At 71.1% G+C, this 56,799-nt stretch carries 50 protein-coding genes (2 of these 50 only partly in view); 26 read left to right on the top strand and 24 right to left on the bottom strand.

Going from position 1 to position 56,799, the window contains the following annotated elements:
- The 3 genes from ACFYYF_RS33490 to ACFYYF_RS33500 form a co-directional block, all read left to right on the top strand.
- Positions 1-104, top strand: partial view of an extracellular solute-binding protein gene (locus ACFYYF_RS33490; protein WP_388781279.1) — the 3' end only. The gene continues 1,195 nt to the left of window position 1, outside the view; the window shows 104 of its 1,299 coding nt (coding positions 1,196-1,299); the start codon falls outside the window, past its left edge; its stop codon occupies positions 102-104.
- A gap of 121 nt (positions 105-225) precedes the next feature.
- On the top strand, positions 226-1,185 hold the full coding sequence (locus ACFYYF_RS33495; protein ID WP_388781282.1) for a carbohydrate ABC transporter permease: 960 nt from the start codon (positions 226-228) through the stop codon (positions 1,183-1,185).
- A gap of 50 nt (positions 1,186-1,235) precedes the next feature.
- Entirely contained in the window at positions 1,236-2,093 is an 858-nt protein-coding gene (locus ACFYYF_RS33500; RefSeq protein WP_388781466.1) for a carbohydrate ABC transporter permease, read from the top strand.
- Positions 2,094-2,128: 35 nt separating this feature from the next.
- On the opposite strand, the gene ACFYYF_RS33505 is transcribed toward ACFYYF_RS33500, so the two are convergent.
- On the bottom strand, positions 2,129-3,142 hold the full coding sequence (locus ACFYYF_RS33505) for a LacI family DNA-binding transcriptional regulator (protein ID WP_388781284.1): 1,014 nt from the start codon (positions 3,140-3,142) through the stop codon (positions 2,129-2,131).
- Positions 3,143-3,347: 205 nt separating this feature from the next.
- Between ACFYYF_RS33505 and ACFYYF_RS33510 the strand changes: the two genes are divergently transcribed.
- Entirely contained in the window at positions 3,348-3,788 is a 441-nt protein-coding gene (locus ACFYYF_RS33510; RefSeq protein WP_388781287.1) for a VOC family protein, read from the top strand.
- Between the two features lie 61 nt (positions 3,789-3,849).
- On the opposite strand, the gene ACFYYF_RS33515 is transcribed toward ACFYYF_RS33510, so the two are convergent.
- Both ACFYYF_RS33515 and ACFYYF_RS33520 read right to left on the bottom strand, forming a co-directional pair.
- Entirely contained in the window at positions 3,850-4,572 is a 723-nt protein-coding gene (locus tag ACFYYF_RS33515) for a family 16 glycosylhydrolase (protein ID WP_388781290.1), read from the bottom strand.
- Between the two features lie 507 nt (positions 4,573-5,079).
- A complete protein-coding gene (locus ACFYYF_RS33520; RefSeq protein ID WP_388781293.1) occupies positions 5,080-5,451 on the bottom strand; it encodes a hypothetical protein in 372 nt (123 codons plus the stop codon).
- 479 nt (positions 5,452-5,930) lie between these two features.
- Between ACFYYF_RS33520 and ACFYYF_RS33525 the strand changes: the two genes are divergently transcribed.
- The gene (locus ACFYYF_RS33525; protein ID WP_388781469.1) at positions 5,931-6,440 is read left to right on the top strand and encodes a GNAT family N-acetyltransferase; all 510 of its coding nucleotides are present in this window, start codon (positions 5,931-5,933) and stop codon (positions 6,438-6,440) included.
- Here the strand turns inward: ACFYYF_RS33525 and ACFYYF_RS33530 are convergent.
- The gene (locus ACFYYF_RS33530; RefSeq protein WP_388781296.1) at positions 6,426-7,547 is read right to left on the bottom strand and encodes a glycosyltransferase; all 1,122 of its coding nucleotides are present in this window, start codon (positions 7,545-7,547) and stop codon (positions 6,426-6,428) included. The two genes, ACFYYF_RS33525 and ACFYYF_RS33530, sit on opposite strands and share 15 nt — an antisense overlap.
- 140 nt (positions 7,548-7,687) lie before the next feature.
- Between ACFYYF_RS33530 and ACFYYF_RS33535 the strand changes: the two genes are divergently transcribed.
- Positions 7,688-8,884, top strand: a complete 1,197-nt coding sequence (locus ACFYYF_RS33535) for an RNA-guided endonuclease InsQ/TnpB family protein (protein ID WP_388781472.1) — start codon at positions 7,688-7,690, stop codon at positions 8,882-8,884.
- Between the two features lie 34 nt (positions 8,885-8,918).
- Here ACFYYF_RS33535 and ACFYYF_RS33540 read toward each other — a convergent pair whose 3' ends face one another.
- The 4 genes from ACFYYF_RS33540 to ACFYYF_RS33555 form a co-directional block, all read right to left on the bottom strand.
- The gene (locus ACFYYF_RS33540; RefSeq protein WP_388781298.1) at positions 8,919-11,108 is read right to left on the bottom strand and encodes a prolyl oligopeptidase family protein; all 2,190 of its coding nucleotides are present in this window, start codon (positions 11,106-11,108) and stop codon (positions 8,919-8,921) included.
- Positions 11,109-11,160: 52 nt separating this feature from the next.
- Positions 11,161-12,882 carry an MFS transporter gene (locus ACFYYF_RS33545; RefSeq protein ID WP_388781301.1) on the bottom strand — a complete coding sequence of 574 codons (1,722 nt, stop codon included), beginning with the start codon at positions 12,880-12,882 and terminating at the stop codon, positions 11,161-11,163.
- Complete coding sequence (locus ACFYYF_RS33550) at positions 12,879-14,075, bottom strand: radical SAM protein (protein ID WP_388781304.1); 1,197 nt, start codon at positions 14,073-14,075, stop codon at positions 12,879-12,881. Before ACFYYF_RS33550 ends, ACFYYF_RS33545 begins: the two co-directional genes overlap by 4 nt.
- A gap of 104 nt (positions 14,076-14,179) precedes the next feature.
- Entirely contained in the window at positions 14,180-14,455 is a 276-nt protein-coding gene (locus tag ACFYYF_RS33555) for a hypothetical protein (protein ID WP_326790209.1), read from the bottom strand.
- A gap of 504 nt (positions 14,456-14,959) precedes the next feature.
- Here ACFYYF_RS33555 and ACFYYF_RS33560 point away from each other — a divergent pair.
- On the top strand, positions 14,960-16,246 hold the full coding sequence (locus ACFYYF_RS33560) for a cytochrome P450 (RefSeq protein WP_388781307.1): 1,287 nt from the start codon (positions 14,960-14,962) through the stop codon (positions 16,244-16,246).
- A 187-nt stretch (positions 16,247-16,433) separates the two neighbouring features.
- On the opposite strand, the gene ACFYYF_RS33565 is transcribed toward ACFYYF_RS33560, so the two are convergent.
- On the bottom strand, positions 16,434-17,519 hold the full coding sequence (locus ACFYYF_RS33565; RefSeq protein ID WP_388781311.1) for an Lrp/AsnC family transcriptional regulator: 1,086 nt from the start codon (positions 17,517-17,519) through the stop codon (positions 16,434-16,436).
- Between the two features lie 110 nt (positions 17,520-17,629).
- On the opposite strand from ACFYYF_RS33565, the gene ACFYYF_RS33570 reads away from it, so the two are divergent.
- Together ACFYYF_RS33570 and ACFYYF_RS33575 are read left to right on the top strand one after the other, a co-directional pair.
- Complete coding sequence (locus tag ACFYYF_RS33570) at positions 17,630-18,844, top strand: M20 family metallopeptidase (RefSeq protein WP_388781314.1); 1,215 nt, start codon at positions 17,630-17,632, stop codon at positions 18,842-18,844.
- Entirely contained in the window at positions 18,841-20,376 is a 1,536-nt protein-coding gene (locus ACFYYF_RS33575) for an MFS transporter (RefSeq protein WP_388781317.1), read from the top strand. Before ACFYYF_RS33570 ends, ACFYYF_RS33575 begins: the two co-directional genes overlap by 4 nt.
- A 248-nt stretch (positions 20,377-20,624) precedes the next feature.
- On the opposite strand, the gene ACFYYF_RS33580 is transcribed toward ACFYYF_RS33575, so the two are convergent.
- From ACFYYF_RS33580 to ACFYYF_RS33600, 5 genes are all read right to left on the bottom strand, one after another.
- Positions 20,625-21,914: an LLM class flavin-dependent oxidoreductase gene (locus tag ACFYYF_RS33580; protein WP_388781474.1), complete on the bottom strand. Its 1,290-nt coding sequence runs from the start codon at positions 21,912-21,914 to the stop codon at positions 20,625-20,627.
- Between the two features lie 79 nt (positions 21,915-21,993).
- Positions 21,994-23,046 (bottom strand): aliphatic sulfonate ABC transporter substrate-binding protein, encoded by a 1,053-nt coding sequence (locus tag ACFYYF_RS33585; RefSeq protein WP_388781320.1) that lies wholly within the window; start codon positions 23,044-23,046, stop codon positions 21,994-21,996.
- A gap of 53 nt (positions 23,047-23,099) precedes the next feature.
- Positions 23,100-23,831: an ABC transporter ATP-binding protein gene (locus tag ACFYYF_RS33590; protein ID WP_388781323.1), complete on the bottom strand. Its 732-nt coding sequence runs from the start codon at positions 23,829-23,831 to the stop codon at positions 23,100-23,102.
- Positions 23,828-24,721 carry an ABC transporter permease gene (locus ACFYYF_RS33595; protein WP_388781326.1) on the bottom strand — a complete coding sequence of 298 codons (894 nt, stop codon included), beginning with the start codon at positions 24,719-24,721 and terminating at the stop codon, positions 23,828-23,830. The genes ACFYYF_RS33590 and ACFYYF_RS33595 overlap by 4 nt, the downstream gene beginning before the upstream one ends.
- Positions 24,718-25,614, bottom strand: a complete 897-nt coding sequence (locus ACFYYF_RS33600) for a TauD/TfdA dioxygenase family protein (RefSeq protein WP_388781328.1) — start codon at positions 25,612-25,614, stop codon at positions 24,718-24,720. Before ACFYYF_RS33600 ends, ACFYYF_RS33595 begins: the two co-directional genes overlap by 4 nt.
- 1,003 nt (positions 25,615-26,617) lie before the next feature.
- Here ACFYYF_RS33600 and ACFYYF_RS33605 point away from each other — a divergent pair.
- Together ACFYYF_RS33605 and ACFYYF_RS33610 are read left to right on the top strand one after the other, a co-directional pair.
- Positions 26,618-27,979: a bifunctional o-acetylhomoserine/o-acetylserine sulfhydrylase gene (locus tag ACFYYF_RS33605; RefSeq protein ID WP_388781331.1), complete on the top strand. Its 1,362-nt coding sequence runs from the start codon at positions 26,618-26,620 to the stop codon at positions 27,977-27,979.
- Positions 27,976-29,172 (top strand): homoserine O-acetyltransferase, encoded by a 1,197-nt coding sequence (locus ACFYYF_RS33610; protein WP_388781477.1) that lies wholly within the window; start codon positions 27,976-27,978, stop codon positions 29,170-29,172. The genes ACFYYF_RS33605 and ACFYYF_RS33610 overlap by 4 nt, the downstream gene beginning before the upstream one ends.
- 602 nt (positions 29,173-29,774) lie before the next feature.
- Here ACFYYF_RS33610 and ACFYYF_RS33615 read toward each other — a convergent pair.
- The 8 genes from ACFYYF_RS33615 to ACFYYF_RS33650 all read right to left on the bottom strand — a co-directional run bounded on the left by ACFYYF_RS33615 (position 29,775) and on the right by ACFYYF_RS33650 (position 39,187).
- Positions 29,775-30,023, bottom strand: a complete 249-nt coding sequence (locus ACFYYF_RS33615) for an acyl carrier protein (RefSeq protein ID WP_388781334.1) — start codon at positions 30,021-30,023, stop codon at positions 29,775-29,777.
- A gap of 2 nt (positions 30,024-30,025) precedes the next feature.
- Complete coding sequence (locus ACFYYF_RS33620) at positions 30,026-31,492, bottom strand: 2-oxo acid dehydrogenase subunit E2 (RefSeq protein ID WP_388781336.1); 1,467 nt, start codon at positions 31,490-31,492, stop codon at positions 30,026-30,028.
- Positions 31,493-31,494: 2 nt separating this feature from the next.
- Positions 31,495-32,487 carry an alpha-ketoacid dehydrogenase subunit beta gene (locus ACFYYF_RS33625; RefSeq protein ID WP_388781339.1) on the bottom strand — a complete coding sequence of 331 codons (993 nt, stop codon included), beginning with the start codon at positions 32,485-32,487 and terminating at the stop codon, positions 31,495-31,497.
- A 2-nt stretch (positions 32,488-32,489) separates the two neighbouring features.
- Positions 32,490-33,566 carry a pyruvate dehydrogenase (acetyl-transferring) E1 component subunit alpha gene (pdhA, locus tag ACFYYF_RS33630; RefSeq protein WP_388781342.1) on the bottom strand — a complete coding sequence of 359 codons (1,077 nt, stop codon included), beginning with the start codon at positions 33,564-33,566 and terminating at the stop codon, positions 32,490-32,492.
- Positions 33,563-35,353 (bottom strand): acetate--CoA ligase, encoded by a 1,791-nt coding sequence (gene acsA, locus ACFYYF_RS33635; protein ID WP_388781344.1) that lies wholly within the window; start codon positions 35,351-35,353, stop codon positions 33,563-33,565. Before acsA ends, pdhA begins: the two co-directional genes overlap by 4 nt.
- Positions 35,354-35,653: 300 nt before the next feature.
- On the bottom strand, positions 35,654-36,679 hold the full coding sequence (locus ACFYYF_RS33640) for an alcohol dehydrogenase catalytic domain-containing protein (RefSeq protein ID WP_388781480.1): 1,026 nt from the start codon (positions 36,677-36,679) through the stop codon (positions 35,654-35,656).
- Positions 36,680-36,819: 140 nt separating this feature from the next.
- Positions 36,820-38,343, bottom strand: coding sequence for an AAA family ATPase (locus tag ACFYYF_RS33645; RefSeq protein ID WP_388781347.1), 1,524 nt, complete (start codon positions 38,341-38,343; stop codon positions 36,820-36,822).
- Positions 38,336-39,187, bottom strand: coding sequence for a universal stress protein (locus ACFYYF_RS33650; protein ID WP_388781350.1), 852 nt, complete (start codon positions 39,185-39,187; stop codon positions 38,336-38,338). The genes ACFYYF_RS33645 and ACFYYF_RS33650 overlap by 8 nt, the downstream gene beginning before the upstream one ends.
- A gap of 440 nt (positions 39,188-39,627) precedes the next feature.
- Between ACFYYF_RS33650 and ACFYYF_RS33655 the strand changes: the two genes are divergently transcribed.
- The 6 genes from ACFYYF_RS33655 (at position 39,628) to ACFYYF_RS33680 (ending at position 46,432) form a co-directional block, all read left to right on the top strand.
- The gene (locus tag ACFYYF_RS33655) at positions 39,628-40,233 is read left to right on the top strand and encodes a hypothetical protein (protein WP_388781354.1); all 606 of its coding nucleotides are present in this window, start codon (positions 39,628-39,630) and stop codon (positions 40,231-40,233) included.
- A gap of 28 nt (positions 40,234-40,261) precedes the next feature.
- Complete coding sequence (locus ACFYYF_RS33660) at positions 40,262-41,608, top strand: nicotinate phosphoribosyltransferase (RefSeq protein ID WP_388781357.1); 1,347 nt, start codon at positions 40,262-40,264, stop codon at positions 41,606-41,608.
- An 11-nt stretch (positions 41,609-41,619) separates the two neighbouring features.
- Positions 41,620-41,904, top strand: coding sequence for a DUF1876 domain-containing protein (locus tag ACFYYF_RS33665; RefSeq protein ID WP_388781359.1), 285 nt, complete (start codon positions 41,620-41,622; stop codon positions 41,902-41,904).
- Between the two features lie 91 nt (positions 41,905-41,995).
- Positions 41,996-42,910, top strand: coding sequence for a DUF1918 domain-containing protein (locus tag ACFYYF_RS33670; protein WP_388781362.1), 915 nt, complete (start codon positions 41,996-41,998; stop codon positions 42,908-42,910).
- Positions 42,911-43,111: 201 nt separating this feature from the next.
- Positions 43,112-43,987 (top strand): universal stress protein, encoded by an 876-nt coding sequence (locus tag ACFYYF_RS33675; RefSeq protein WP_388781365.1) that lies wholly within the window; start codon positions 43,112-43,114, stop codon positions 43,985-43,987.
- Positions 43,988-44,032: 45 nt separating this feature from the next.
- Positions 44,033-46,432: a glycoside hydrolase family 65 protein gene (locus tag ACFYYF_RS33680; protein ID WP_388781369.1), complete on the top strand. Its 2,400-nt coding sequence runs from the start codon at positions 44,033-44,035 to the stop codon at positions 46,430-46,432.
- A gap of 56 nt (positions 46,433-46,488) precedes the next feature.
- Here the strand turns inward: ACFYYF_RS33680 and ACFYYF_RS33685 are convergent, their stop codons facing one another.
- Positions 46,489-47,376 (bottom strand): universal stress protein, encoded by an 888-nt coding sequence (locus ACFYYF_RS33685; RefSeq protein WP_388781372.1) that lies wholly within the window; start codon positions 47,374-47,376, stop codon positions 46,489-46,491.
- Between the two features lie 405 nt (positions 47,377-47,781).
- On the opposite strand from ACFYYF_RS33685, the gene ACFYYF_RS33690 reads away from it, so the two are divergent.
- Both ACFYYF_RS33690 and ACFYYF_RS33695 read left to right on the top strand, forming a co-directional pair.
- Positions 47,782-48,771, top strand: a complete 990-nt coding sequence (locus ACFYYF_RS33690) for an Acg family FMN-binding oxidoreductase (protein WP_388781375.1) — start codon at positions 47,782-47,784, stop codon at positions 48,769-48,771.
- A 39-nt stretch (positions 48,772-48,810) separates the two neighbouring features.
- Complete coding sequence (locus ACFYYF_RS33695) at positions 48,811-49,263, top strand: CBS domain-containing protein (RefSeq protein ID WP_388781379.1); 453 nt, start codon at positions 48,811-48,813, stop codon at positions 49,261-49,263.
- A gap of 75 nt (positions 49,264-49,338) precedes the next feature.
- On the opposite strand, the gene ACFYYF_RS33700 is transcribed toward ACFYYF_RS33695, so the two are convergent.
- A complete protein-coding gene (locus ACFYYF_RS33700) occupies positions 49,339-51,093 on the bottom strand; it encodes a GAF domain-containing protein (RefSeq protein ID WP_388781382.1) in 1,755 nt (584 codons plus the stop codon).
- A gap of 246 nt (positions 51,094-51,339) precedes the next feature.
- Between ACFYYF_RS33700 and ACFYYF_RS33705 the strand changes: the two genes are divergently transcribed.
- The 7 genes from ACFYYF_RS33705 to ACFYYF_RS33735 form a co-directional block, all read left to right on the top strand.
- Complete coding sequence (locus ACFYYF_RS33705; protein ID WP_388781385.1) at positions 51,340-52,215, top strand: universal stress protein; 876 nt, start codon at positions 51,340-51,342, stop codon at positions 52,213-52,215.
- Positions 52,216-52,323: 108 nt separating this feature from the next.
- Positions 52,324-53,028, top strand: a complete 705-nt coding sequence (locus ACFYYF_RS33710) for a response regulator transcription factor (RefSeq protein WP_388781388.1) — start codon at positions 52,324-52,326, stop codon at positions 53,026-53,028.
- Positions 53,025-54,425, top strand: coding sequence for a sensor histidine kinase (locus ACFYYF_RS33715; RefSeq protein WP_388781391.1), 1,401 nt, complete (start codon positions 53,025-53,027; stop codon positions 54,423-54,425). Before ACFYYF_RS33710 ends, ACFYYF_RS33715 begins: the two co-directional genes overlap by 4 nt.
- Positions 54,426-54,499: 74 nt before the next feature.
- A complete protein-coding gene (locus ACFYYF_RS33720) occupies positions 54,500-54,868 on the top strand; it encodes a hypothetical protein (RefSeq protein WP_388781394.1) in 369 nt (122 codons plus the stop codon).
- The gene (locus ACFYYF_RS33725; RefSeq protein ID WP_388781397.1) at positions 54,865-55,830 is read left to right on the top strand and encodes an FAD:protein FMN transferase; all 966 of its coding nucleotides are present in this window, start codon (positions 54,865-54,867) and stop codon (positions 55,828-55,830) included. Before ACFYYF_RS33720 ends, ACFYYF_RS33725 begins: the two co-directional genes overlap by 4 nt.
- A complete protein-coding gene (locus ACFYYF_RS33730) occupies positions 55,827-56,513 on the top strand; it encodes a ferric reductase-like transmembrane domain-containing protein (protein WP_388781400.1) in 687 nt (228 codons plus the stop codon). Before ACFYYF_RS33725 ends, ACFYYF_RS33730 begins: the two co-directional genes overlap by 4 nt.
- On the top strand, positions 56,510-56,799 hold the start of the coding sequence (locus tag ACFYYF_RS33735) for an NADH-ubiquinone oxidoreductase-F iron-sulfur binding region domain-containing protein (RefSeq protein WP_388781403.1). The gene runs 1,051 nt beyond the window's last position; only the first 290 of its 1,341 coding nucleotides appear in the window; it begins with the start codon at positions 56,510-56,512; the stop codon falls past the right edge of the window. Before ACFYYF_RS33730 ends, ACFYYF_RS33735 begins: the two co-directional genes overlap by 4 nt.

Genomic DNA, 56,799 nt, shown 5'->3' on the forward strand with positions numbered 1-56,799 from the left:
AGGAGCAGATCGCCAAGGCCCTCTTCGAAGTGGAACGCAAGGGAACGAGCTCCGACACGGCGTGGAGCAACGCGAGGAAGGGCGTCCAGAACGCCATCGGCTGACCTGAGGACCGGGGCCGTACGAACGACCGACCGGTTGCTCCGGCCCCGCCCTCCTCACTCACGCAGAGGTGCCCCCAGAAGTGCTCCGCCTGCCGCACCCGATGCCCGAAGGGCCGCCCCCATGACTCTCATCGCACCTGCGCCCAGCGCCCGTCCGTCACCACCCCCTCCGGCTCCGGCTCCCGCTCGCCGGGCCCTGCGCGCTGTTTCCCCGTACGGCTACATCGCTCCGTTCTTCACTCTCTTCGCCGCGTTCGGCCTCTTCCCCCTGCTGTACACGGCGTACATCTCCTTCTACAAAGTCGAGTTGCAGACTCCCGGGGACAAACTCTGGCGCGGCTGGGGCAATTACACCGCCGTCTTCGACGACCCGTTCTTCTGGACGGCCCTGCGCAACACGTTCACGCTCGGTGCGCTGTCGACGATTCCGCAGCTCGTGCTCGCCCTGGGGCTGGCCCACCTGCTCAACTACAAGCTGCGTGGACGGACCTTCTTCCGCACCGTGATGCTGCTGCCCTACGCCACCTCGGTCGCCGCGGCCACGTTGGTCTTCGCCCAGTTGTTCGGGCACGACTTCGGGCTGGTCAACTACGCGCTGTCGCTCGTCGGGGTCGGCCCGGTCGACTGGCAGACCGGTACGTGGACCTCGCAGACCGCCGTCTCCTGCATCGTCGTCTGGCGCTGGACCGGCTACAACGCCCTCATCTTCCTTGCGGGCATGCAGTCCATCCCCGCAGACCTGTACGAAGCCGCCGAGATGGACGGCGCCTCCCGATGGCGTCAGTTCTTCCACGTGACGCTGCCCGGACTGCGTCCCACCATCGTCTTCGCCGTCATCATGTCCACCATCGGTGCCACCCAGCTCTTCGGCGAACCCCTGCTCTTCGAGGGTTCCGCCTCCGGAGGGATCACCCACCAGTACCAGACCCTCGGGCTCTACATGTACGAGCAGGGCTGGTCCTTCTTCCACCTCGGACGCGCCGCCGCGATCGCCTGGGTGATGTTCCTGCTCATCCTGCTGCTCGTCGGGCTCAACACCCTGCTCTCGCGCCGCCGCACGGCAAAGGAGGCTGTCCGGTGACGACCACCCTCACAGACACCCAACGGGCTCCCGCGAGCCGAGCGCTCGCCGTGAGCAGGCCCACCGCCCCGCGCCGCAAGCATGCCGGGCGCACCACGCACGCAGGCCGCCTCACCTACGCGTTCCTCATTCTGGCGACGCTGGTGTCGATGTTCCCGCTCTACTACACCCTCGTCGCGGCCAGCCGGTCCAACGCCGACATCGCCCGCGTCCCTCCGGTGCTGTGGCCCGGCCCGCATCTGCTGCACAACTTCCAACAGGCCCTGCAGCAGGCGGACATCGGCAAGGCTCTGCTCAACTCGCTGATCGTGTCGTCGTCGATCACGGTGGGCACCGTGCTGTGCTCGACGCTGGCCGGCTTCGCGTTCGCCAAACTGCGCTTCCGCGGCCGCAACGCACTGCTGGCCTTCACCGTCGGGACCATGATGATCCCGCCGCAACTCGGCGTCATCCCGCTGTTCGTCATCATCGCCAAGCTGCAGTGGGCGAATCAGCTCCAGGCCGTCATCCTGCCCAGCCTCGTCTCCGCCTTCGGCGTGTTCTTCATGCGCCAGTACATCGCGCAATGCCTGCCCGACGAGTTGATCGAGGCGGCACGGGTCGACGGAGCCTCGACCTCACGCATCTTCTGGACCATCGTCGTCCCCATAGCCCGTCCCGCGATGGCCGTCCTCGGACTGCTCACCTTCATGACCGCGTGGAACGACTTCTTCTGGCCCATCATCGCCCTGTCCTCCCAGGAACCCACCGTGCAGGTCGCGCTCCGCCAGCTCGGAGGCGGCTACGTGCAGGACCAGTCCGTCATCATGGCCGGCACCCTGCTGGGCACCCTTCCCGTCCTCGTGGTCTTCGGCCTGCTCGGTCGTCAGATCGTCGGAGGGATCATGCACGGAGCGGTCAAGGGCTGAGGGCACGAAGGCCGCGCCCCTCACGCGTGCGCCTGTCATGTGCTGGAGCGCACCACCAGGTGCGAGGGAAGCAGAATCGGGCTGGGATTCCTGCCGCCGATGCACGCGACCAGCATGCGGGCCATCTCCGTGCCCAGCTCCCTGATGGGCTGGTGCACCGTGGTCAGCGCGGGCTGGGCGTTCTCCGCGACGGCCAGATCGTCGAACCCGACGACGGAGACGTCCTCGGGCACCGACCGACCGGCATCACGGAGAGCCCGCAACGCTCCGGCCGCCATGTTGTCGTTCGCCGCGAACACCGCGTCCAGATCGGGCTGGTTCGCGAGCAGGCGCCTCATGGCGGCCGCCCCGCTCGCCTCGGTGAAGTCGCCGGTCTCGGGAGTCCGGGCCTGGAGGCCGGCCAACAGCAGGGCCTCGCGATAGCCGCGATACCGGGCCTGTCCCACCTCGGTGTCCAAGGGTCCGGTGATCGTGACGATGCCGCGTCGCCCTCTCGACAGCAGATGCTCGGTGGCGGCGCGTGCGCCGGCCACGTTGTCGATGTCGACGTACCACTGCGGCGGCGTACCGCCGGGCCGTCCACCGAAGACCACAGGGGTCGACGTCTTGTCGGCGACCTTGATCAGCGGATCGTCCTCGTGCAACGCCATCATCATCACGCCGTCCACCGCGCCGGACCGCAACAGCTTCTCCACCCTGGCCCGCCCACGCTCCGACTCGGCGAGGCACAGCAGCAGGTGGAGGTCTCCCTCCTCCAGCGCGGCGGAGATCCCCACGATGACCTGTGCGTAGAACGGATCCGCCAGGATCGAGGGATCCTGGCGTGAGATGACCAGCGCGGCCACCCCGGACTGGCTGGTCGCAAGCGCCCGGGCCTTGGAGTTCGCCACGAATCCCAAGTCGCGCACGGCCCGTTCGACGGCATCGCGCTTGGCTCGACTGACGTGGGGGGCGTTGTTCAGCACCCTGGAGGCAACGGACCTCGAGACCCCGGCCCGCTCCGCCACCTGGTCGAGCGTCAACCGTCGGGGCGGCAGAACGTTACCCATGAGGCCCAGGTCCCTTCGACAGAATCTTGGAAGCCCTCCCATTCTCCACGCATGTGGCCCTACGAAGCCACAGAGTCATCACCTGATCGGCGGTCGTACTGAAACGGCTCAGGGAGGAAAGGAGATGTCGAGACCGCGCCACCGGCTCCGTCCCGGGAACATGAGCGGCGACCGGCTGCCACGCGAGGAGGAAGGAGAGACCGGCATGGGGATTCAACGGATGGACAACGTCGGCATCGTCGTCGAGGACATGGACGCCGCCGTCGCGTTCTTCGTGGAGCTCGGTATGGAGGTGGAGGGCAGAGGAGAGGTCCAGGGCCTCTTCGCCGACCAATGCACCGGACTCGACGGCGTCCACTGCGACATCGCGATGCTGCGGACCCCGGACGGACACAGCCGGCTCGAACTGGCGAAGTACCGCAGCCCCGCGGCGGTCAGTGCCGGGCCACGCAACCGGCCGCACAACATTCTGGGTACCCACCGCGTCATGTTCGCCGTCGACGACATCGAGGACACCGTCACCCGCCTGCGCCCCCACGGCGCCGAACTGGTCGGCGAGATCGCACGGTTCGAGGACAGCTTTCTGCTCTGCTACGTTCGCGGCCCGGAGGGCGTCATCGTCGGACTGGCCGAGCAGCTCCACTGAGGCCGACGCGGTCGGTGGCGGCGGCCCGACCGCTGCCACCGCCACCGACCGCCGTCAGAAGCTACGGGTAGTACGGCGTGTACGTGATCGCGGAGACCTTGAGGTAGCGGGCACCGTCCGCCGTGGCCCAGGTCGAGGCGTTCGGATTGCCGGGCCAGTCGCCGCCCACAGCGGTGTTCACGATGAAGTGCATGCCCACACCCGGTGCGGTGGTGTACCACTTCGTGCCCGTGATGGTGCCGTCCACGGTGAAGTCGATGTGATCGGGCCACCACGTGAAGGAGTACGTGTGGAACGCGTTGGTCCAACCGGATGAGTTGGCCCTCGAGAACTGCGTCTGCGCGTTGTTCGGGTCGTGGAACGTCTGGTACACGGTGTTCGGGTTCTGGCCCACGATCTCGGCGGCGTCGAACTCCGGCAGCCAGGGGTTCAAGTAGGCCGCCCACACGGCAGGAAGCAGCCCCTGTCCGCTCGGCATGCTCGCCGTGAAGCTGTAGGTGCCGTAGCCGTAGAGGGCCTTGGACTCCACCCGGCCCGAGTAGTACTTGCCGTCGCTCCCCTTGTAGGTCTTGATCACAAGGATGTTGCCTTCGTACCACACGCAGCTCGGAGTGTAGGTCTCCAACTCGTTGTTTGCGGTCCACCGCTGGTTGATCGTGTTCCAGGAGTTCACCGTCTGAGGGGAACCCCAGGATGCCGCGTGCGCCGGGTGGGCGGCCAGGGGGATGAACAGGCAGATCGCCATGAGCGCGATGAGGATCCGGAACCATCTTGCGACTGACACAGGCACGAGAGCTCCTTTGCTCAGCACCAGAATTGGTAGCGCTTCCAGTCGTTTCGGGGAACTACCGACGCCGACGGATCCAGGGAGCTCGTCCACTGACGTCGATGACCGCGAACATGACACCGCCGTAACGGCCTGTCAACACTCCCGACTTCATTTGTTGAACAGCGGGCCACGGCCAGGCGCTCGCCCAGCAGTTCACGCGACGAGCACACCGGCCCAGAACACGAGCTCAGCGGCTCGCAAGGCGTGAGACTCCCGTCAGCCCTTCAGCACTTGCTCAAGTCGCGGTCATCGAAAGGGTTTTGCATTCGAAATGTGAAGCAGGGCGGCCATGACGGGCGAGGTGAAGCCGGCGCATCTCGGATGCTCCGACGGGCCGAAACACGTCCCTGTATCGCGTGAGCCACCCCAGACCGATGGAAGCGGTACCAGCTCGAAGGCCGGTCGCAAAGGCGTCACGGGCGTGCTCGGTCAGGTGATCACCCGGCCGAGCACGCCCTACGGTCACCCGGCCGCGCGGAGTTCGAGCGTGATCGGTGTCGTGATCCGGACCTTGGCCCCGGCCTTCGGAGTGCTGGAGGTGACGGTCCAGACACCCAGCCCGCTGGCCGGATCGGTCATCACATCGTGTCCATCAGGCGCCACGGCCTCCATGTTGTCGAAGCACATGAGGTCGCGGCCGAACGGCTCGAACGGCTGGCCGACGACATCAGGCATGGCCTGGGGCCAGTCCTGAGCCCGGCAGCGGGCTGCGATGCTGTTGGGTGCGTCCTCGGCGGTCGGCTTGTCGTCCTTGGCCGCCGGGGCATTGGTACAGGCCTCAAGGGCGGCGACGAGCAGCAGAACGCACGCGGCGAGCGGAGCGGGGCGGGGCATGACGGCTCCTTGCGGTTCGGGGGCGGGGGCGGCGGGTTACTTGGTCACTCAGGTCCAGTGAGGGGCTTCTGCAAGGAGGTTTGCCTGGTCGTCCGTACGGCCCTGCGCGGACGGTCCGCGCTCCTGGGCGTCGGAGCGCAGGGGGGCGCGTTCGGCTTCGCTGAATGCGGTTCTTGCGTGCATGGTCCTCCAAGGACAGCTTCGAGCGCCGCCATTGTGACGCCGATGTGACTGGGAGTGGATGATCAGTGAACGCTTCGTGTCGTATCTGTGACCCGTGATGTCGCCGCACGACAGCTCGGGAGGCTGCGACCGTGGTCCTTGGCATCGCCCTGCGGCGGCCCTCGTCTCGACCACGCACACCCGTCGGCGGCGACCGCCTCACGTCGTCGGCGCGGGTGATGCCGGCACGGGCGAATGTGATCTGCCGGCCGAAAGTGGTTTGCCGGCCGGACCGGGCATCGCTAGCGTCGCCGCCCGTGACCCCCACTCTGCGCACCGAACGGCTTCTGCTCGAGCCATACGTCCCCGGGGACGAAGACGATTTCGTCGCTCTGTTCCAGGACACCAGGGTGTCGCGGTGGATGGGTGACGGCCCCTCTACCGAGTCGGCGGACCGGGCGCTGTTCGGACGGATCTTCTCGAAGGTCTATCGCCAGGGTCTGTTCGACGTCTGGGCCGTTCGCCGCGACGGGCACTTGGTGGGCCATGCCGAGATCAAGCCCACCGACGTCGGCGGCTTCGAGATCATCTACGCTCTGGCGCCGACGGCGTGGGGATCAGGCCTGGGAACCGAGCTGGCGCAGTCGATCGTCGCCCATGGCTTCGACGCCCTCGGACTGACCGAGGTGTACGCGACCGTCGCCGCACCGAACGAGGCCTCGCTGGCTCTGCTCCGCAGGATCGGCTTCGAGCACGTCCGGGACGTCGAGGAAGAGGATGACGGTACCACCCGTGTGCTGGTCCGCCGTCGGTCAACGAGCGGCTGATTCCACGGCGTCCGCGGCGCGGCTCTCACTCTTGCCGTCGGCGAGCGCTGTACCGATCTCCGCCACGCACGCCCTCAACCGGAGGTCGTGTGCCGTCTCCTCGATCGCGGTGCGCAGGTCCGCGGCGGGAGTTCCGGGCTCCGGCATCCGGCGCGCGACGCCGGCACGCAGGCAGGCAGTGGCCAGGACCTGCTGCTCCGAACCGTTCGGGGCGACGAGGAGCGGTTTGCCGTGAAGGAGGGCGGCGAGCACGGGGGCCGAAGTCGCGTTCGTCAGGACGAGGTCGGCCCGTTCAACGAGCGGGCCCATCCAGGGGCGGCGGCCGACGATGAGGTCGGCGTCCGCGGCGGCCTCAGAGGCACCCGAGCGTCCCAGTTCCACCACGGCCCGGTAAGTCCCCGAGGTGAAGCCCGCGTTGAGCCGCGGCCAGAGGGAAGCGCCGCCGAAGGTCCGGCCGAGGTGGACGTAGGCCAGGGGCTTGGAGTCCGGCAGCGGTTCGGCGGACGACGGTTCCGGCTCCCACCAGCAGGGCCCCACATGCCGTACGGCCGGGGGCAGTTCGGCGTCGGCCGGCTCCAGGACGGGGTGGCCGCGCAGCAGGAACGTGGTACCGAGCAAGGGGGTGTCCGGGAAGCGGTCGCGCCGCGGCGCGAGGCCGGCTGTCTCTCGTACGGCTCGGTAGTGCTTCAGGGTCTCCGTGAGCCGCCAACTGCGGTCGTGCGTGTCCGATGGACCGGCGCCTCCGGAGCGGTAGGGCCACAGATGTGCCGCGAGCCCGAGCACCACGACCGGGAGTCCGGCTGCCTCGGCGGCCACGAGGGCGCCGTGGTTGAGCACGGAGGTGACGAGGACGTCGGGCCGCAGCCGTCGGACGGCCCGCGCCACCTCCGTGTACTGCTCGGGTCCGCGAACCGTCCAGTGAGCCACGGACAGGGCCGTGTCGTCGGACGCGGCGGACACGTCCAGGCCCGCCGCGGTCGCCACCGGTATGGCTCCCGGCCCGGCCAGGACGTGCACGGCGTGCGAGCGGCGGCGCAGTTCGCGGCCCACCGCGACGGCGGGGTACAGGTAGCCCGGGTCGCTGAGCGGGCACAGGAGCACGTTCATCGACGTCCCTTCTTGGAATCCGTCCACCGGGGCCAATGCAGATGCATGACGAGGAAATGCCTACTTGCCTCGCAGCGGACCGGTGTCGATCTCCGAATTTCGCTCACGTTGGGGCAAACCGAGGCGGTATTGTTCGGGCCGTGCAATCCGTCCACGTGAAACGGGCCTTCAAGTACCGCTTCTATCCGACCGATGCGCAAGCCGAGGAGTTGTCGCGCACGTTCGGTTGTGTCCGGAAGGTCTACAACCTGGCTCTTGCCGCGCGTACGGAGGCATGGACGCGGCAGGAGCGGGTGAGCTACAACCAGACGTCGGCGATGCTGACGGCCTGGAAGAGGACCGAGGAATTCGCCTACCTCAACGAGGTTTCCTCGGTGCCGCTCCAGCAGGCTCTGCGGCACCTCCAGGCGGCGTTCACCAACTTCTACGGCAAACGGGCGAGATACCCTCGCTTCAAATCGCGGAAGAAGTCTCGGAAGTCGGCGGAGTACACTGCCAGCGCGTTCCGGTTCCGGGACGGCATGCTGACCCTGGCGAAAATGGCGGAGCCGCTCGACATCGTGTGGTCCCGTGCCCTCCCCGTCGGTGTATCGCCGTCCACGGTGACGGTGTCGCAGGACGCGGCCGACCGCTGGTTCGTGTCCCTGCTCTGCGAAGACCCATCCCTGCGACCGCTCCCGGGGACCGATGCGGCCGTGGGCGTGGACGTCGGACTGCATCATCTGTTGACCCTCTCCACCGGGGAGAAAATCGCCAATCCCCGGCACGAACGTCGCGACCGTGCCCGGCTCGCCCGAGCCCAGCAACAGCTCGCCCGCAAAGCCAGGGGCGAGGGCGCGAACCGGGCCAAGGCCCGCCGGAAGGTCGCCCGGATCCACGCCCGCATCGCCGACCGCAGACGCGATCACCTGCACAAGCTCACCACTCGGCTCGTTCGTGACAATCAAACGATCGTGATCGAGGACCTCACCGTCCATAACCTGCTGAAGAACGGCCGCCTCGCCCGGGCCGTCGGGGACGCGGCGTGGCACGAGTTCCGGAGCATGCTGGAGTACAAGGCCCATTGGTACGGCCGCGAGGTGATCGCGATCGACCGCTGGTTCCCCTCCTCCAAGCTCTGCTCCGCCTGCGGCAGCCGGCAGGACAAAATGCCGCTGCACGTCCGAACCTGGACGTGCCACTGCGGGACGACCCACGACCGGGACGTGAACGCGGCGAAGAACATCCTGGCCGTCGGGCTGACGGCGCCTGTCTGTGGAGCCGGTGTAAGACCTCAACGGAGCACTCCGGGCGGGCAGTCGGCGATGAAGCAGAAAACCCCACGGCGCGAGCCGTAGGAATCCCCTCCTTCACGAAGGGGAGCAAGCCAAGTCAGTCGTCTCCCGGCAGTTGAAGGCCCAGGTGGTGGGCGAAGAAGGCCATGACGTCCGCGTAGAGGCGGGCGCTGCGCGAGGAGGCGCGGGCGCCGTGTCCGACGTCGCGCTCGGTGCGCAGTACGACGGGCGCGTGCCCCTTGCCGGCCCATTGCAGGGCGGCGCACATCTTGCGGGCGTGTGCGGGATCGACACGTGTGTCTCCGTCGAAGACGGCGAGCAGCACGGGCGGGTAGGGCGCGCCCTCGCGCACCTGGTGGTAGGGCGAGTACGAGAGGAGCTGGGCGAACTGGTCGGGGTCCGCGGCGCTTCCGTACTCGTCGCGCCAGCTCGCCCCCATCCCGGACAGCTCGTAGCGCACCATGTCGAGCAGGGGCGCCGCGCACACGACGGCCGCGTAGGTCTCCGGGCGGCGGGTGAGCGCGGCGGCGGCGAGCAGGCCGCCGTTGGAGCTGCCGAGGACGCCGAGGCGGCCGGGCGCCGCCCATCCGTCATGGAGCAGGTGGTCCGCCGCGGCGTCGAAGTCGTCGAAGGTGTTGTGCTTGTGTTCGCGGCGTCCGGCGCGGTGCCACTCCTCGCCTTCCTCTCCCCCGCCGCGCACGCAGGCCACCGCGTACACGCCGCCCGCGCGCACCCAGGGCACGGCCTGCGGCGTGAAGCCCGGTGTCATGGAGGCGCCGAAGCCGCCGTAGCCGGTGAGGACGGCGGGTCGGGGTCTGTCGGGGCGTCCGGTGGGGGACATGACGAACATGCGCACCTCGGTGCCGTCGCCGGAGCGCACGACCTCCTGGGTGACGTGCACGCCCTCGACCGGAGCTGCTTCCGACGGGCCGCCGGGCCAGGGGCGCAGGTGTCCGGTCACGGCGTCGTAGTGCAGGACGACGGTGGGTGTGACGTGGTCGGTGTACGCGAACCACAGCTCATGACCCGGCTCTTGACGTGCGGTCAGGGAAGTGATCGTTCCTCGTCCGGGCAGGGCTACGTTCCCGGTCGGGGCGCCGGTGCGGGCGTCGTGCAGGGTCAACTCGCCGACCGCGTGCCGGGTTCGTACGACCGCCAGGAGCGGCCTGTCGAGAGCAGGGCCGTCGAGGACGGCGAAGTCCTGCAGGACGGTGCCGGGTTGCTCCGCGACGAGGGTGCGCCACTGGCTTGGCTCCGTGACGTCGCGAGGGGCTGCCGCGATCCGGCCGCGCGGGGCGTCGACGGTGGTCCTCAGCAGCAGCGGTCCCGGGTTCGGCCTGGGACGGACGACGGTGTGACCGTCGGCCGCGTGCTGGAGGCGGCGCAGGTCGGGCCGGTCCGGCCGGTCGGGCCGGTCCGGCCGGTCGCGGCGGGTCCCGGTCAGGTCGGCGGTCCAGAGGTCGGTGTGCGGCGAGGTCCCTTCACTGGCACCGATGACCAGGGTCCCGCCGTCGGGGGTGGTGGCGACGGTGTAGTACTGGGTGTCGGGCCGTCCGGCCCCGAACATCTCCGCGTCCTCGTCGGCCGGTGTGCCGAGCCGGTGCAGGTAGACGCGGCGGCGGGGTCCCACCCCGGCCCCTCCCGCCTCTCCAGCCCCTCCCGCCTCTCGGGCCACGTGACCGGGCGGCAGTCGACGTACGTAGTAGAAGGCCCGGCCTCCCGGCAGCCATGCCACGGGAGAGCGGCGGACACGGTCGATGGGCCCGTCGACCGTCTCGCCCGTGGCCACGTCGAGTACACGCAGCTCCGAGTGTTCCGTACCGCCCGAGGAGAGCTGGACGGCCACGAGGTCGCCCTCCCAGGACGGTTCCCAGGCGTCGAGCACCGTCCTGCCGGAAGGATCGACGTCCAGCGGGTCGAGCAGCGTGCGCGTTCCACCGTCCTCACGGACCGCCAGTGCGGCGAGTTCGCGTCCGGGTTCCCTGCGCGTGTGGAACTCCCGCGCGCCGCGAACCACCGGCGGGCGGACGCCGCCTCGGGCGAGCAGGGCGGTCATCCTCGCGAACAACGCCTCCCGGTCCGGCCAGCGCGCCTCCTCCTCGGCGTAGAGCAGGTCCTGAGCGGCGCACCACGCGGCGGTGGCGGGGTCCGTCGGGTCCTCCAGCCAGCGGTACGGGTCGGCCACCCGCTGTCCGTGGATGATCTCCGCCGGTCCGCTGCGTGGGGCCGGAGGACAGGTGTACGGGGCGGGCGCCGGCCCGGCGTCGCGGGGCGGGGACTGGGTCATCGCGGCGCTCCAGGGGGACGGATCACGTCGGTCGCGTGCGGGAGGGCGCGGGTCAGGAGCCGCCCGGTCCCGGGCGCCGCGCGGGCGACGCCGGGGACGGGTCCTCGGGCTCGGAGCCGCCGGTGGGGGTCGGTTCGCCGTGTGCTTCGACGGCCGGGCGGTCGGCAAGGCCGGGGGCGGGTTCGTCGTGCGCCTCGACCGTCGGCGGTTCGGCGACGCCGGGAGCCGGCTCACCGTGCGCCTCGACCGCCGGCCGTCCGCCGTGGCTCGCGCCTGCGAGGGCCGGGGAATCCTGGAACCCGGAAGCAGCCATGGTGTCCCTGAACCCGGGCACTCGCGGGAGACCGGAAGGTTCGACGGGATCGACGGCGGTCTTCGCGACGTCCGCCGTGACGTCGAGCCCGGTCTCCTTCGCATCGCCCGCCACAGCCGGGATGCCGGTCTTCTCCGGGTCGCCCGCGCGGGCGCCGAGGTCCGTCTTCCTCGCGTCGCCCGCAGCGGCGGCGCCGAGGCCCGCCTTCCTCGCGGCCCCCGCAGCAGCCCCGAGGTCCGCCTTCCTCGCGTCGTCGGCCACGGCGTCGAGCCTGGTCTCGCGCAGAAGAGGCACCGAAGACACCACGGTGACGACCGCCGCGGTTCCGGCGAGGGCCAGCCAGGTGTGGCTCGCCCCCAGGGAGTCCACGAAGGAGCCCGCGAGGAGCGGTCCGAGGGAGGCGAGACCGGCCATGAGCAGTCCGGTCGCGGTGCTGACCCTGCCGAGCAGGTCCCGCGGTGCCAGCACCAGCATGGCGCGGCCCACGACGATGCCCGCGGGCGGGCTGAAGAAGACGACCACGACCAGCACGGGGCCGATCGTCCAGGGGTGCGCGGTCGTGGAGAAGACGGCGAGGCCCATCGCCCAGACCGCGCCGATGAGCAGGAACAGTCGGGCGGCGGGGATTCGCTTGATCAGCCGCGGAGCCACGGCCGCGCCCAGCATCGCCCCGATGCCCGCGCAGGCCATCACCGCTCCGATCGCCGTCCCGCCGGCGCCGCTCTGGCGCAGCGAGACGACCATGGTCGTCTGGGCCGCCGCGGAGACGACGTTGATGCCTGCGGCGAACAACAGCGCTGCCAGGAGGGCCCGTTGGTGCGTGAGCCAGCGCAGTCCGGCCGTGAGCCGATCGTCGCGGTCGGTCGCGGCCACCGGACGAGGCGGCTTGGCGGTGATCCGTAGCAGCAGGAGGGCGGAGACTCCGTACGAGAGGGCGTCGGCGGCGAACGGCAGCATCGGGTCCATCGTGTACAACCAGCCGCCGAGGAACGGGCCGATGAGCGAGCTCGTCGCGATGGCGGCCTGGCTGCGGCTCAGCGCGTCGGTGAGGTCCTTCTCCGGCACCACGTCGCGGACGGCGATCGTGGCGGCGGGCGCGAAGAGCGCGGTGGCCGCGCCCTCGATCACGGCGACGCCGAGGAGATGCGCCTGTCCGAGGTCTCCCAGTGCCGACACCAACGGAATGCTGGCCAGTGCCACGAGGCGAATCAGATCGGTCCCGACCATGATCATCCGCCGGTCGAGCCGGTCGGCGAGCTGGCCCGCCGGCAGTCGCAGCAGGGTCCGGGTCACCAGGGAGAAGGTCGCTACCGTACCGGCTTGTGCAGCGCTGCCGCCGATGGACAGGACGAGCAACGGAAAGGCGAGCAGCGAGAGTTGGGAGCCCAGGGTGGACAGCGTCGAACTGAGCCAATAGCGGCGGAAGTCGGCGTTGGTCCGCAGGATGCCGGCGCTCTTCATCCCAGCCGCCCTACGGCGTGGAGACTGTCCAGGACTCCGGCGTCGACCCGGTCCTGGAAGTCGGCGCGGACGGCCGCCTCCTCGTCGTACTGGTAGTGGTCGTGGCAGCTCACCCAGCGGCCTTCCGTCTGCTCGGCGTCGAGGTAGCCGTCGGTGATGGTGCCGACCTCCATGCCGGGTTTGCCGGCGGTCTCCCAGCAACTGGCCAGTACACCGTCGGCGTTGACGACCGCGCCGTAGCGGCCGTCCGCGAAGGAACAGGCCTGGCAGGGAACATGGGCGCGCGGACGGGCCACCGTGAAGCCGAGTTCCAGGGCGCGGGCGTGCCAGCGGACGAAGTCGCCGACGAGGCCGTTCTCGTGCATCAGGTTGTTGGCGTAGCCGACGCCGACGTCGCCGACGCGGGCGAAGTGGATGCCGCAGCGAGCAGGATCGAGGTGGGCGCCGAGCCGTTCGACCAGGTCGTCGACGCCGTGGCTGTTCAGGTGCGAGACGTTGACCCGCAGCATCCAGCGCAGGGAGGTCTTCTCGATGGCGCGCGCGATGTTGGAGACGATGACGTCGAAGGTGCCGCCTCCGGAGCGGCGTACGCGGATGGCGTCGTGGTCGGCGCGGTCGCCGTCGAAGGTCACCTGTACGGAGCCGAGGCCCGCCGCGTTGAGTTCCTTGGCGATCAGCGGGGTGAGCAGGGTGCCGTTGGACGTCATCGACGCGGTGAGGGTGCCCAGTTCCGCGGCCCTGGTGAGCAGGTCGCGGCAGCCCCGGGGGTTGAGCAGGGGCTCGCCGCCGAAGAGCAGCAGCGACAGCTTGTCCATGCCGGCCGCGGTCATGCGCTCGCGGGTGAAGTCCAGGACCTGTCCCACGGCTTCGGGTGTCAGCCGGGCGTGCTGGATGCGCGGCGGCCGGCTTCCGCCCTTGGGGTCCTGCGCGGTGTTCTGGAAGCAGTAGCCGCAGCCGAGGTTGCAGTCCGTGCTGGTCAGTACGGTCAGCGAGTACGAGTTGTACGGCTTCACGTCGTACAGTCCCGCCTCGCGGAGATAGCGTTCGGCGGAGGGCCGCAGGGTGCCGTCGGCCTCCACCTGGCCGGGGCGCATCAGGGCGTATCCGCCCGCGCCCAGGAACCACCACCCCCTGCGGGCCTGGATCAGACGGGCCCCGGCGGCGGGGACGGCGACGGACTGCGTACCGGGCACGGCAACCTCCGGAGCGATGGCGGGAGTTGGAGGGCGGGCGCGGCCCGGTCGCGGTGGCGTCAGGCGCCACCGCGACCGGGAGGACCGCGCCGGGGGTGAGCCGATCAGGCGTTGTGCTCCTGGTGGACGCCGCACCAGGGGGTGTCCTCGCCCTCCTCGGAGTGGGCGATCACCTCGGGCTCGTCGACGGCGGACTCCTGGTGCACGCCACACCAGGCGACGTTGGACGCGGCGTGCGCGACCACTTCGGGCTCGTCGACGGCCGACTCCTGGTGTACCCCGCACCAGGCGACGTTGGACGCGGCGTGCGCGACGACCTCGGGAGTCTCCTCCGCGGGGGTCTCGGTGGTCTCCTCGTTGGGCTCGACGTTCTCGGCCATGATGGTCCTCCATACGACGGGCGTTCGGGACGACGGACGGCAGTGGTGCTCCGACCGGGAGGAAGCTAGGAGCAGGGGGTTCGGCACCGGTTCATGGCTGGTTGGGACCTGGTGGAGTGCCTGGTGGGGGCGTTGGGCGGCCTCGCTGGTGGCCGGATGGAAAAGGTCGGTGGGGGCGGCCGGGTTGGGCCGCTTCCGTAGCGCCGGGTGCCGCTGCCGAAAGGTCGGGTCGTCACCCTCACGAGCACGACGAGCACGACGAGCACGACGGGGCGACGGGGCGACGGGGCGACGGGGCGACGGGGCGACGGGGCGACGGGGCGACGGGGCGACGGGGCGACGGGGCGACGAAAGCGAATCAGAGCCTCGGCAGGTAGCCAGGGAGGCGGGTGGGCGAGCCACGCCGATCCCATACCGGAATCGCACTGGGCGCGAACCGGCGGTCAACCGGCGCTTCCTACGCTGACCGCCGCACACTCCGCGACCGCGAGAGGAGGCCTCCGCATGGACACCGAGCCGGTCGTCACGGCCGCACCGTCAGCCCTGTCGGCATCAGCTCCGCTACCGGCGCCAGTAGCGGCACCGGCTCGACGGCAGCAGCTGCCGGAGCCGCTGGGGGCCGGGTTCCTGGCCCGTCCGGAGGAGACCCTGGCGAAGATCAGGGAGACCTGTCCCGTGGCCCGGATCAGGACGCCCGCGGGACGGCCCGCATGGCTGGTGACCCGTGCCGAGGACGTACGGGCCGGATTCCTGGACCCCCGCCTCTCCTTGAGCGGCGGCCATGTTCCCGACCCCGGCGTGCGCCGACGCGCCTTGGACGTGACGCTGGTCAACTACGACCCGCCGGACCACACGCGGATCCGCCGCCTCGCGACGCCGGCCCTCACCCCGGCCCGCATGGCCGCCCATCGCGATCGCGTCGAGCAGGCCGCCGTCGAACTCCTCGACGCGGCGGACGCGGCGCGGGGGCGGGGTCCGGTGGAACTGATGGACTCCTTCGCGCGCCCGTTCGCCTTCCGGTCGCTGTGCGAGGTCTTCGAAGTGCGCGAGGAGGAACGGACGGCGCTGTACGGGCCGGTGGCGCTCCTCGCGGACAAGGCGGGCTGCTCCGCCCGGGCCGTCGAGGACAGCGTGGCCCGTATCGACGCGTTCGTCCGCGGCGAGATGGCCCGCCGCACCTCCGCCCCGGGTGAGGACGTCGTCTCCCGGGTCCTTGCGGCATGGCGGAGGCAGGGTGGCGCGACCGAGGACGAGGTCGCCTCCCTCCTGGCGATGCTGTTCCTGGCCGGCTTCGACAGCACGGTGCAGGCGATCGGCATGGGCGTGGTGGCGCTGCTCGGCCACCGCGACGTACAGGACTCCCTGCGGGAGGAGCCGTCGCGGATACCGCGCGCGGTGGACGAGTTGCTGCGCTGGGACACCCCAGGCCCGTTCAGCACCAAGAGGGTGGCGCTGGAGGACGTACGGTTCGGGGACACGGTCATCCCGGCGGGCAGCGGCGTCCTGCTCTCCGTGGCCGCGGCCAATCACGACCCGCGCTGCCATGCCGACCCCGGAACGCTGGACCCGGACCGCGACACCGCCACCCGCCATCTCTCCTTCGGCCTGGGACCGCACTACTGCCCCGGATCCGCACTGGCCCGGCTGGAACTGACCGTGGCCCTCACGGCCATCCTCGGCCGCTGGCACCGGCTGGAGCCGGCGGTACCGCTGGACGAACTCTCCTGGGGCGGCGGCTACCTGCACCGACGACTGGCGGCGCTCCCCGTCCAGCCCGGCGGCCCAGTCTGAGAGAGTGCGCGGGTCCGGGAGCGCGACCGGACACGTCCACCAGGAGCGGGCGATCCTGAAGGAGATCGAGGCCGTTTCCACCCGACGGGGCCGGGGCCACCCGACGGGCCGGTTCCACCCGACGGGGCCGGTTCCGTCCGGCAGCGGCCGAATTCCCGCCACCGGAAACGTAGTTGGCGCGTGCGCCTCAGGCCGGGCGGAGCGGGGCGGGGGCAGGGCCGCGCATCCGGTTCAGCAGTTCTCTCTCCGCGGCGCCCGCCTCCTGCTCGTCCCACAGGTCCGAGAACGGCACCGTGCGCAGGCGGCGGCCCTCCGGATCCAGTACCTCTCCCGCGTGCTTGAACTGCCAGAGCGTCATGGCCCGGTCCGCGACGGTGAGTTCGGGGAACCGGAGCGCCAGCGCCGCCTCGAACGACTGCACGTCCCCCAGCGAGCGCAGCCACACCGTGACCATGACGTTGTGCGGACCGGACAACGTCGCGCACAGGCGGGTTTCCCGCATTCTCGACAGCTGTGCCGTGATCCTGGCGGTCTCAGCGGCCGGGGCGATCCCCCACAGCGTGGCGCTCACCGGCCAGCCGGAGACGGAACGGGCGGCCTCGCACCGGTACGAGATGGCTCTGGCCGCGTCCAGCCGGTCGAGCCTGCGCCGGACCGTGGTCGGGCTCAGTCCGCTGCGCTCGGACAGCCGGGCGACGCTCTGCCGGCAGTCCTCCGAGAGCAGCATGATCAGGTCCAGGTCGGACCGGTTGAGGACGGCGCCCTCCGACGGCCGGTCCCGGTCCGCGCGCAGCATGCCCCGGCGTTCCTCGGCCAGCCGGTCCAGTCGCCAGCGGCTGCCCTCCGTGTGCAGTGCCGTGGCCAGTTGGATGCGCGTCGCGGAGATACCGTCGAGCTCGCCCAGCCGGAAGCCCACGTAGCGGACGAGCTGGGCCTGCGAGCGGAAGACGCCGGTGAGCAGCAGGTCCCGCGCCCCGGTCGTGTGCTCGATGTTGAACAGAGGAGGGTCGTCCAGGATCTGTTCGCACACCTGGTGGAGTTTCCCCGACACGCAGTCGACCTCGATGAACGCGACGATCAGTTCGCCGATGAGGGCGGGGTTGGGATGGCAGCCGAGCCAGGCGAGACCGGACTCGGTCAGCCGGGCCCAGCGCCGGGCGGCCGTGGTCGCGTCCACGTCCAGGGCCGCGCCGATCCGCCGCCAGTCGGCCCGGGGCGCGTGCTGGAGGACCGTGATCAGGAGATAGTCCAGCTCATCCAGCTCGTCCAGCACGTCCGCGTTTCCTCTCCGTAGGGTGGCGGATACCTGCAAATGATCATGAACGATTGCATGATGACGTCGTTCCGGGACCGGTGTGTGTCCGTCCTCGCACGATACCGGCCATGTTCCAGCACTCAGACGCCGCCGCTCTCCTCGACGATCTCACCGACCTCCGCCGTCGGCTCCACCGTGATCCGGAGATCGGCCTGCACCTGCCCCGCACCCAGGAGAAGGTCCTCGCGGCTCTGCAGGGCCTCCCTCTGGAGATCACCCTCGGCAAGGACCTGTCCTCGGTCACGGCCGTCCTCCGTGGCGGCCGGCCGGGCCCCGCCGTGCTCCTGCGCGGCGACATGGACGCCCTGCCGGTACACGAGGACACCGGCCTGTCGTACGCGTCCGAGCGCCCCGGTCTGATGCACGCCTGCGGCCACGATCTGCACACCGCGGGCCTGGTGGGTGCGGCGATGCTTCTCTCCGCGCACCGCGAGGAACTCGCCGGCGACGTCGTGTTCATGTTCCAGCCCGGCGAGGAGGGCGACGGCGGCGCCCGCATCATGGTCGAGGAAGGCGTGCTGGACGCGGCCGGCGAACGGGTCGTGGCCGCGTACGGCCTGCACGTCTTCTCGACCCAGGTCCCCATGGGCACGGTCGCCACCCGCCCCGGAACCATGCTCGCCGCAGCCGACGCGTTCGACGTCACCGTGATCGGCCGGGGCGGGCACGGTTCGATGCCGCACCTGACCCGGGATCCCGTGGCCGCCGCGGCCGAGATGGTGACCGCTCTGCAGACCAGGGTCGCCCGCGAGATCGACGTCCAGGACCCGGCGGTGATCACCGTGGGCTCCTTCCACGCGGGCACCGCCCGCAACGTGATACCGGATACGGCCGAACTCGCGGCCACCGTGCGCACGTACTCCGAGAAGACCCGCGACCAGGTCCAGGGCATGGTCGAACGCACCCTCCACGGCATCGCGCAGGCCCACGGTGTGGACATTCGGCTGGACTACACCCACCAGTACCCGGCCACCGTCAACTCCGCCGACCAGGCGGCCTTCGCCCTGGACACGGCGCTCGACCTCTTCGGCCCGCACCGGGTGTTCGAGACGCCCCGGCCGGTCTCCGGGTCCGAGGACTTCTCGTTCGTGCTCGACGCGGTACCCGGCGCCTTCCTCGCCGTGGGCGCGTGCCCGCCCGACCGCGACCCCGCCACCGCCCCCGTGAACCATTCCGCGCAGGCGGCGTACGACGACCGGGTGCTGCCCGACCAGGCGCTCCTCCTCGCCTCACTCGCCGTACGCTCCCTCGACCGCCACGCCGCAGCGGACCGGTCCGCGTGAACGGGACCTCAGCCTCGCCCGACGAGGCCCGCCCGGGCCAGGATCCGTCCGCGCCGGCCTCCGTCACCGCTGTCGTGGGACTCCTCATCCTGTTCGAGCTGATGAGCGGATTCCTCCAGACGGGGATCACACCGCTTCTGCCGGAACTGGGTGAGCACCACGGGATCGGCGACTCCACGCTGAACTGGATCGTGTCCGTCCAACTGCTGGCGGGGGCGGTCATGGTGCCGGTCTTCGGCCGGCTCGGCGACCTGTACGGGCATCGCCGGATGCTGCGGCTGGCCATCGCCGCGGTGGCCGCCGGGAGCCTGCTCGTGGCGCTCGCCCCCACCTTCCCGGTCCTCCTGCTCGGACGGGTCTTCCAGGGCGCGCTCGTGGCGCTCCTCCCGCTCGAGATCGCTCTCGTCCGCGACCGGCTCCCGGTCGAACAGGCTCGCCGGGCCATCGCACGGCTGGTGGGCGCTCTGACGCTGGGCGGCCTGCTGGGCGCCGTGGTCATGGGTGCGGCGGCGAAAGCCGTGGACAGCATCCAACTCGTGCTGCTCGTAACGGCGTTGTTCGCCTTGCTGTGTGTGCCGGTGAGCTTCCTGTTCATACCGGAGAGCGTTCCGAGGGCCGTCGGCCGTCCCGACTGGCCGGGTGCCGCACTCCTCGGCCTCTCCCTGCTGTCGCTGCTCGGCGGCGTCTCGCGCGTGGACCACGACGGATGGATGTCGACGGGCGTACTTCTCCCGCTCGGCCTCTTCGCCGTCCTGATCTCCCTGTGGGTGCGTACGGAACTGCGGTGCCCGGCACCACTGGTGGACCTCAGGGCCATGAAGGGCCGCGGGGTGGGACGCCTCTATCTCGTCTCGTTCTTCTTCGGCGTCATGTACTTCGGCAGCCAGTCACCCAACGCGACGTTCCTGGCCGCCGATCCCACGACGGACGGCTACGGGTTCGGGCTCACCGCCCTCGACATCTCACTGGTCAGCCTGCCCGGGGCCGTCGCGGCGCTCTTCACCTCCGCCTGTACCGCGCTGATCGCCCGGCGCCTGGGCTACCGGGGCACTCTCCTGACCGCCTTCGGCCTCATGGCGGCCGGCTTTCTCGGTCTGGCCTGTCTGCACGACAGCGTGGGAGAGATGGTGATCGCCGTCTCGGTCTGCGGCGCCGGTGTCGGCGCGGCGCTGGGTGCCATGCCCACCGTCATCGTGGAGGCCACCGAGCCGCAGCACACCGGCGTGGCCTCGGCGCTCTACAACAACGTGAAGACCGTGGGAGGAGCGGTCTCGGGCGGCGTGGTCGCCTCCCTGCTGGCATCGCACACGAAGCCCGGTGGGACCACGCCGTACGAAGGGAGCTACACGGCGGTCTGGCTGCTGTGCGCCGTGTGCGGGCTCTGCGCGATCGCCGCGGTGGCCGGTCACGGCGGGGGCGGCAGGACGGGCTCCGTGCTCGGTGTCCTCGGACGTAGGCGAACGCGGTGGCGAGCGGCGTCCGCGGCACGGCGCCGGAGAGCGGCCGGTTCTCCTGAGACGTCGGCTGGATGACTCGGCAGGGACCGTTAACGGTCCCTGCCGAACCGGTCAGGTCCCTGCCGGACCGGCGGGCGCCGGGACGACCCCGCGCACACGCACGGTCCCCGACGGAGGGGGGCGTGCGTGCGCGCGACCGGCAAGCCGGGTGGCGGCTCCCCCGCCGGGGAAGCCGGGTGGCGCGCTCCCCGGCCGGGAAGCCGCGTGGCAGGCTCCTCGGCCGGGAAGCCGGGTGACGGGCTCCCCGGCCGAGGGGTCTGCGGTCAGGCCGTCCGGAACTGGTTCGCCGGGGTCGGGAGCCCGTAGTGCTCGCGCAGGGTCGTGCCCTCGTACTCCTCGCGGAACAGGCCCTTGCCCCGCAGGATCGGCAGGACGTGCTCCACGAACGCCGCGAGGCCCGACGGCAGAGCCGGTGCCATGATGTTGAATCCGTCGGCGGCACCGCCCTCGAACCAGGCGATGATCGTGTCCGCGACCTGCTCGGGTGTGCCGATGAACTCGAAGTGGCCGCGTCCGCCGCCGAGCCGGGAGATGATCTGCCGGACCGTGAGCCGTTCGCGTACCGCGAGGTCGATGATCAGGTCCGCGCGGCTCTGCGCGCCTTCCAGCTTCGGCCTGGCCAGGATGAAGTCCGGGAGGGGCTCGTCGAGTTCGAAGACCGACGGCTCGGTCTCGAAGACGGCGGCCAGCTGGCGCAGCCCGTACTCCGGCACGCGCAGTTCGTCGAACTGCCGGGCCAGCGCTCGGGCTTCCGACTCGGTCGACCCGATGTACGGGACGATGCCGGGCAGGACGATCACGCCGTCCGGGTCGCGGCCCGCCGCCCTGGTCCTCGCCTTGATGTCGGCGTAGAAGGCGGCCGCGCGCTCATAGGTGGTGTGCGCGGTGAAGATGGCCTCGGCGTGGCGGGCCGCGAAGTCCCTTCCGTCCTCGGAGGAGCCGGCCTGGACGAGAAGCGGGTAACCCTGCGGCGGGCGCTGCACGTTGAGGGGGCCGGCCACCTTGAAGAATCGGCCCTGGTGGCCGAGCGGGTGCAGCCGCTCGGGGTCGGCGTAGCGTCCCGCGGCCTTGTCCGCGACGACGGCGTCGGACTCCCAGCTGTCCCACAGGGCCTTGGCGACCTTCAGGAACTCGTCGGCGCGCGCGTAGCGCTCGGCGTGGCCGGGGCGGTCGTCGAGTCCGAAGTTGGCGGCCTCGTCCGCTCCCGCCGAGGTGACGATGTTCCAGCCGGCGCGGCCGCCGCTGACGTGGTCGACGGAGGCGAGCCGTCGGGCGAGGTTGTAGGGCTCGTTGTAGGTCGACGAGACGGTCGCGATGAGGCCGATGCGGCTCGTCGCCTGGGACAGGGCGGTCAGCAGGGTCAGTGGCTCGAGCTGGCCCGGTGGCCGGAACTCGCCTGTTCCGACGAGTGCGGGGCCGTCCGCCAGGAACAGCGAGTCGAACTTGGCGCTCTCGGCGAGTCGCGCCAGCTCGATCCAGTGCCTCAGGTCGAAGTCCGCCCGGGGGTTGCTCTGCGGGAGCCGCCATGCCGCCTCGTGGTGGCCCGCCTCCATGAGGAAGGCGTTGAGGTGGAGCCGGCGTTGTGTGTCGGTCACGGGTTGTCTCCTTCGCGTGTCGAAGCGGCGGGCGGGGTCAGTCGACGGGCAGCTTGGAGCTGTCGTAGCCGGCCGGGAGGAGGTTGTCGGTGATGGAAGGGAGGTCGACCTTCTTGGTGATCTGGCCCGCTTCCAGGAAAGCGTCCGCGAGCTTCTGCTCCAGTTCGATGTCCGACTTCTCGACCGGGGTCACCCTGTTGGAGTAGGCGGCCAGGGAGGCCTTGGCGTCGGCCAGGGGGATGCCCTGCTCCTGCGACAGCGCCTGGGCGTACTTGTCCGGGTGCTTGATGGCCCAGGCGTACTCGTGGGCGAGCCTCTTCAGCGCGTCCGTGAGGGCCGCGCGCCTGGTCTTGTCCTTGAGCGACTTGTCGCTCGCGACGTAGTAGCTGCTCGTCTGGTCGATCGGCGGGAGGCCCTTGACCAGGATCCGGGCGCCGTTCTTGACGGCGATCGCCGACTGCGGGTTCCAGATCGACCAGGCGTCGACCTTGCCGGTGTTGAACGCCGTCGCGCCGGCGGCCGGGTCGAGGAACACGAGTTTCGCGTCCTTGGGGCCGAGTCCGACGCTCTTCAGCGCGTTCAGGGCCAGTCCGTGGGCGGAACTGCCCTGCGGCACGGCGATCCGCTTGCCCTTGAGGTCGGCGGCCGTCCTCAGCTTCGAGCCCTTCGGCACGATGATGTTCTCCACCGCCTGGTCGGGCGTGAGCGAGCGGTTCACGGCGACGATCTTGAAGCCGTACTCCTTCGCCGCGCCGGTGATCGGGGGTACGTCACCGACGCTGCCCAGGTCTATGTCTTCCGAGGCCGCCGCTTGCACGAGGGGTGGGCCGTAGGTGAAGCGGGCGAACTTCACCTTGTAGGGCGCGTTGTCGAAGACACCGGTCAGTTTCGCCAGGGCCTCGCTGCCGTCACCGCCGTTGTCCCCGATGGTGAAGGTGTACTTGCTCCACTCGGGGTGCTTCTCGCTGCTCGCGTTGCCGGCGTTGCTGAGCGGTGCGGTCGTGTCGGAGGACGATCCGCAGGCGACGAGGGTGCTCGCGAGGGCGAGCGGAGCGAGGGCGGCGGCGAGTCGGGTGGTTGTCTTACGCATGGGATGTCCTGTGCTTTCTGTACTGGGTACGGGTGTTGGGGGGCTGCCGGGGGTCAGTGCTGCCCGGCGAGGCCGAGGTCTTCCAGGAGCCGTGCCCGGAGTTCCTCGCGCGCGACGCTCGCTTCGCGGTCCGCGGCGGAGAGGTGGACGGTGTGTCCGGCGCCGATGCCGCCGTTGCTCATGACGAGGATGCGGTCCGCCAGGGCGATCGCCTCGTCGATGTCATGGGTGACGAGGAGCATGGCGGCCTGGTGCTTGGTGCGCAGTGCGCGCACGAGGTCGTGCATGCGCAGCCGCGTGATGGCGTCGAGGGCGGCGAACGGCTCGTCGAGCAGGACGAGTTCGGGCTCCGACACCAATGCCCTGGCCAGCGAGACCCGCTGGGCCTCGCCGCCGGAGAGCTCCTTGGGCCATGCCTTCTCGCGCCCCGCGAGTCCGACCTCGGCGAGGACGTCGCGGGCCCGCCGGTCCGCGTCGGGCCCGTGCAGGCCGAGTGCGACGTTGCGCAGGACGCGCTGCCACGGCAGGAGCCGGTCGGCCTGGAAGACGATCGCGCGCTTCGCCGGGACCTCCACGCGTCCTCCCTCGGGCCGGTCCAGGCCGGCGAGGAGCCTGAGGAGGGTGCTCTTCCCGCAGCCCGAGGGTCCGAGGAGGATCACCAGCTCCCCGTCGTCGATGGTGAGGTCGAGCCGGTCGAGCACGACCCGGTCACCGAACCGCCGGACGACCTGCTCCACGACGACACCGGTCTGCCGGCGGAGTTCGGTCGCGACTGTGCTGCTCATGACGCCTCATAACTCGGGCGCCACCGCAGCAGCACCCGTTCGAGAGCCCGGACGAACTGGTCGGCCAGCAGGCCGAGGAGCGAATAGATCACCAGCCCCACGAAGACCTGATTGGTCTGGAGATAGGTCTGTCCCTGCGTGATGAGAAAGCCGAGTCCCTTGTCGGCGTTGACCGTCTCCGCGGCAACGAGGCCGAGGACGCTGTAGGCGAGGGAGAAGCGAAGGCCGACCAGGAATCCGGGCAGGGATCCGGGCACCAGCACGCGCGTCACCAGGCGCCATGTGCCCGCGCCGGTCGTGCGTGCCATCTCGATGAGGCGCTGGTCGACGCCGCGGATCGCGGCGAACAGGTTGAGGTACATCGGCACGCCGGCGCCGAAGGAGATCAGCAGCACCTTCGTGAGCTCGTCGATGCCGAACCACACGATCATCAGCGGCAGCACCGCGAGCAGGGGGATCGTGTTGAGGACCTGTACGACACCGTTGAACAGGTATTCGCCGCTGCGCAGCAGTCCGCCCAGCACTCCGGTGACGATGCCGACCGACAGGCCGATCGTGAGACCGATACCGGCTCGCTGCAACGAGACGGCCACGTCGGGGCCGAGCACGCCCTGCTGCCACAGGTCGACGGCGGACCGTGCGATGGAGGTCGGTGCCGGGGCGTAGGTCTTCGTCACCGCCCCGGTCCGGGCGAGCACCTCCCAGAGTACGAGGATCGCGACCGGAGTCGTGTAGATGCCCAGCGGCCAGCGCAGGCGTTCGCGGAGTGTCGCGAGCGGCGTCCGGCGGCGCGCGTCGCGCGGAAGGAACACCTCGCGTTCCCGCGCGCTGTCGGCAGCGGGGTCCGGCCCTTTGAGGACGGCCGGCGCCGGGATGCGGACGTCGGTCATGCCGCCACCGCCAGAACACCGGTGTAGTGCGAGGCGTCCCCGACGAGTTGTTCGCTGCGGCGTCCGTCGACGCCGACCGGTACTTCTCCCGCGACGGTCACGCGGTTCAGGCGGCGGGGGTGGTCGTCGTAGTTGTCGACCGCGTAGTGCTGGGTGATCCGGTTGTCGAAGACGATCAGCTGCCCGGGCGACCAGGTCCAGCGCAGGATGTTCTCCGGGCGCGTCACGTACGACTGGAGGATGCGCAGCAGATCCGCCGAGTCGCTGTTCGACAGGCCGACGATCCGCTTGGCGAACCCGCCGATGAACAGGCCGCGTTCGCCCGTCAGAGGGTGGACACGGACCACCGGGTGCTCGGCCTCGTACGGCGTCGAGACGAAGACCCTGTCGTATTCCTGCTGTTGTGCCGTGGCGGCCGCGGGGCGGGCGTAGTCGTACTGGTTGGTGTGCACGACGCGCAGTGAGTCAGCGAGGGTGCGCAGCGGTCGGGGCAGGTCGCGGTAGGCGGCACCGGCGTTGGCGATGAGCGTCTCGCCGCCGTAGGGCGTGGTCACCAGGGACCTCAGCGTGGTGACCTGCGGCGGGTTGACCACGAAGGTGACGTCGGTGTGCCATTCGTTGGCCTTGGACGTCTCGCTGTCGACGGCGAGCACGTTCGTGGTGCCGTCGGCGGCCGCCACGTTCGGGTGGGCGGTGGTGAGTTCGCCGAACCAGCCGGCCACGCGCTCCTGGCCCGAGTTGTCGAGGCGGACGTGATCGAAGACGAGCGCCTTGTGCTCGTTCAGGGCGTCACGGAGTGCCGTGAGCGTGGAGTCGGTCGGTGGCGCCGTGAGGTCGACGCCTTCGACCACCGCGCCTGTACGGCCGGTGAGTTTGTGGAGGGACAGAGGCATGACGAGGTCCTTGTCGGGGAGGTGGGCGTGCCACCGGATGCCGGGGGACGGGGAGGGGCAGGGGCGCATCGACTGGCGGCCGAACGGCCGTAGACAGGGTTGCGGTCACGAAGCGGGGCGGGCTGCTGACGACCGCACGGCACGTGCGGCCGGGCGGAGTGAGCCGCTTGAAGGGCTGATGCCGGTTCGCCGGATTCGAGGTGCGCGCTCCACCGGCCGGGTCCGGGCCGGTGGCTCACCCGTCTCATCGACTGGATCGACCGTGCCGGCCCACCCGTCCAGGCTCGCGTGCGGGCCTCGCACCGCGGACAGTGCTGCGCGCAGCCGGCGATGAGAGGCATGACGTGAGGCCATGGAGGCAATCACTCAGACGTCGGATGCGACGATCCCGCGGAACAGCGGCATGGCACAGGCGGTTCGGTACCGCATCTGTCAGACGCGCACCGTCGGTGCGTGCCGACGGCTGCCGGGGACGATCAGCCGCGTCAGCGACAACAGAACGTACTGGCGACGTGCGCCAGATCGATGTGGCGCCGTCGGGTGAGATCCACGCGCCGGTTCATGAAACGGGAGTTCAGCAGACGTCCGCCACGGAGGTCAAGAAATTCGGGGAGAGATCTTGCATGGCGGACACGGAGCGTTTCTCCGCTTGGGACGCGGCCGGACCGGGGACCAGGCCCCTCCGCCAGGCGTTCGCCACGCCCTCCACCGCATGAAACCCCATCGTCTGGCTGGTTCCTGACGCCCCCGTGTGGTTACCTGGGCTCATGACCGTGCTCGTGACCCGCCGCCACGTCGATTACGTGCGTGTCACCACCACCGGTTGTCCCGCCGCGAGCTGACATCGCGCTTCGGCTTCTGACCAGCACCTTTCTCACAGCCCAGCGCTGACCGCTGCCGCCCTGCCGGCAGTGGTCAGCGGCGCCGTGGATCCCGCACGCCTCCGTGGCGCCGTGGTCCCGCGCACCTTCCCGATCTCACCCTCCGTACAGGGAGCAGCACCATGAGCCAGCCCATCGACTCCGTCACCGCCGGCCACACCCCCGAGGAGGCACCGGCGGGACCTGACACCTCGGCATGGTCCTTCGAGACCAGGCAGATCCACGCCGGAGCCGCGCCCGACCCGACGACCGGAGCCCGGGCGACGCCGATCTACCAGACGACGTCGTTCGTGTTCCGGGACACCCAGCACGCGGCCGACCTGTTCTCGCTGGCCGAGCCCGGGAACATCTACACCCGTATCCACAACCCCACCCAGGACGTCTTCGAGCAGCGGATCGCCGCGCTGGAGGGCGGTGTCGCGGCCGTCGCGCTGGCCTCCGGGCAGGCGGCGGAGACCCTGGCCATCCTGACGCTCGCGAGCTCGGGCGACCACATCGTCTCCAGCACGTCGCTGTACGGCGGCACGTACAACCTCTTCCGCCACACGCTGCCCAAGCTGGGCATCGAGGTGTCCTTCGTCGACGACCCCGACGACGTCGAGGCGTGGCGGGCGGCGGTCCGGCCGAACACCAAGGCGCTGTTCGCGGAGACGCTGGGCAACCCGCGTGGCAACGTGCTCGACGTACGGGCCGTCGCGGACGTCGCCCACGCCGAGGGCGTGCCGCTGATCGTGGACAACACGGTCCCGACTCCCTATCTGCTGCGGCCTCTTGAGCACGGTGCCGACATCGTCGTTCACTCGGCGACGAAGTTCCTGGGCGGGCACGGCACCGCCATCGCGGGTGTGGTCGTCGACGGCGGCACCTTCGACTTCGGCGCGCACGCCGACCGGTTCCCGGACTTCACCGAGCCCGACCCGAGTTACCACGGCCTCCAGTACTGGCCGGCGCTCGGCCCGGGCGCCTTCGCCGTCAAGCTTCGGGTGCAGTTGCTGCGCGACCTCGGCCCGGCGCTCTCCCCGCACTCCGCCTTCCTGCTGCTGCAGGGCGTGGAGACGCTGAGCCTGCGCATCGAGCGGCACTCGGCGAACGCCCAGGCTCTTGCCGAGTGGCTGGAGCGGCGCGACGAGGTGGCCGCCGTCCACTACCCGGGGCTCGAGTCCAGCGAGTGGTACGAGGCGGGGCGGAAGTACCTGCCGCGCGGTGCCGGTGCCGTCGTCTCCTTCGAACTGCGGGACGGCGTCGAGGCGGGCAAACGGTTCGTGGACGCGGTGGAGCTGTTCAGCCACCTCGCCAACATCGGTGACGTACGAAGCCTGATCATCCACCCGGCGTCCACCACGCACAGCCAGTTGGACGAGGAGCAGCTCGCGGCCACCGGCACCTCACCCGGTCTGGTGCGCCTCTCGGTGGGCATCGAGAACCTCGCCGACCTCAAGGCGGACCTGGAGGCAGGCTTCCGCGCGGCCAAGGAAGCGTCCTGAACACCGTACTGACGCCCCATCAGGACTCCCTCCCGCCGGCCACCGGTGCCTGGCGGGAGGGGGACCCGCCGGGGCATCGCCGGTGGTACACCCGTGAGAAGCCGCTCGCGCTGGAGGCGGGCGGTGAACTGCCGGGTGTACGGCTGGCGTTCGAGACCTGGGGACGGCCGGCGCCGGACGGCTCCAACGCCGTTCTCGTGCTGCACGCCCTCACCGGGGACAGTCATGTCGCGGGGCAGGCCGGACCGGGACACCCCACCCCCGGCTGGTGGGACGGCCTCGTCGGACCGGGACGCGCCCTGGACCCGGACCGCTGGTTCGTCGTGGCACCGAACGTCCTCGGCGGCTGCCAGGGGAGCACCGGACCGTCCTCGCTCACACCGGACGGGCGCCGCTGGGGCGGTGACTTCCCGTTTCTGACACAGCGTGACCAAGTGGCGGCCGAGGCCGGTCTGGCCGACGCACTCGGCATCGAGCGCTGGGCCTTGGTGGTCGGCGGTTCGATGGGCGGGATGCGGGCGCTCGAATGGGCCGTCTCGTATCCCGGGCGCACCGGGGCGCTCCTGCTCCTCGCCACGACCGCCGCGGCGAGCGCGGAGCAGATCGCCTGGGCCGACGTCCAGCTCCGCGCCATCAGGTCCGATCCGAACTGGCGTGGGGGCCACTACCACGACACGGGCGGCCCCGGCCCGCACACCGGACTAGGCCTGGCCCGGCGGATCGCGCACGTCACCTACCGCAGCGAGGCCGAACTGGACGTCCGCTTCGGCCGCGCGCCCCAGGGCGCGGAGGACCCCTGGAACGGGGGTCGCTACCAGGTCGAGTCCTACCTCGGTCATCACGCGGCCAAGCTGGTGAGCCGCTTCGACGCGGGCAGCTACGTCGTACTGTCCGAGGCCATGAACAGCCACGACATCGGCCGGGGCCGCGGTGGCGTACGCGCTGCGCTGCGCCGGGTGACCGCCCCCACCCTCGTGGCCGGGGTCGGCTCCGACCGCCTCTACCCGCCCGCGCAGCAGACGGAGCTGGCGGCCGGAATCTCCACGGCGGACGGTCTCCGGCTGATCGAATCCGCCCACGGACACGACGGCTTCCTCATCGAGGTGGAGCAGGTCGCCGCGCTGGTGGGGGAACTCGTCGCCCCGAGACACGGCGCTGCCTTGTCGTCGGACAGGAAACCCCGAACCGGATGACGCTGACGAAGACGTGGGCTTCCGCGCTGCTGGCCCTGTTTCCATGGACCGGGGCGAGACGGCCTGGGACGACGGCGGTTGGGCGCCTGGGCCGAGCACGCGGCCGGACGACGGAGGGAAGGGTGGTCCGAAGCCGGCAAGGACGTCGGACTGCCCGTCCCCGGCTCACGGGGGCTGAGCGGAATCCGAGGGTTTCGGTGGGCTCCGTCGGCTCGGCCGTCGTGGCGCAACGAGTGCCCCGTCGTCCCCGTCCGTCCCGGTGAACGAGCTACGCACGAGGACGAGACCGCTTCGCCGGGAATCACGTCGGCGGCGGCCCGCTACCGGCCGGTCGTGCCAGGGCTCGACTGGACCACTGGGACGACGGCGACCTCGGTGTCCGCAGCCCGAATCAGATCGGCGAGTTCCCCGACAGCTGTGAGTCGGGCGACGCCACCGCCGGTGCGGACGGCCGCCGTGCCCTACCCGGAGGACCGGTTCGAACCGCCTGGACATGCCGAGGACGGTCCGCCCCCGCCTGTCGCACTGCGGGAGCCGAGGGCGCACCTCGCCGTGCCGGCACGCTGTCCGTCGATCGGTCCCCCGTCCTCTCGTCGCGGCCGTCATCCGCAAGAGCGGGTGAGAAGGAAGTCGGCGCTGCCGGACAGCGTGGTCAGCATGGACGCGTCCTCGTCCTCGATACGGATGCCGGACCGCTCGGTGAGGACCTCGACGAAGCCGAGGAAGTCGAGGGAGTCCATCTCCAGCGCGTCCCGGAACGCGTCGTCGGGTCGCAGGGCTTCGACGTCCGCGCCGGGGACCGCTCGTGAGATCGACTCCCTGACCAGGTCGAGTGCTTCGGTTCGGTTCATGTTCACAGTTGCTCCGGGTTCTGCAGTAGTCGCGTGACGGCCGTGAGGTAGCGGGCGCCGACGGCACCGTCCGTCGCCCGGTGGTCGGCCGAGAGGGTCGCCGTCACCACGGGACGGACGCCGAGGAGGCCTTCGACGGCCCACGGCCGGTCGACGACCCGTCCGAAACCGACCAGAGCCACCTGTGGTGGATAGATGACACCGAAGACGCTTTCGACGCCCTGGTCCCCGAGGTTCGTGACCGTGATCGTGGCCCCGGACACCTCGGAACCGCGCAGCCTGCCGGTGCGGGCACGGGTGACCAGTTCCTTCAGGTCGGCCATCAGCCGAGGGAGCGCGAGAGTGTCGGCATCGCGCAGGGTGGGGGCGACGAGCCCGCCGCCGCGCAGGGACACCGCCACTCCGAGCTGCACGCCCTCTCCGGCCTGGAAGCGGTCGTCCGTCCAGAAGCCGTTGAGCTCGGGGACCGCCCGCGCGGCCAGTGCCGCGGCCTTGAGCAACAGGGCCGCGGGCAGGAGCCGTTCGCCGACCGGGGATCGCCGGTTGTGTTCGCGGAGCCAGTCCATGGAGGTGGCCATGTCCGCGGTGGTGGAGAGGTAGTAGTGGGGGATGTCGCGGTTGGCGCGGCTCATCAGTCCGGCGATCGCCCGGCGCATGGCCGTCGCCGGCTCCTCGGTCGGCGGTCCGGCGGCGGGACGTCCGAGGGGACCGCGAGCGGCCGCGCGAGGAGGCGCGGTGGTGGACGGCGGGGTGAGTGTCGCCGGACCGGGTGCGGCCCGGCGTACATCCGCGGCGAGCACGGCCGAGTCCTTCCCCGAACCGCTCACAGTGGCCAGATCGACATCGAGTTCGGCGGCGAGCCGCCGGGCGAAGGGGGTGGCCCGCACCCGTGACGGTCGAGCGGTGGTCCGCTCGGCCGCCGCCTTCTCGACGTCGGTCCGGGTCGGGCGTCCTCCGGGGCCGGACCCGCGCAGTGTCTCCAGGTCGACGCCACTGTGCTCCGCGAGGTGCCGGACCAGGGGGCCCGCCTCGGCGTGGCCGACCGGCATGTTCGTGGTGAGTGGGGCGGCCGACGTCCGGGGAGCGAGTCCCGGCACGTGCGCGGGCCGCGGAGGTCGATGCCGAGGCGCGGACACGGAGGGCGACGAGGGCGCGGCCGACGGCCCGGCGGTCTCGGTCTTCTTTCGCGCGCGGCGAGAAGGCCGCTCCTCCTGCTTCTCCGTCCGGTTCCCTCCCACCGGTCCGATCACCGCGAGCGGTGTGCCCACCGGCACGGTGGCACCCGCTTCGACCAGGATCTCCGTCAGGGTCCCGGTCTCGAAACACTCCACCTCGATCGTCGATTTCGCGGTCTCGACCACGGCCACGGGATCACCTTTGCGGACGGCGTCGCCGGGGCGCACCAGCCACTCCAGCAGAATGCCCTCGTCCATGTCGGCGCCGAGGGAGGGCATGGTGAGTTCGCCCATGGTCAGTTCACCGCCCGATGAGCGGCGGCAACGATGTCGGCCGTCTGCGGCAGGGCGGCCTCTTCGAGATGCCGGGCGTACGGCATGGGGACCTCGGCGCTGCACACACGCTCCACGGGGGCGTCGAGTTCGTAGAAGGCGTCCTCGGCGATGCGCGCGGACACCTCGGCGGCCAGACTCCCCGTCCGCCACGCCTCGTCGATGCACACGGCACGGTGGGTGCGGGTCACGGAGGCGGTGATTGCGCCGACGTCGAGAGGCCGGAGTGTGCGCAGGTCGATCACTTCGGCGTCGACGCTCTCGGCGGCCAGCTCGTCCGCCGCCGCGAGCGTCTTGCCCAGGGACCCCCCGTAGGTGATCAGTGAGATGTCGGTGCCGGGGCGGCGGACGGCCGCGTGGTCCAGGTCCACCGCTCCGGCGGACACCGGGAGTTCCCCGGAGACGTTGTAGAGGCTGCCGTGCTCGAAGATCAGTACCGGGTCGGGATCGGCGAGTGCGGGAGCCAGCATGTGGCGGGCGTCCTCAAGGGTGGCGGGGGCGAGGACACGAATCCCGGGAATGTGCGCGTACCAGCCCTCCAAGCTGTGCGAGTGCTGCGCGGCGAGTTGCCGTCCGGCGCCCGTCGTCATGCGGATGACGAGAGGCACGGGGAGCTGACCGCCTGACATGTGCAGCAGGGTGGCCGCGTTGTTGAGGATCTGGTCGAGGGCGAGCAGGCTGAAGTTGACCGTCATGATCTCGACGATGGGACGCATACCGGCCAGGGCGGCGCCGATCCCGGCGCCCACGAACGCCGACTCCGACAGCGGGGTGTCGCGGACGCGTTCGGGGCCGAACTCCTCCAGGAGCCCGAGGCTCACACCGAAGCAGCCTCCGTACCGGCCCACGTCCTCGCCCATGAGGAACACGCGCGCGTCGGAGTCGAGGGCTTCTCGCAAGGCCTCGCGCAGGGCCTCGCGGTAGGTCGTCTTCCCGTTCGTCGTGCTGGTGCCCATGGTCAGGTCACCGCCTCCGCGGTCGCGCTGGTGACATACCGGAGCAGGCTCTCGACGGGCTCCTCCGGTGCCTGTTCGGCGGCTTCGACGGCGTGGTCGATCTCGGCGGCGATCCGCCGCTCGATTCGGGCGACGTCCTTGTCGACCGGCGCACCGCTCTCGCGCAGACTGTCCATCAGCAGGGTGATCGGGTCACGGGACTTCCATTGTTCGATCTCCGCCTTGTCGCGGTAGCGGTCGGGGTCGTACATCGAGTGGGCGCGGAAGCGGTAGGTGCGCAATTCCAGGAAGTGCGGGCCGGTTCCGTTCCTCATGCCCTCGACGGCCCGTCGCGCGGACTGTTCCACCGCCTCGACGTCCATGCCGTCCACGGCCCAGCCGGCCATCCCGTACGAGGTCGCCCGCATCGTCAGGTCGGTCTGCGCCTGGTGCCGCTCCAGGGCCGTGCCCATGGCGTAGAGGTTGTTCTCGCAGACGAGCAGCAGGGGCAGGTTCCAGAGGGCCGCGAGATTCGCCGTCTCGTGGAACTCTCCCTCGGCGAAGGCCCCGTCGCCGAAGAAGCAGCACGTGACGCGGCTCTGACCGCGCATGCGGTCGGCGAGTGCCAGGCCGGCGGCCAGGGGGAGTCCGCCGGCCACGATGGCGTTGCCGCCGTAGAAGCGCCGGGCCGCGTCGAAGAGATGCATGGACCCGCCCCGGCCACCGCTGCACCCGGTCGTTCTGCCGTACATCTCGGCCATGACCGCTTCGGCAGTGACACCGCGGGCCAGGGCATGGCCGTGCTCGCGGTAGGTGGCGACGACCGCGTCCTCTGGAGTCAGCGCCTCGTTGACGCCCACGGCGACGGCCTCCTCGCCGATGTACAGGTGGACGAAGCCGCGGATCTTCGTGGCGCTGTACAGCTCGACGCAGCGCTCTTCGAAGCGCCGGATCCGAAGCATCGCCTCCAGCAGATCCATGCGGTGTCCGGCGAGCGCTCCCGACTCGGCTTCGCCGGCCTTCCCGGCCTTCCCGGCCTTCCCGGCTTTCCTGGCGGCCTTGCGCGACACCGGGGACTTCGTGGTGCGGCTGCTGCTCATGCGGATCCCTCCAACGTGGACAGGTCGCCGGTGGGCAGGCCGAGTTCACGGGCGCGCAGCAGTCGGCGCATCACCTTGCCGCTGCGGGTCTTGGGCAGGTTCTGGTCGAACACGATCTCCCTGGGCGCGACGGCGGGGCCCAGCTTGCGGCGGCCGAAGCCGAGCAGCTCCCGTTCCAGGTCCGGAGTCGGCTCTGCCTCGGGGCGCAGGGACACGAAAGCCTTGACGACGTTCCCGGCGACCGGGTCCGGCCGTCCGATCACGCCGGCCTCGGCGACCAGAGGGTGTTCCATCAGCGCGCTCTCGACTTCGAACGGGCCGACGAGATGCCCCGCCGATTTGATGACGTCGTCGGCGCGGCCCACGAACCAGTACCAGCCGTCGATGTCCCGCCGCACGAGATCACCGGTCAGGTACCAACCGTCCGCGAACGTGGCGTCGTAACGTTCCTTGTCGTGCAGATAGCCGCGGAACATGGACGGCCATCCCGGCCGCAACGCCAACTCGCCCTCGGCGCCGGGTTCACGTACCTCCGTCACCTTGCCGTCGGTGACGAGGGCTCGGCCTTCCTCGCCCCGCTCCAGCACCGTCGCCTCGACGCCCGGCAGCGGCCGTCCCATCGAACCGGGCCTGATCTCACAGGCGGCGAAGTTCGCGATCATGATGCTGCCGGTCTCCGTCTGCCACCAGTTGTCGTGCACGGGCAGTCCGAGGACGTCCTGGCCCCAGGCGACGGCCTCGGGGTTGAGAGGCTCGCCGACGGAGGCGATGAAACGCAGGGCCGACAGGTCGTGCGCGTGCGGCATGTCGTACGGGCCCTGGCGCGGCGTCGCGCGCATGAGCATGCGCAAGGCCGTCGGCGCCGTGTACCAGACGGTGACACGTTGTTCGCCGAGGATCCGGTACCAACGGCGGGCGTCGTAGTCGCCCTCGTCGACGACCGATGTCACACCGTGGACGAGCGGGGCGATGACGCCGTACGACATGCCGGTGACCCAGCCGGGGTCGGCGGTGCACCAGTACACGTCCTCCGGGTGCAGATCGAGTGCATAGGCGGCCGTGGCGTAGTGGGCGACGACCGCCTCGTGGACGTGCACGGCGCCTTTGGGGGTGCCGGTGGTGCCGCTGGTGAAGTGCAGCAGGGCCATGTCGTCGACAGACGTCGGTGGGACGGTGAAGGTGTCGGGGGCGGCGGACACGAGGTCGTCGAAAGACGCGGTGCCGGGCAGGTCCGCGGCACCGGGGCCGACGATCAGGACGTGTTCCAGGCCGGGCAGCGCCGCCCTCCGCTCGGCGACCTTGCGCCGGTAGAGGGCGGCGGTGGTCACCAGGACGCGCGCGTCCCCGAGTCGCAACCGCTGCTCTACGGGGTCCGGGCCGAACGCGGAGAACAAGGGACACAGAACGCTGACGTTCTTCAGCGTGCCCAGCACCGTCGTGTAGAGCCCCGGGCAGCGGCCGAGCAGGGTGAAGACCCTGTCCCCGCGGCCGACGCCGAGGGACTTCAGGACGTTCGCGAAGCGCGAGGTGAGGCCGGCCAGTTCTGCGTAAGTGACGGTGGAGACGGAGTCGTCCCGGGCCACGCATCTCAGGGCGGCCTTGTCCGCGTCGCCCGAGACCACATGCCGGTCGACCGCCTCGTAGGCCATGTTGAGGCCACCTCCGGGGAGTCCCGCCAGCTCCTCGCGCGCCCGCGACCACGTGAAGGCCGAGCGCGTCACGTCGTAGTCGGCCAGATTCGGCGGCACGGCGGGATCGGTGTCCTTGGAGATGGTTTCCCAGTGCATCGGTGCTCCTCCCGGCACTGCCCCGCGTTCCAGGTTCCCGAGCCGGGCCGTGACCGCCACATCGCCTCCGGAACGTGTGGTCCGCCGCGCCGACGTGTCGTGTCCACGGCGTCGTCGAACCGAGGGCCGCCCGCTCGAAGGGCCGAATCACCCGTGCGCGGCTTCACTACCGCTTCTCCATGTCCTCCTGAAACCCTCGGCTCACTTCCATCACACCGCCGCTCCCCGGCTCCGGGTAGGGTCCAAGGGCCCCGTCGACCGGCCGACCGGCCCATGCCCACGAAGCCGTTCGGCCTCGTGTCAACGGCGCACCAGGATCTTGAGGGCACCGGTGGTGGTGCCCTGGGCGAACGCCTCGTAGGCGTCCTCGGTCCGGTCGAGGGGGAAGGTGTCGGTCACCAGTCCGGAGACGGGCAGGTCGCCGCAACGCACGAGCCCCAGCAGCCACGGCGTGGAGGACGTGTCGACCTGGCCGGTGCTGATGGTCACGTTCTTGCGCCAGAGGGATTCGAGGTGCAGCGTCGCCGGCCCGCCGTGCACACCGATGATGGCGATGTGTCCCCCGGTGCGGACCACACGGGTGCTCAGGACGAAGCCGTCCGGTTCGCCGGACGCCTCGATGACGACGTCGGCCCCGGGGCCCTCTGACAGGTCGGCGATCATCGTCCCGGGCAGTTCCGTGGCGTCGATCCCGAGTCGGGCCGCCGTTTCGAGCCGTGCGGCGGAGAGGTCCACCAGAACGACCCGACGGGGCGAGTAGAGCCGTGCGACGAAGCCCGAAGCGAGTCCGACGGGCCCCGCGCCCACCACGACGACGGTGTCCCCCGGGCTCACATGGCCGTTCCGAACACCGACCTCGTAGGCGGCCGGCAGGAGCTCGCAGAGCAGGACCGCTTCTTCGAGCGGGACGTTGTGCGGCCGAAGGTGGGCGGAGTGGTCGGCGAAGGGCACGCGTACCAGCTCGGCCTGCGTCCCGTGAATCTCGTTGCCCAGAAGCCACCCACCGCCCGACGTGCACTGTCCGAACACGGCGTCACGGCATTCCCGGCAGCGGCCGCACGCCGACACGGCCGACACGATCACCTGGTTGCCGGGGCGCAGGTGATGCACGCCGGGGCCCGCCTCCAGGACCTCGCCGACGGCCTCATGGCCGAGCACCGTGCCCGGTTTGACCCCCGGGAACTCACCCCTCAGGATCCGCAGGTCGGTGCCGCAGATGGTGGTGGCGTCGACGCGGACGATCGCGTCGGTCGCGTCCTCGATCACGGGGTCCGCGACGGTGTCCCAGGAGTTCTGTCCCGGTCCGTGGTAGACCAGCGCTCGCACGGTGCTCACTTCCTCGCTCCCCTGGTTCCACGGTCGCTCCGGCTCGGCTCCGAGGCAACCGGGTCGGTGGCCTCACCTCGGAACCCGCCGGGGGTCAGGGGCGGCGGACGGAACGCGGCCGGGGCGGGGTGATCACATCTCTAGTCCGGCTCCATGTAGGGCCGGCGGAAGACCGGCGCCTGACCCGTGCCCCACGGCCTTACGGTGGCCAGGGCTCGGGAGGCTGCGGATTCCAGGGGCCCGCTGGTGTCGATGGTGACGGCTTCGGGCCAGGCAGGTTCCGTTGCCGCCATGACGGCGGCCACGTCGGGGCCGGCGTCCGACGGCCCGGTGGCGCGCGCTCTCAGACGCATCGCCGAGACCTCGTCCGGCACTTTGCAGTACAGGGCCACCAGGTCGGCGCTGGTGCGCTCGGCCACCTTCTGTGCCGCCGCGCGCAGCTCCGTTGAGGTCCAGGTGGCGTCCAGGACCACGGACTCGCCGGACGACAGCAGGACGGCGGCGCGGTCGAGCAGGGCGGCGTAGGTCCGGGCCGTCCACTCGGGTGTGTAGAGACCTTCGCCGTAGGCGGCCGCCGCCGACTCCTCGGGCGGAATGCCCGCCAGTTCCTTGCGGAGGCGGTCGCTGCTGAGGAGGGTGGCCTCCATCCGGTCGGCCAGGGCTCCGGAGAGCGTGGACTTCCCGCTGCCCGGCAGCCCGCCGACGAGTGTCAGTCCGACGGCGGCGGTGCGCAGATGGCGCAGGGTCGTGGAGACCAGATGCCGAGACGCGGACTCGGCACCCGGCGTGCCCTGCTCCGCCTGGATGAGCGTCACCTTGGCGCGGACGAACGCGCGGTAGGCGACGTAGTGGTGCCACAGTGACGGGGGCGCGGGGTCTCCGGAGTACTCTCCGTAGCACGCCAGGAAGTGGGCCGCAGCCTGTGGCGCGCCGAGCTGTTCGAGGTCCATGGCGAGGAACGCGGCGTCGTCGAGACCGTCGACGTACCGCAGGTGGTCGTCGAACTCGAGACAGTCCAGGACACGGGGGCCGTCGTCGAGGCAGAAGACGTCCTCGGCGAGCAGGTCGCCGTGGCCGTCCACCACCCGCCCCTGCGCGATGCGGGAGGCGAACAACCGCTCGCGCCCGGCGAGATAGCCGCGTACCAGCCGTTCGACCTCGGGCACCCCCTCGGGCACGGCGCCTTCCCCGCCGCCCGACGCGCGGACCTGCGCGAAGCTCGCCTCCCACCGGGCCGCCAGCGCGTCCCGCCTGCCCTGGTCGTCCACATCCCGGCCTCGGGGTGCCTCCGCGTGCCAGGCGGCGAGCCGCCGCGCCACGGCGCGCAGCACGTCGTCCAGCGGCGCACCCGATCGCACGAGCCGGGACAGGCGTCGGTCCGCCGGCATCCGGCGCATCACCACGAGCGGCTCGCTCCCGTCGGCGTCAGGAGTCGAGACCTCACCCAGGCCCAGGTACACATCGGGCGCGAAACGGCGGTTGAGGGCGATCTCGCGTTCACACGCCGCCCTGCGTGCCGACCGTGTCGTGTAGTCGAGGAACCCGAGGTCCACGGGCTTCTTGACCTTGTAGGCGCGGTCGCCGGCGAAGAAGACGATGGCGCTGTGGGTCTCGCACACCTCCGCCCGGGGCGGCGGGCCCGCGGAACGACCGGCGTCAGTCATGGGGTACGACGGCCACGGGGCACCGACCGTGATGCAGGGCGGCGTGGGCGACCGGGCCCAGGTGCGGTGCGATTCCGTGACGGTGCGTCCGCCGGCCGACGACCAGCAGGGTGGCGCCCTCGGCGGCCTGAAGGACGGCCTTGCCCGGGCTCATCAGGCGGATGCTCTCGGACACCTGCACCTGTGGGTACTTCGCGTGCAACGGGCGGAGCACCTTCGTCAGCTCCTGCTGCGCCTCCCTGGTCATCGTCTCGGAGACCTCGTGATCCGCGCCCCAGGGCATGCGCGCGTGGAGCGGCAGGCTGCGGCCGTGGACGGCCAGCAGTGGAACCTCCCGGGCCGCCGCCGTGCGGAACGCGAAATCGAGCAACTCCTGACCGGAGCCGTGCAGTTTCAGCGCCACCACCACGCGCCTTGAGGACGTGGAGCGCACTTCTTCCTCCGCCGGCTCCGCGCGGACCAGCACGACGGGCCGGTCGGCCCGTGCTACGACCGGCATGCTGACGTCGCCCAGGAAATAGCTTTCGACGGCCTCCATCCCCCTGGAGCCGAGCACGAGCATCTCGGACTCGGAGGCCGCCTTGAGCAGGGCGTCCTGGGCGTCCTCGGGGACCAGATTGCCGATGACGGTCAGACCGGGGTGGCGTGCCCGCAGTTCCGCCTGTGCGGTGTGCACCAGACGCCTGGCCCAGTAGTTCTGGTCGACTTCGGCGGCGGCATGGGCCGGTTCCGGAGCCAGCATCGGCCAGGCGTGCAGCAAGCGCAGGCCGAGTCTGCGCTTCTCGGCCTCCTCGGCGGCCCAGCGGGCGGCGGCAAGGCTCTCGGGTGAGCCGTCGAGGCCCACGGTGAGCTACGAGGCTGAGTAGGCGGGTGGATGACGTGCGGCAGGTCATGCGACGCGGACGAATCCGGTGGCGAGCCTGCTACGGAGGCCGGCGATGAGGCGGCATGCCGTGCACGGCGAGTTCCCTCCTTCGAGAAGTACCTCATTCCCCTCCGCCGCGCATGTCGACCGAAGTCCGCGGCGTCGACGGCCTCGCGACGGCTTCCCTCCGCGTGGACGGGTGTGCTCCGCAGGTCCGGGCGTCGAGGCGGGTGCCGCAGGAAGCCGGCCTCGTCCTGGTCCGCACCATGTGCAGCGTCCTCGCTTCGGCGCACGCCACGCCGCCGTGGGCCGAAAACCGGTCCACCAGGGACCTTCGGCCTATGACCGGGGTCCACGGGTGCCCGAAACTGAGAGCAGCAGTGCGGGAAAGCGACCAGCCAACCGCTGGAGGCAGGCCCATGAACCCTCAAGGCTCGCCGTACACGTCCGGTCCGCCCTCGCCGCGCGACGAACACGCGAGCAAGAGGACGAATCCGCTCAGGCGCACCTCCGACGTGTTCGAGTGGTGGTTCCGGCGTCTTCTGCTGGTCGTTGTCGCCGTCGGACTGCCGTTGGCGGCATACGGCGCGGGCATGACCGCGTACGGGGCGTCGATGAGCACGGCTCGTGCCCAGGCGGCGCAGCGACACCAGATCACCGCCCGGCTGGCCGAGGACGTGGAGCGCAACACCTACGGGGCGAAGCAGTGGGCACAGGCCCGCTGGACCGGTGCCGGCGGAGTCGTACAGACGGCGGTCGTGCAGGTGAAGCCGGGGACGAGCAAGGGCACCGCCGTACGCGTGTGGGTGGACCGGAACGGAACCGTCACCGGCCCGCCCGCGAGCGCGCTCAACGCGAGGACCACGGGTTGGGCGGTGGGCGGCGCGGTGGCGTTCGGCTTGGCCATCGGGGGCTACGAGGTCTGGGCGGGCACGCGCATGCTGCTTGACCGGCACAGGTCCAGGCAGTGGGGCATCGAATGGGAGCGGGCGGAGCCGCTGTGGTCAGCGCGATTCCGCCGGTGACCCGACGCGGGCCGAGGAGGTGGCACTCATGACGGACGCGACGACCACAGATCTGTACGAAGTGACCATGGCGCGGTCCTACGTGCGGGAGGGCATGACCGCCCCGGCCACGTTCAGCCTGTTCGTCCGTGACCTGCCTCCCGGGCGCGGATTCCTGGTGGCGGCCGGACTGGATTCCGCTCTGGACCACTTGTCAGGCTTCCACGTCGGCCCCGAAGACGTCCACGCCTTCGCATCAGCGTTGCGCCGGCCGCCCCCCGACCTGATGCCGTTGCTGGGCCTGGAGTTCACCGGGCGGGTGCGTGCGGTGCCCGGGGGCCGGGTCGTCCTCGCGGGCGAGCCCCTGCTGGAGGTGACGGCGTCCCTTCCCCAGGCGCAATTGGTCGAGACATACGTGCTCAACGTGCTGAGCCATCAGACGGCGATCGCCTCGAAGGCCGCGCGCTGTGTCCTCGCCGCGGACGGACGCCCGGTGGTGGACTTCTCCCTGCGGCGCGCCCACGGCCCGCAGGCCGGGTTCCAGGCGGCCCGTCTCGGCGCACTGACCGGTTTCGCCGGGACCAGCAACGTGGCCGCGGCCACCGCCCTCGGTGTACCCGCCGTCGGCACCATGGCCCACTCCTACGTGGAGGCGTTCCCTTCCGAGGACCGGGCGTTCCGCGCCTTCGCCCGCTCCCACTCCGGCCCCGTGACCCTGCTGGTGGACACCTACGACACCGAGGCGGGTGTCCGCGTCGCGGCGCGCGTCCTGCGCGACCTGGACCGCGGACCCGGCTGCGCCGTTCGACTGGACAGCGGCGACCTCGGAGACCTCGCCGCACGCGCCCGGACGATTCTCGACCGGGCCGGACTGCGGGACGTGCGGATCGTCGCCAGCGGTGGCCTCGACGAGTACGCCGTGGACGACCTGGTGCGCTCCGGGGCACCGATCGACACGTACGCCGTCGGCACGCGGGTGGGAGTGTCGGCCGACGCCCCCTACCTGGACTCCGCCTACAAGATGGTGGAGTACGACGGCCGCCCGGTGATGAAGCTGTCGTCGGCGAAGGTCACGGCACCCGGTCCCAAGCAAGTGTTCCGCCGCCCCGGCTACGCGGACGTGATCGCTCTCGCCGGCGAGCGTCCGCCCGACGGCGGCACCGCACTGCTGGAGACGGTGATGGAGAACGGCCGACGCGTCGTCGGACGGCCCACGCTGGAGGAGTGCCGGGCCAGATGCGCCGCGGACCTGGCCTCGCTGCCCGCCGCGGCGCGCCGGATCCGGGCGCCGGTCGCACCTCGCGCCACGGCCTCGGAGCGGTTGCGGGCGCTCACCGCCCGCGTCCGGCACGACATCGAGGATCGGCTCGTCTCGCGGCAGCCGGTACCCATGTGAGGAGGAAGGTCATGTCGCACACGTCGGAATGGAAATGCCGTCTCCACCTCTTCGAGGACGACGGAATCACGAAGGCACGTCTGGTGCTGGACACCGGCACCACGGAACTCACCGGTCACGGAACCGCGCGCTGCGGTCCCGGGGACGCGGACGTACCCGAGATCGGTGACGAGTTGGCTGCCGGCCGAGCGCTGAACGACCTCGCCCGGCAGTTGCTGCGGATCGCCGAGCGCGACATCGAGGATGTTGGCGCGGCGCGGCCCGACACCGGCGAGATCGCTGCATGGTCCCTGTGAACCGCGACCCGTCTCAGAGGGACGGACACAGGGCGCTGAACCCGGATTCCCGAGCGAGACACAGCACCGACTCCTGGAGAGGGCGGCCACCATGCAAGCTCACCTCGGCGACCAGCTCGTCATTGAAAGCACGAGGTCCGGCGCGGCCCGGCGCGACGGGGAGATCGTGGGACTTCATCACGCGGACGGAACACCGCCGTACGACGTGCGCTGGTCCGACACGGACGAGGTGGCACTCGTGTTCCCCGGACCCGACGCGCACGTCCGTCACCTGGAGCACGGGCGGCCGGAGCGGATTCACGGGCCTGCCCCCTCCGAGACGGTCGCCGCGAAGGCCGCAGCCCCGAACGGACCGGCAGCCGGACCCGGTGACATCGGCAGACGTGTGGCCTTCGAACGCCGCAGACAAGGACTCGGGCTGGAGGAGACCGCCCGCCAGGCACGGATGTCGCCCGGCTATCTGTCCTACATCGAGGAACACCCCGCCGACCCGAGCGTGGCGGCTCTGATCAGGCTGGCCGACGTGCTGAACACGACCGCGACCGCACTGCGCGGAGGAGGAGTGGACCTGCCACCGGGCCAGGGCCGGGCACTGCTGCACCCACACTTTCAGGACCTCGGTCCTGACGAGTGCCGCGCCCTGCTCTCCACTCACGGCGTGGGACGCATCGCGGTGACGGCGCACGACGGCCGCCCGGCTGTCGTCCCGGTCAACTACGAGGTCGTCGACGACACGATCACGTTCAGGACCGCTCCCGACTCGCTGCCCGCCGCGGCCGTCGGAACGGAGGTCGCCTTCGAGGTCGACCACGTGGACGACGCGCTGAGCCAGGGCTGGAGCGTGCTCGCCGTCGGCCCGGCGAACGTGACCACGGACCCGGCCGCCGTGCGCGAGCTCACCGAGCGTGCCCACACCACGCCGTGGCCGGGCGGTGAACGGGGGCTGTGGGTGTCGATCCGGCCCACGAGCCTGACCGGCCGCAGGATCACCGCGGGAGACCATTGAGTACCCCGCCCACGGACCGCCGCACCGCCGCGGAGCGTGACCTGGGCGCCGACAACGCCCTCCACGGCGCGTACGGGCCCGGACCGCGTACCACCGCGACACGGCCGCGGAGGGACGACCGATGTCGCGACGGCCCGCGGGCGGTGCGACGGTTTTCACAGGGGGGAACCTCGGCACCCGGACGGGAAGGCGGTGGCGGCGATGGAACTCCCGCTGGTCGTAGGCGTCGACGGATCGGAGTCCAGTCTGCTGGCGGTCGACTGGGCGGTGGACGAAGCAGCCCGGCACGGCCTGAGGTTGCGGCTGGTGCACGGCTCTCGGTGGGAGCGCTACGAGCGAGCGCTGCCGCCGTTCACGACCGGCCGTCCCGCCGGGGAGGTGATGGGACGGAACATCCTCGCCGCCTGTGCCGAACGCGCCAGGCTCCGGGACCCGGCTGTGAAAGTGTCCGAGGAGATGCGGTCCGACGGCGCCGTGTCCGCACTGCTGTACGCGGCGCCCGAGGCCTACGCCGTGGTCGTGGGGGAACGCGGGCGTGGCGAGCTGTCCGGGCTGCTCCTGGGATCGGTCAGTCTGGCGGTGGCGGCGCGCGCGGTGTGTCCGGTGGTCGTGGTCCGGGGAGCGCGACCCGACGGACGGGGACCCCACGGCCGCGTCGTGGTCGGTGTCGGCCACGCGGCCGAGCAGGCGGGTGCCGTCGAGTTCGCGGCCCGCGAGGCAGAGGCACGCGGCTGGGACCTGATCGCCGTACGGGCGTGGCGGCGCCCGGCCGACGACCGCGGCGACGGTCCCGGCGTCCGGGACGAGCCCTCCCCCGCGCGCGACGCCCGGGCGTCGCTCGAACTGGGCGACGCATTGCGCGAGACCGTGCGGAACCACCCCCGCCTCTCCGTCCAGCGCCACATCGTGGAGGGCCCGGCCCATCGCGTCCTGCTCGACGCGGCCGCCGACGCCGGTCTGGTCGTCGTCGGAGCCGCACGCCGGCACGGCCGGTTCGGCCTGCAGCTCGGCAGGGCCGCCCACGTCCTGTTGCACCACTCCGCCTGCCCCGTCGCCGTCGTTCCCCAGCGAGTCTGAGACCGCTTCATGACCCGGTCCCACTGACCGAGAAGAGAGCGCGGAATGTCGGAGTGGACGTGGGAGTGGAAGGGCTACGACCCCGCGGGCGAGGGGTTGCGCGAATCGCTGTGCACGCTCGGCAACGGCTACTTCGCCACGCGCGGGGCGGTGCCCGAGTGCAGGGCGGGGCTGGTGCACTGCCCGGGTACCTATGTGGCCGGGTGCTACAACCGCCTGGAGTCGACGGTGGCGGGGCAGCGGGTGGTGAACGAGGACCTGGTCAACCTCCCGAACTGGCTTCCCCTGCGCTTCCGTGTGCGCCGGTCCGGGGGACCGTGGGGAACCTGGTTCGTCCCGGACACGCACTCGGTCCTGGACCACCGGCACGCCCTGGATCTGCGCCATGCCACGCTCGCCCGCACCCTGCGGTACCGGGCGGACGGGTGCGGCGTTCTCGCCGTCGAGCAGACCCGTCTGGTGCACATGGGAGACCCCCACCTGGCGGCGCTGCGGACCGTCTTCACGGGCGAGGACGGGTCGGGCGAGATCGAGATCGAGTCCGGTCTGGACGGCGATGTCATCAACGGCAACGTGCACCGCTACCGTGCCCTCGAACGAAGCCAGTTGACCGGTGTTCGCACCGGGTCCCGGGAACCTCACACCATCTGGCTGAACTGCCGCACCAGCTCCTCCGGGATCCAGATCGCCATGGCGGCGCGTACCGAGGTCACGGGCTCCTCCCCCATCACGTCCGTGTTCCACCCGGCCCGCCGCCGGGCCGTCCACCGTCTGGTCGTCGCGCTCGTCCCCGGCCGGCCCGTGACCGTGGACAAGACCGTGGCTCTGCACACCTCGCGCGACACGGCGATCGCCGACCCGCTCGGCGCCGCGATCGACCGGGTGACCTCGGTGGCGGGCTTCGCGGACCTGCTGGACTCCCACTCGGCCGCCTGGGAACGACTGTGGCGGCGCGCGGAGATCCAGGTGCCCGGCAGGGCCGGCCGTATCCTGCGGCTCCACCTCTTCCATCTCCTCCAGACCCTCTCCCCGCACACCGCCGACCTCGATGTGGGCGTCCCGGCCCGGGGTTTGCACGGTGAGGCGTACCGCGGCCACGTCTTCTGGGACGAGTTGTTCGTCCTGCCCTACCTCAATCTCCACTTCCCCGAGGTGTCCCGGGCGCTGCTGGACTACCGGTACCGGCGCCTGCCGCGGGCCTGCCGGTCAGCCGCGGAAGCCGGGCGAGCGGGGGCCATGTATCCGTGGCAGAGCGGAAGCGACGGCCATGAGGAGACCCAGGAACGGCATCTGAACCCCCGTTCGGGACGCTGGCTGCCCGACCACTCCAGGCTCCAGCACCACGTGGGTTCGGCGATCGCGTACAACGTCTGGCAGTACTGCGAGGCCACCGGCGACACGGAGTACCTGTACACCAAGGGTGCCGAGATGATCCTGCAGATCGCCCGGTTCTGGACGGCGCTCGCGGCCTACGATCCGAACTCGGGCCGCTACCGCATCCGGGGCGTGATGGGTCCGGACGAGTACCACGACGCCTACCCCGGCGCCGCCCGGCCGGGACTGGACGACAACGCCTACACGAACGTGACCGCCTCATGGGTCCTCGTCCGCGCCCTGGACGTCCTGCGGCTCCTGCCCGCCTGGCGCCGGGAGGAACTGTGTGACCGCATCCGGCTGGCCCCCGGGGAACCGGCGCGCTGGGACGACGTGTCCCGACGGTTGCTGGTCCCCTTCCACCAAGGTGTCATCAGCCAGTTCGAGGGGTACGGCGATCTCGCCGAGCTGGACTGGGACACCTACCGCTCCCGGTACGGAAGCATCCGCCGGCTGGACCGGATACTGGAGGCCGAGGGCGACGCGGTCAATCGCTATCAGGCGTCCAAGCAGGCGGATGTCCTCATGCTCGGTCATCTGTTCTCGCCCGCCGAACTCAGGCAGCTCTTCGCGCGCCTCGGCTACCGCGTCGACGACGACGTCTGGCGTGGGACGGTCGACCACTATCTCCGGCGCACCAGTCACGGCTCCACGCTCAGCGGGCTCGTGCACGGGCTGGTACTGGCCAGAGCTCGTCGGGCCGAAGCCTGGCAGTACGTCCAGGAGGCCCTGGAGTCCGACGTCGCCGACATCCAGGGAGGGACGACCGGCGAGGGCGTCCATCTCGGGGCGATGGCCGGAACCCTCGATCTGGTCCAGCGCGGACTGACCGGGCTCGAGACGCGTGAGGACGCCCTGTGGCTGGACCCGGTGCCCCTGCCGGCTCTCTCCGAGTACGGGTTCGCGCTGCGCTACCGCGGTCACTGGGGGGTGGGCGTGCGGCGTCGACGCGGACAGCTGGAGATCCACGTTCCGCAGTCCGAGGAGTCACCGCTGCGCGTGGTGCTGGCGGACCGGGCCGTGACCGTCTCCCCCGGCGAGACCTGTACGCTCGTACTGCCGGACGGCTGAGGTGCGGAGAAGCCACCGTGGGAGTGTCACGGAAGGAACTCGGGCCGGCTGCCCGGTCAGCTCTCGGAACGATGGGACCCGCCATGAGGGACCACGGCCACGGGACAGTGCGCATGGTGCAGCACGGCGTGGACGACGTGTCCCAGGGGCGCCCCGGGGGCATGCGTGGGGCGACGGGCTCCGACCACGAGCAGATCGGCGTGTGCGGAAGCGTCGACGAGAGCTCCGGCCGGGGAGTGGGCCCGGACCAGATCACTGGTCACTGTCAGGCCCGGAAACTCGTCCCGGACGGGCGCAGCAAGGCGGTTGGCATAGCTGGCCTGCTCCTGCGCGACCTCGGTGAGGTCACCGAGCATCGGAACCATGCTCCCCGCGTACTGGTAATAGGCGTACGTGCTCAGCACGCTCACGGAAGCCTTGTGCCGGACCGCGGTCCGTGCCGCGAAGCGCAGCACACCGAGGTCCCGTTCGTCGCGTACCGCGACAAGGACGACGCCTGTGGCGACGTGATCGCGCTCGCCGCGCACCACGACCACGGGCCCCGTCGCGTAGGCAGCGACGCAGAGCCCGACCGATCCGACCAGAAGGGCGGAGAACCCACCCGCCCCGCGGCTGCCCACCACGACCAGGCCGTCGTCGCCCGCCGCTTCGAGCAGCGCCTGCCCGGCGGCCTCACGGCTGACGACGGGGACGACGCGTATGCCGGGGGCCTCTGTTTCCGCGATCGCGACGGCGCTCTTCACGGCGGCCGAACCGGCGTCTAGCGCTCGCTGGACCACGGACTCGGAGGGCACGTCCGCGGCCAGCGTGTCCAGCGCGGTGGCACACACGATGTGCAGAGGTGCGTCCCTGCACGCGGCCTCGCGAGCGGCCCACCGCACGGCCGCTGCGGCACCCTCGGATCCATCCGCCCCCACGACGACGGGTCCGTGCACGGTAAGCATGATCCCTCCAAGGTTCGAGGTCGTTCCACGGTGACACCACGTTCGCGAACCCGGGTAGTGGCCGTTCGTCCCGAGGACCGGGCCGAACGGCCCTGAGGGAGCACGGTCGCCCAGGCAGGGAGGTCGTCGCCGCCGGTCCTGTCGGCGTCACTCGGCACGGGATGACGGGTCCCGGCGCGCAAGAGGGTCGACCGGGCCCGTGGTGAGGACCAATGGCCCCTGCCGGACCGACGCTTCGAGGATCTTTCATGGAGTCGTCGGCGGCGAGATCGCCGTACGCGGCTCCTCGCGCACAGGGCACGCGACACCGGGATCGCCGGAACCGTCATCCCGACGGCGGCCTTTCCTCCGGCCCGCACCGTCGTCAGCGGTGGCGGGACGAGGAGCCGTACGAAGGGAAGCACCGTGAACGCACAACCTTTCGACACGAACACCGTCACGGCACTCGTGGCGGACGCCATTGCGGCGCCCTCGCTGCACAACACCCAGCCCTGGGTCTTCCGCTACTCGCGGGACACAGCCGTCCTCGGGCTCTTCGCCGACCTGGAGCGGGCGCTGCCGCGCACGGATCCCGAGAACCGAGGCCTGCTCATGGGCTGCGGTGCCGCGCTGTTCAATCTGCGCGTGGCCGCCGCGGCGGCCGGGCTCACGCCGCGGGTACTGCTGCTGCCCGATCCCGCCTCCGCGGAGCTCCTGGCCGAAGTGCACCTGTCCGGCACCGGGCCCCCCGGTGGCACGCTCGCGCCGCTGGCCCCCTGGATCCGCCGTCGGCACTCCAGCCGCTTTCCCTTCCGCGACGAGGAGATACCCGTCGCCACGCGAGACCGTCTGTCCGAGGCGGCTCGCCTCGAAGGCGCGGAACTGTTCTTCCCCGACCCCTGGCATGTGCGGTCGATCCTCGACCTGATCCGGGACGCCGACGACTCGGAGGCACTCGATCCCGGAGTACAGGCGGAGACGGTTCGCTGGACTCGGACCGAGCCGTCGACCGTCACCCCGGCGGCGGACGGCATCCCGGGTGAGGCGTTCGGTCCGCGCCAGCGCGGCACGTCCGCCCCCGTGCGCGATTTCGCCGTCGGTCGTCCGATGCCCGGACGCGACAGCGCGGCCTTCGAGCGGAAGCCGAACATCGCTCTGCTCGGGACGGCCCGTGACGAGCCCATGGACTGGGTGCGCGCGGGTCAGGCACTGGAGCGGATCCTGCTCCAGGCCACCGCGGACGGGCTGTCGGCCTCCATGACATCCCAGCCGCTGGAGTGGCAGGACATCCGGTGGGCCGTTCGCGACCCGGTCTCCACCATGGCGAACGTCCAGATGGTGATCCGGCTCGGCTATGGCCCCGCCGGCGAGGCGAGCCCACGGCGGCCGGTGGCCGACGTGCTCGAGATTCTGTGACGCCTTGACACGCCTTCACCCTCGCCGAGGAGCCGTCGTATGAAGATCTCGGACGTGATGACCGCTTACCCGGTGTGCGTGACACCTGACGCCACTCTGGCCGAGGTGGCCGGACAGATGACAGAACGCTCCGTCGGATCGGTTCTCGTGGTGGAGGACGGAGTGTTGCACGGCATAGTCACCGACCGCGATCTCGCCGTGCGCGCCGTGGGCGGAGGCCTGAGCCCGGGCGACGGGGTGGACACGGTCATGTCGCATCCCGCCGTCACGGTCGACGCCGACGACGACCTCCAGGTGGCCTACCGGACCTTCCGCCGGACAGGTGTCCGCCGTCTCCCCGTCCTGGACGCGAGCCGGGTGGTGGGCGTCCTGACGATGGACGACCTGCTTCTGGACGTCTTCCGACGACTCACCGACCTGCTCGGCCCCGTCGCCTGGACCATCCTGCAGGAACCACCGAAGCCGCCTTCGCGGGCCGGGTCCCGCTCGTGAGCCGCACCGCCGCGCGGTCCGCGACCGCTCCGGGTTTCGCCTCCTTCACTGCCCGATGCCTGAACGCGTATACCGTCAAGCCCCCGCGTCCTCCCGCGTGTTCGCCTGTCCCCCCGGCAGCGGAACCCGCCACGAGACCTTTGCGCCCCCCGTGCGGCAGGTACCGAGCTCCAGCAGCCCACCGAGTTGTTCGGCCCGTTCCGCCATGTTGCGCAGCCCGCTGCGGCGGCCGTCCGCCCTCAGCCCCGTCCCGTTGTCCGAGACCCTCAGACATACCTCGCGGCCGTCGCTGGCGAGTTCCACGTCGGCCCGCCCGGCATGCGCATGCCGGGCGATGTTGGCCAGAGCCTCGACGAGCACGGCCACGACGTGCACGGCGACCTCGGGCGGAACGTCGGTGTCAAGCAGGCCTTCCATACGGACGCTGGGTGCGAAGCCCAGTTCCGACGTGGCCTCGTCGGCCACCCTGATGACTTGCGCCCGCAGTCCGCTGCCGCGGGAGTCCTCGTCGCGGACACGGAGGCCGAAGATGGCCGATCTGATGATCTTGATCGTCTCGTCGAGATCGTCCACGGCCCTCATCACCCTCTCGGATGCCTCCGGCTGGGTGATGAACTGGCCCGCGCTCTGGAGCGTCATCCCGGTGGCGAACAGGCGCTGGATGGCCAGATCATGCAGATCTCGGGCGATTCGGTCACGATCCTGGAGCACGGCGATCCGCTCGGCGTCCTGCCGTCGCTCGGCGAGCTCCATCGCGATGGCCGCCTGCGCGGCGAACGCCTGCAGCATCGAGGTCTCGCCGTCGGCGAAGACTTGGCCGTCGGCCTCACGGGCCAGGAGGACCACGCCTCTCATGTCGGCCGTGCCGGTACCAATGGGGACGGCCACCGCCGGACCGAGCCCTTCGAAACGCGGAGGCTCGGGAGAGATACGCTCGTCGTGGGCGACGTCGTCGCTCTTGACCGGAGCGGAATGGGAGAAGGCCAGTCCCATCAACGTCTTCTCCAGCGGCAGCACCAGTCCCCGGTGCGCCTGCGCGTCCACGCCCACGGCGATCTCCACACTGAGGGACCCGCTGCCCGCCACGGGGGTCGCCACCGCCGCCAGAGCCGAGCAGGAGATGTCCCGGGCATGCTCGGCGATCAGGTTCAGCGTATCGGTACGCCCACTGCCGGACATCAGGCTGTGGCTGATCTCGGCGTTCGCCTTCGTCCAACGCTCACGCATCCGCGAGTTCTCGTAGAGGCGGGCGTTGTCGATCGCGACCCCGGCCGCCACGGCCAGCATGGCCAGCAAGGCCTCGTCCTCCTCGTCGAACTGCTCCCCACCGCGCTTCTCGGTCAGATAGAGAGTGCCGAAGACTTGGCCCCGTACCCGGATCGGGACGCCGACGAAGCTGTTCATCCGAGGGTGGCCGGCTGGGAAGCCGTAGGCGGCGGGGTGCTCGGAGAGCTTCCGCAGACGCAGGGGTTCCGGGTGGCGGATCAACTCGCCCAGAATCCCGTGGCCGTCGGGCAGCGATCCGATGTCCGTGACCTGACGATCGCCGACACCGACCACGTGGAACGCCGACAGGGACACGCCGTCGGCTCCGACAACTCCGAGCGCGGCGTACTCCGCGTCCACCAGGGTGGCCGCCGCCTCTACGACGGCGCGCAGAACGCGGTCGAGGTCCAGCTCCGCACCGACGACGAGCATCGCGCTCAGCAGGTTGTGCACTCGGTCGGGCTTTTCACGGACGGTGCTGAGGCGGGCTTGGAGCTCATCCAGCAGATCTTCGAGCTCCACATGCGGCAGCACGTCGCTGAACTCGCCCGGGGTCTGATGCATGCCGCCTCCGATCTGTCGGCACGCCCCGGCCGGGGCTCTCTATTTGGGGTGGTGACGTTCCAACGGTAGTCCGCCACGACGGCGGCCGCTGAGCCGGACGGCAACCGGACCGTGTCCACTCCGCAAGGGCTGAATGTCGGGGACGAGGGCTGAACGGCCCATGCCGTCCGGCTGCGGGCAAGGGCCACCGTGGTAGTGACACTCCCTACCGGACCTGAGCGGACAGGACTGAAGGCGGTGGAGACCATGGCACTCCCTCTCATCGTGGGCGTCGACGGCTCGGACGGCAGCCTCTTGGCCATCGACTGGGCCGCAGACCTGGCCACACGCCATCGGCTCCCGGTACGACTGGTCCACGCGTCCCTGTGGGAGCGGTACGAGGGAGCATGGCCGACCCTGAGCCGGGAGCGCTCCTCCGAGCAGGTGCTGGCTGAGCACATCGTCGCTTCGGCCGCCGAGCGGGTTCGCCGACGCAGCCCCGGCCTGGACGTCTCCACGGAGATCGTGCCGTCCGAAGCCGCCTCCGCACTCCTGGACGAAGCCCGGAACGCCACCGCCGTGATCACCGGTTCACGGGGGAGGGGAGAACTGGCGGGCACGCTGCTCGGCTCCGTGAGCCTGGCCGTCGCGGCGCGGGCGGACTGCCCGGTCGTCGTGGTCAGAGGTGACAAGGCGGCTCTGGCCGGATCCCACGAGCGCGTCCTGCTCGGCGCCGGTGACCCCGACACATGCCGGGAAGCGGTCGGATTCGCCTTCCAGGAGGCCGAGGCCCGCGGATGTGAGCTGGATGTCGTCCGGGCATGGCGATGCCCCGCCCGCGACGCGGCCGACGACCCCCGAACCTCCGAGGATCCGGCGCATCAGCACGAGAAGCAGGCCGCTGCCCTGATCGAGGACCTCGTCGCGGACGCGTCCACGGCCCACCCCGACGTGCGGCTGCGGCGTACGACCGTCGAGGGAGCAGCACGCAAGGTGCTCGTCCATCGCTCGGCCGCCGCAGACCTCGTGGTCCTCGGAGCCCGTCGCAGGTCCGGTCGCTTCGGTCTCCAGCTCGGCCGCGTGAGCCACACCCTGCTGCACCATTCCGCCTGTCCGGTGGCGGTCGTACCGAACAGGTCCTGATCAACCGGCGCAGCGCCGCCACGGTCTTGAGGGACCCGCTCCCGACGGAGACGGGCCGGGAAACGGATCCTGAGCGTCGATCCATCCGTCCGAGAGGCGGGTACGCGCATGAACACGTTCAGCACCCGCGCGGATGACGAGACCCGGGTACTGGTCGTGGAGGACGACCGGGGCATCGCGGAGTCGTTGGCGCGCGGGCTGCGGCAGGCCGGTTACACCGTCGAGGACGTGCGCAGCGGCGGGGCCGCCCTGACGGCCGTCACCCCCGACGTCGTACTGCTGGATCTCGGGCTGCCGGACATCGACGGCGTCGAGGTGTGCCGGATGCTGCGCGCCAGGTCGGACGCCGCGATCATCGCGGTGACCGCGCGGGGCGAGGAGGCCGACCGGGTGGTGGCCCTCGACCAGGGGGCGGACGACTACCTGGTGAAACCGTTCGGGCTGGCCGAGCTGCTGGCCAGGATCCGGGCGGTCCTGCGCCGACGGCGTCCGGCCGAGCCGGAGATCGTCCGGCACGGGCCGCTGGCACTCGACCTGCGCACGCGGCGGGTGTCGGTGGGCGGACGTGCGGTGGCGCTGACGCCGAAGGAGTTCGGCATCCTCGAGTGCCTGGCAGCCGATCCGGGCCGGGTCGTCAGCCGGCAGCAGATCCTGGAGCGGGCCTGGGACGCCCACTGGTACGGGCCGACGAAGGTGCTGGACGTGCACGTGGCCGCGCTGCGCCGCAAGCTCGGAGAGCCGGGACTCATCGAGACCGTCTACGGGCACGGCTTCCGGCTCGGACCCGTCGAGGCCCTCCAGGATCCGCCGTGACGCGCCGGATCGCCTGGACTCTGGTGGTCCTGACCTCGGTGCTGCTGGCCCTGGCTGTGGTGCCGCTGGCGGCATCCCTGACGGCTCGGGAGCGGGTCTCCTATCGCGACAGCCAGCGTGCGGCGACCCGGGTCGTGGCCGCGGCGGCCGAGGAACACCTCTCCGACCACAGACCGCCCACCGCGCTGCGCAAGGAGCTCGCCGCGACGACCGCGAGGGGGGACTGCGCCGCCGTGTACGACGCGTCCGCGCGCCTGGTGGCCGGTACACCGTGCCGGGCGGCGACGGGCACGGAGGCGGAGGAGCTTGTGGAGGACGTGCTGCGCGGCCGCGAGCCGGAACCCCCGGAGAACGAGGGGCGGCTGCTGGCGGCGGAGCCGGCCGGTGAGGTGCGCAAACCCGCCGGTGCTGTGGTCCTGGCCCGTTCCGCAGCTCCGCTCGATGCCCGCATCGCGGCAGTCTGGGGCTGGGCCGCCGTGATCGGAGCGGCGGGGCTCGCCGCGTCGGTGCTGCTGTCCGTGCGCCTCGCCCGCTGGGTGAGCCGCCCGCTGTCGACGCTGGACGCCTCCACCCGGCGGCTCGGCGAGGGCACTCTCGCCGAGCGGGCCGACGTCGGTTCGGGGCCGCCCGAAGTACGCCGTCTCGCGGCCACGTTCAACACCATGGCGGCCCGCACCGAAGCCCTGGTGCACGGCCATCGGGCCGTGATCGCTGATGTGTCCCATCAATTGCGCACCCCGCTGTCCGCGCTGCGGCTGCGCCTGGACGTGCTGGCCGCCGACGCGGACGATGCCACCGCCGCGCAGCTCGCCGCCGCTCAGGAGGAGATCTCCCGGCTGTCCCGGCTGGTCGACGGGCTGCTGGCCGTCGCCCACGCCGAACAGGCCACACCCAGCGCGACCGCCGTCCGGGCCGACGAGGTGGTCGCCGAGCGGGTTGCGGCCTGGACACCCGTCGCCGAGGAGCGCGGTGTCCGGCTGTCGGCCGACTCCGGCGGTGCGGCGCTGACCGTCGCCTCGGGGGCGGGTCATCTGGAGCAGATTCTCGACAACCTGATCGCCAATGCCGTGGACGCCGTGCCACCGGGCGGGCACATCAGTCTGGGTCACCGGGCGACCGGTACCACCGCGACCCTGTACGTGCGCGACGACGGTCCCGGGATGACGGCCGAGGTGAAGGCAGCCGCGTTCCGCAGGTTCGGCAGCCGCAAGGCAGGCGGTACCGGCCTGGGCCTCGCCATCGTCCACCGGTTGGCCACCGTCAACGGCGGCGGCGTCCGGCTGGAGGACACTCCCGGTGGCGGCCTGACCGTCGTCCTGGATCTGCCACGGTGGCCGGAGCGCGGGCGGGAGCGGGCCGGCGGACCGAGATCTTCACCGGTTCCGAAGAAGTCCTGAGCGGATTCCGCGGAACCGTGGTCACAGCCTTGAGGTACACGGCCGAACCGCCGACGAACCCCCGGGAGCCCACCATGGCATCCTCACCCGACGCCTTCCAGCCGAAGCCCTCGCAGGCCGGGTCCCCGCTCGCCCGTGATCGCGGACTGCGCCGCAGCCGTCGCCTGACCCGGTGGATCACCGTCACCGCGGTCGCCGGAGCGGCGGCCCTGGGCGGCCTCTACACCCAACTGCTGCCGGGAGCCCCGGCGTCGCCTCCGCCTGTCTCCGGCCCGTCAGCAGGGAAGGCGACGACGCCCTCGTCCGCGGCGACCGCGGAGCCGGACGAGAAGGGTGACGACGAGGACGCGGTCCCCGCCGCGCCCTCGTCGTCACCACAGCCCCCCGACAAGCCGCCGGCGCCCTCCACGCAGCAACCGCACACGACGACGGGGGCATCATGACCACGACCGCGTCCACTGCCTCACCCGCCGGGATCGGGTTCCCCGCCCTGGGCACCACAGCCGAACTCCTCGTCACCGACCCGAGCGCCCTGCCGACCGCGGAGGAGGTACTGCGCGACGAACTCCGAGCCGTCGACCTGACGTGCAGCCGCTTTCGGCCGGACTCCGAACTCGCCCGCGTCAACCTGAGCGAGGGCGCCCGGGTGACCGTGAGCGAGCGCTTCGCCGAAGCGCTCCAGGCCGCTCTGCGCGCCGCCCGGATCAGCGGCGGCGCCGTGGACCCGACCGTGGGTCGCGCGGTGATCGCGCTCGGCTACGACCGCACGTTCGTCTCCGTGCGCCCCGACGACGCCCGCCCCGTCCCCGTCGGACGACCCGCGCCCGGCTGGCGACGAGTGAGGTGGAACCCTCGGGACCGGCGACTCCGTCTGCCCCCGCACACCCGACTCGACCTCGGTGCCACCGCCAAGGCGCTCACCTCCGACCGTGCCGTGAGGCGGGCCGCCGAAGCCACCGGCTGCGGTGTCCTGGTCAACCTCGGCGGCGACCTGGCCGTGGCGGGGCCCGCGCCGGAAGGCGGCTGGCGGATCGCCCTCGCCGACGACCACGCGCAGTCCGTGACGGTGCGCGGCCCCACGGTGGCCGTCACCGGCGGGGCCCTGGCGACCTCGGGTGTCCGAGTGCGCACCTGGCGGCGCGGCCGCCGCGTTCTCCACCACATCGTCGACCCGGCCACCGGCGAGCCGGCCGCGGTCGTGTGGCGCACGGTCACCGTCGCGGCCGCCACCTGTGTGGACGCCAACACCGCGAGTACGGCGGCGGTCGTGCTCGGCGAGCGGGCGGTGCCCTGGCTGCACTCCACCGGTCTTCCGGCCCGCCTGGTCGGCCGCGACGGCACGGTCCAACGTCTCGGTGGCTGGCCGCCCGATGTCCGGACGCCCGGCTCGGGAGGTCCTCGATGACGCCCCTCGCCCTCACCGGCAGCCCGTTGTGGTACGCCAGTCGTTCCGGCGGAACCCTGGCGCTGGTCCTTCTCACCGGCACCGTGGTGCTCGGCATCGCCTCCGGCGGGCGGTCGGCGCCCGGCCGGACAGGCAAGTTCGAGATCGGGCTGATGCACCGGAACCTGTCCCTGCTCACGATGGTGTTCCTCGCCGTGCACGTGGTGACGGCGGTACTCGATCCGTTCGTGCACCTGGGGTGGGCGGTCACCGTCGTCCCGTTCGGGGCCTCCTACCGGCCGCTCTGGCTCGGACTGGGCACGGTCGCGGTCGACGTGCTCCTCGCGGTGCTGGTCACGAGCGCAGCACGACTCCGCCTCGGGGTGCGCCGGTGGAAGGCGGTGCACTGGCTCGCCTACGCCGCCTGGCCACTCGCGCTCTTCCACGGCATCGCGACCGGTACCGACACCCGTCTGCCCGTCCAGCTGTGGCTCTACGCCGTGTGCCTGGCGTCGGTGGTCGCCGCCGTGTGGTGGCGTCTGGCGAAGGCCGGGCCGGGACGGGTGTTCGGCCGCCTCGTGGGCGCGGCGGTCGCGGCTGCCGTACCCCTGCTGCTGACGGCGTTCCTGGCCACCGGCCCGCTCCAGCCCGGCTGGGCCCATCGCGCCGCCGCGGCGACGCTCCTGTCCGGGGGTGGACGATGAACTCCTCCACCAGGGCGGCCTTCGGGCCACACCACCGCATGGCCGAGCCGGACGACTCCGGCGCGCGGCTGTCGGCGGGCTGGTGCGCCACCGGGCGGCCGGCCACGCTGCCCGAGCACCTGCGACGCTATGGACCGCCGCCCGTCGCCACGGCCCGCGACGGCCGTGCGGCGGTTCCGCTGGTGGAGGCTGTCGAGGGCGCCGGGCTCACCGGACGCGGCGGAGCGGGCTTTCCCACGGCCAAAAAACTGCGCGCCGTCGCCGACGGCCGCGGCCGGTCCGTGGT

It is taken from the genome of Streptomyces sp. NPDC001914 (genome assembly GCF_042891215.1).
Taxonomy (GTDB): domain Bacteria; phylum Actinomycetota; class Actinomycetes; order Streptomycetales; family Streptomycetaceae; genus Streptomyces.

Excerpts from the sequence above, each read along its gene's own strand:
- ACFYYF_RS33570 (WP_388781314.1), top strand. The coding sequence starts at position 17,630 with ATGTTCCAGCACTCAGACGCCGCCGCTCTCCTCGACGATCTCACCGAC.
- ACFYYF_RS33665 (WP_388781359.1), top strand. The coding sequence starts at position 41,620 with ATGTCGCACACGTCGGAATGGAAATGCCGTCTCCACCTCTTCGAGGAC.
- ACFYYF_RS33510 (WP_388781287.1), top strand. The coding sequence starts at position 3,348 with ATGGGGATTCAACGGATGGACAACGTCGGCATCGTCGTCGAGGACATG.
- ACFYYF_RS33725 (WP_388781397.1), top strand. The coding sequence starts at position 54,865 with ATGACCACGACCGCGTCCACTGCCTCACCCGCCGGGATCGGGTTCCCC.
- ACFYYF_RS33495 (WP_388781282.1), top strand. The coding sequence starts at position 226 with ATGACTCTCATCGCACCTGCGCCCAGCGCCCGTCCGTCACCACCCCCT.
- ACFYYF_RS33720 (WP_388781394.1), top strand. The coding sequence starts at position 54,500 with ATGGCATCCTCACCCGACGCCTTCCAGCCGAAGCCCTCGCAGGCCGGG.
- pdhA (WP_388781342.1), bottom strand. The coding sequence starts at position 33,566 with ATGAGCAGCAGCCGCACCACGAAGTCCCCGGTGTCGCGCAAGGCCGCC.
- ACFYYF_RS33675 (WP_388781365.1), top strand. The coding sequence starts at position 43,112 with ATGGAACTCCCGCTGGTCGTAGGCGTCGACGGATCGGAGTCCAGTCTG.
- ACFYYF_RS33600 (WP_388781328.1), bottom strand. The coding sequence starts at position 25,614 with ATGCCTCTGTCCCTCCACAAACTCACCGGCCGTACAGGCGCGGTGGTC.
- ACFYYF_RS33645 (WP_388781347.1), bottom strand. The coding sequence starts at position 38,343 with ATGACTGACGCCGGTCGTTCCGCGGGCCCGCCGCCCCGGGCGGAGGTG.
- ACFYYF_RS33660 (WP_388781357.1), top strand. The coding sequence starts at position 40,262 with ATGACGGACGCGACGACCACAGATCTGTACGAAGTGACCATGGCGCGG.
- ACFYYF_RS33680 (WP_388781369.1), top strand. The coding sequence starts at position 44,033 with ATGTCGGAGTGGACGTGGGAGTGGAAGGGCTACGACCCCGCGGGCGAG.
- ACFYYF_RS33655 (WP_388781354.1), top strand. The coding sequence starts at position 39,628 with ATGAACCCTCAAGGCTCGCCGTACACGTCCGGTCCGCCCTCGCCGCGC.
- ACFYYF_RS33605 (WP_388781331.1), top strand. The coding sequence starts at position 26,618 with ATGAGCCAGCCCATCGACTCCGTCACCGCCGGCCACACCCCCGAGGAG.
- ACFYYF_RS33545 (WP_388781301.1), bottom strand. The coding sequence starts at position 12,882 with ATGAAGAGCGCCGGCATCCTGCGGACCAACGCCGACTTCCGCCGCTAT.
- ACFYYF_RS33620 (WP_388781336.1), bottom strand. The coding sequence starts at position 31,492 with ATGGGCGAACTCACCATGCCCTCCCTCGGCGCCGACATGGACGAGGGC.
- ACFYYF_RS33590 (WP_388781323.1), bottom strand. The coding sequence starts at position 23,831 with ATGAGCAGCACAGTCGCGACCGAACTCCGCCGGCAGACCGGTGTCGTC.
- ACFYYF_RS33615 (WP_388781334.1), bottom strand. The coding sequence starts at position 30,023 with ATGAACCGAACCGAAGCACTCGACCTGGTCAGGGAGTCGATCTCACGA.
- ACFYYF_RS33560 (WP_388781307.1), top strand. The coding sequence starts at position 14,960 with ATGGACACCGAGCCGGTCGTCACGGCCGCACCGTCAGCCCTGTCGGCA.
- ACFYYF_RS33580 (WP_388781474.1), bottom strand. The coding sequence starts at position 21,914 with ATGGAGGCGGGCCACCACGAGGCGGCATGGCGGCTCCCGCAGAGCAAC.
- ACFYYF_RS33505 (WP_388781284.1), bottom strand. The coding sequence starts at position 3,142 with ATGGGTAACGTTCTGCCGCCCCGACGGTTGACGCTCGACCAGGTGGCG.
- acsA (WP_388781344.1), bottom strand. The coding sequence starts at position 35,353 with ATGCACTGGGAAACCATCTCCAAGGACACCGATCCCGCCGTGCCGCCG.
- ACFYYF_RS33710 (WP_388781388.1), top strand. The coding sequence starts at position 52,324 with ATGAACACGTTCAGCACCCGCGCGGATGACGAGACCCGGGTACTGGTC.
- ACFYYF_RS33695 (WP_388781379.1), top strand. The coding sequence starts at position 48,811 with ATGAAGATCTCGGACGTGATGACCGCTTACCCGGTGTGCGTGACACCT.
- ACFYYF_RS33730 (WP_388781400.1), top strand. The coding sequence starts at position 55,827 with ATGACGCCCCTCGCCCTCACCGGCAGCCCGTTGTGGTACGCCAGTCGT.
- ACFYYF_RS33685 (WP_388781372.1), bottom strand. The coding sequence starts at position 47,376 with ATGCTTACCGTGCACGGACCCGTCGTCGTGGGGGCGGATGGATCCGAG.
- ACFYYF_RS33555 (WP_326790209.1), bottom strand. The coding sequence starts at position 14,455 with ATGGCCGAGAACGTCGAGCCCAACGAGGAGACCACCGAGACCCCCGCG.
- ACFYYF_RS33520 (WP_388781293.1), bottom strand. The coding sequence starts at position 5,451 with ATGCCCCGCCCCGCTCCGCTCGCCGCGTGCGTTCTGCTGCTCGTCGCC.
- ACFYYF_RS33705 (WP_388781385.1), top strand. The coding sequence starts at position 51,340 with ATGGCACTCCCTCTCATCGTGGGCGTCGACGGCTCGGACGGCAGCCTC.
- ACFYYF_RS33670 (WP_388781362.1), top strand. The coding sequence starts at position 41,996 with ATGCAAGCTCACCTCGGCGACCAGCTCGTCATTGAAAGCACGAGGTCC.
- ACFYYF_RS33625 (WP_388781339.1), bottom strand. The coding sequence starts at position 32,487 with ATGGGCACCAGCACGACGAACGGGAAGACGACCTACCGCGAGGCCCTG.
- ACFYYF_RS33595 (WP_388781326.1), bottom strand. The coding sequence starts at position 24,721 with ATGACCGACGTCCGCATCCCGGCGCCGGCCGTCCTCAAAGGGCCGGAC.
- ACFYYF_RS33700 (WP_388781382.1), bottom strand. The coding sequence starts at position 51,093 with ATGCATCAGACCCCGGGCGAGTTCAGCGACGTGCTGCCGCATGTGGAG.
- ACFYYF_RS33585 (WP_388781320.1), bottom strand. The coding sequence starts at position 23,046 with ATGCGTAAGACAACCACCCGACTCGCCGCCGCCCTCGCTCCGCTCGCC.
- ACFYYF_RS33530 (WP_388781296.1), bottom strand. The coding sequence starts at position 7,547 with ATGAACGTGCTCCTGTGCCCGCTCAGCGACCCGGGCTACCTGTACCCC.
- ACFYYF_RS33540 (WP_388781298.1), bottom strand. The coding sequence starts at position 11,108 with ATGACCCAGTCCCCGCCCCGCGACGCCGGGCCGGCGCCCGCCCCGTAC.